Genomic DNA, 43,844 nt, shown 5'->3' with positions numbered 1-43,844 from the left:
CGGGCCCGCCCCACCAAGCCGCGCAGGGCCGTACCGCGCCCCGCACCGCGACCTCTCACCGTGCTCTCGCACCGTGCCGGCGCTCACGCCGAGGACCGCGGGTGCCTAACGCCGGAGCGACGCGCCCAGGTCCACGGCCTCGATCGCCTTGCGGACGCGCTTGTCGGAGATCGAGTACGGCGTGCCGAGCGTCTGCGCGAAGTAGCTCACCCGCAGCTCCTCGATCATCCAGCGGATCTTCTGCACGTCCTCGTCGCGGCGCCGGGCCGGGGGCAGCTTCTCCAGCAGGTCGTGGTAGTCGTCCTCGACGTCGTGGACCTGGTGCATGCGCTGCTCGTCGCGGTAGGGGTCCTCCGGCAGCTTCTCCAGGCGCCGCTCGGCCGCCCTCAGGTAGCGGAGCAGGTCGGCCAGGCGGCCGTACCCCGTGGCGGTCACGAAGCCCGGGTAGACCAGGCCCGCCACCTGGTCGCGGACGTCCTCCACGGCGGGCGTGGAGCGGGCCCCGTCCAGCCGGGCGCAGACGGCGTGCCAGACCGCCAGGACGCTCTCGACCCGGGCGACGACCTCCTCGGTGGTGTCGAACAGCTCGGCGCGGACTCTGTCGCGCAGCGCGGCGAAGCCCGCCTCGTCCCAGACCGGCCCCCCGTTCTCGGCGATCAGCTTGTCGGCGGCGCAGGAGACGCAGTCGTCGAACAGCGCCACGGCCCCGGCGTGCGGGCTCCGGCTCAGCGTCAGCTTGGCCTGGTTGCCCAGCCCGCCGAGGATCTGCTTGGCCGGGGACGGGATGTTCAGCAGCAGCAGCCTGCGGGTCCCCTCCCACATGGCGCGGCGCTGCTCGGCCTCGGTCTCGAACAGCCGCACGGCCACGCTGGAGCCCTCGTCGGCCAGCGCCGGATAGGCCTTCATCTTCCGCTGCTCGAAGGTCTTCGGCAGCTCGCCGAGGCTCCACTCGGTCAGGCCCGCCCGCTCCATGCCGGCGGCCTTGGTGAGGGTCTGCCGGAGCCGGGGGGCCAGCTTCCGCTTGAGCTCGGCGAGGTCCTTGCTCTCGGCGAGCTTCTTCTTCCGGCCGTCGACCACCCGGAAGGTGATCTTCAGGTGGTCGGGGACCTGGTCGAGCTGCCAGGCCTCCCGCGGCACCTGGATCCCGGTCAGCCGCAGCAGCTCCCGCTCCAGCACCGCCAGCAGCGGCTCCTGGGTGGGCTCGGCCCGCGCGAGGACCTGCTTGGCGTAGTTGGGGGCGGGCACGAAGTTGCGCCGGAGGTTCTTGGGCAGGGAGCGGATCAGCGCGGTGAGCAGTTCCTCGCGCAGGCCGGGGATCTGCCAGTCGAAGCCGTCGGCGTTGACCTGGTTGAGCAGGGAGAGCGGGATGTGCGCGGTGACGCCGTCGGCGTCCGCGCCGGGCTCGAACTGGTAGGTCAGCGGGAAGCGCAGGCCGCCCTGGCGCCAGACGTCGGGGTAGTCGCGCTGGCTGACGTCCCCGGCCGCCTCGCTGATCAGCATCGACTTCTCGAAGTTGAGCAGGTCGGGGTCGGCCAGCCTGGCCTTCTTCCACCAGGAGTCGAAGTGCCGGCCGGAGACGACCTCCTGCCCGACCCGCTGGTCGTAGAAGTCGAAGAGGGTCTCGTCGTCGACGAGGATGTCGCGCCGGCGGGCGCGCTCCTCCAGCTCGCCGACCTCCTCCAGCAGCCTGCGGTTGGCGGCGAAGAAGGCGTGGTGGGTCTCCCAGTCGCCCTCGACCAGGGCGTGCCGGATGAACAGCTCGCGGCTCAGCTCGGGGTCGATGCGGCCGTAGTTGACCTTCCGCTGGGCCACGATCGGCACGCCGTACAGGGTGACCTTCTCGTAGCCGATGACGGCGGCCTGCTTCTTCTCCCAGTGCGGCTCGGAGTAGGTGCGCTTGACCAGGTGCCCGGCGAGCGGCTCGATCCACTCGGGCTCGATCTTCGCGTTGACCCGGGCCCAGAGCCGGGAGGTCTCCACCAGCTCGGCGGACATCACCCACAGCGGCTGCTTCTTCGCCAGCGCCGAGCCGGGGAAGATCGCGAAGCGGGCGCCGCGGGCCCCGACGTACTCGGTGACGGGACGGCGCGGGCCGTCGGAGGTGGTCTTCTTGTCGATGTCCTTGACGCCGACGTGGGAGAGCAGGCCGGACAGCAGGGAGGTGTGGATCTTCTGCGGGTCGCCGGGCACGCTGTTCAGCGTGACACCGAGGGACTTCGACATCTGGCGGAGCTGGCTGTAGACGTCCTGCCACTCGCGCACCCGCAGGTAGTTGAGGAACTCCGCCCGGCACAGCCGCCGGAACGCGCCGGACGACAGCTCCTTCTGCCGCTCCTGCAGGTGGTCCCAGAGGTTGAGGTAGGTCAGGAAGTCCGACTCGGGCTCCGCGAAGCGGCGGTGCATCTCGTCGGCGGCCTGCTGCTTGTCGGCCGGTCGCTCACGCGGGTCCTGGATGGAGAGCGCGGCGGCGATGACCATGACCTCGCGCACGCAGCCGTTGTGGTCGGCCTCCAGCACCATGCGGGCCAGGCGCGGGTCGACCGGCAGTCCGGCGAGCTTGCGGCCGAGCGGGGTGATGCGCTTGTCGGCGTCGAACGCGCCGAGCTCGACCAGCAGGTCGAAGCCGTCCTTGACCTGGCGCCGGTCCGGCGGCTCGACGAACGGGAAGGCGTCGATGTCGCCCAGGCCGATGGAGGTCATCTGCAGGATGACCGAGGCGAGGTTGGTGCGCAGGATCTCCGGGTCGGTGAACTCCGGCCGGGAGAGGAAGTCCTCCTCGCCGTAGAGGCGGATGCACACGCCCTCGGAGACGCGGCCGCAGCGGCCCTTGCGCTGGTTGGCCGAGGCCTGCGAGACCGGCTCGATGGGCAGGCGCTGGACCTTGGTCCGGTGGCTGTAGCGGGAGATGCGGGCGAAGCCGGTGTCCACCACGTATTTGATGCCGGGGACGGTCAGCGAGGTCTCGGCCACGTTGGTGGAGAGCACGACCCGGCGGCCGGAGTGCCGCTGGAAGACCCGGTGCTGCTCGGCGGCCGACAGGCGCGCGTACAGCGGGAGGACCTCGACGTCCTTGCGTTTGGACAGGGCGTCGGCGGTGTCGCGGATCTCCCGCTCGCCGCTGAGGAAGACCAGGATGTCGCCGGGCCCCTCCGCGCACAGCTCGTCCACCGCGTCGCCGATGGACTGGATCTGGTCGTCGTCCTCCTCGACCGGCCGGTAGCGGACCTCGACCGGGTAGGTCCGTCCGGAGACCTCCACGATCGGGGCGTCGCCGAAGTGCCGGGAGAAGCGCTCCGGGTCGATGGTCGCCGAGGTGATGATCACCTTCAGGTCGGGGCGCCGCGGCAGGAGCTGCTTGAGGTAGCCGAGGATGAAGTCGATGTTGAGGCTGCGCTCGTGCGCCTCGTCGATGATCAGCGTGTCGTACTGGGCGAGCTCGCGGTCGCCCTGCAGCTCGGCCAGGAGGATGCCGTCGGTCATGACCTTGACGAGCGTGCCGTCGCTCACCTGGTCGGTGAAGCGCACCTTGTAGCCGACCGCCTCGCCGAGCTGGGTGCCGAGCTCCTCGGCCACACGCTCGGCCACGGTCCGGGCGGCGATCCGGCGGGGCTGGGTGTGCCCGATCAGGCCCTTGACGCCCCGGCCCAGCTCCAGGCAGATCTTCGGCAGCTGGGTGGTCTTGCCCGAGCCGGTCTCACCGGCGACGATCACGACCTGGTGGTCGCGGATCGCCTCCAGGATGTCGTCTCTGCGCCGGCTGACCGGGAGCGTCTCCGGGTAGGTCACCTCCGGCACGCCCGCCCGCCGTACGGCGATGCGCTGCTCGGCCCGCTCGATGTCGGCGGCGATGTCGGCGGCGATCTTCTCCTGTGCGGCGCGGTTCCTGACCTTGCGGGCGCCGTCGAGCCGCCGCCCCAGCCGCCGCTGGTCGCGGAGCGTCAGCTCGGGCAGGCGGGTACGGAGGTCGGCGAGCGGAGATGTCACAGGAGGCGTTCCCATATGCGGTGAGGATACTTTCGGGCCCTTTGCGTCAGGAGCCAGGCCTTACGCCAGGAGCCAACCGTCCATGGTGCCTGACATGTTCCCCGGGCGCATCTCGATATCCGTCCGGCTCCCGGCAGGAGGGCCCCGGCGGAGCTCCGGGAGGAACGCGGAGGCCGGGGCCGCGGGCGCCGGCCGCCCCGGGAGGGAAACTGAGGCCGGGTGCCCCCGGGAACGGCGGCGGCCCCGCCGCCCCCTGGTGGGGGGCGGCGGGGCCGGTCGGGGACCGGGAGGCCTCGGGCCTCAGGCGGTCACTACTGGATGGGCGGGTAGGCGTTCCGCAGCAGCTCCTGGAACTGGGCGGAGAACCACTGCCCGGAGATCGGGGCGTCCGGCAGCGCGCCGCTCTTGTTGAACTTGTTTCGCTCGTTGCCCTCGTAGGTCGGGTCGCACATCCGGTCGAAGCCCTTGCCCTCGTTGTTCGGGATCTCCTTGCTGGAGCCGTCGGACTCGCCCGGCGGCTTGATCCAGACGTAGGCGTCGATTCCCGGCTCGGGGCTGGCCTGCGGACGCTCGCCGAGGCCGGCGCCGGACTGGTTGCACCAGTTGCCGGCGTGGAGGCGGCGGTCGACGCGGGACTGGTTGACGAACTCGTCCACGTTGAGGGAGGTGCTGGCCTTGGTGGGCCGGTTCGGGCCGCCCCAGCCGTTGCGGGAGGTGTCGATGATCATGCCGATGTTCGACTTGAACCCGCGCCGGATCAGCTCCTGCCGGAAGGCCTGGGCGAAGGAGAGCTCGTCCGCGTAGAAGTTCCAGTCGAGCCACTTGGACTGGCGGACGGTCTGGCCGTTGACGTTGGTGCTCGCGCTGAAGAAGGGCTCCTTCAGCGCCGAGTAGTTGGCGGTGTTGGTGATGAAGCCGTCGACGCTGTCGAAGCCCTTGGCGGTGCCGGCGACGGTGGTGGCGAACAGCTCGGCGGAGGGGCCGAAGTTCGTGTCCCAGCCCAGCCAGCCGTGGTGGCCGGCGTCGACGTAGTTGTAGACGTTCGGGATGGCGTGCAGCTTGTCCAGGGCGTAGCGGACGCCGTCGACGTAGGCGCCGCTGTTCTTGGCCTCCTGGCACTTCTCCAGGTTGAGGTTGGTGACCAGGTTGGGCAGCGAGTCGATCTCGATGATCGACACGATGCGCAGCGCCGCGTACTTCGGATCGTCCATGATGTCGGCGATCGGGTCGATGTACTCGGTCTTGTAGCGGTTCAGGCCGTTTTCGGCGATCTTCAGCTCACCGTTGGAGGCCAGCGCGGAGCAGTCGCGGTTGGGCAGGTTGTAGATGACGATCTGGATCGTCAGCGGCTTGCTCCCGTTGGCCGCGTCCTGCCGGACGGCCTCGTCGAGGTGCTCGCGCAGCCCCATGGCGGAGCCGGCGCCCTCGATGGCGGCGATGCGGTCCAGCCACACGCCGGTCGAGATGTCCGCCACCGCGTCGCCGCCGGGCTCGGCGGCGGCCTTGGCCGACCAGTCGGGGTTCACGTAGCCGGTGGCGCCGTCGTACGGGTTGTCCACGTGCTCGCCGACCGGCGGCGTGTCGCCGTCGTTGTCCTCCTCGGTCGCGGTGACCGTGGCGCCGGTGTGGCCGGAGGCGGCGGCCGTGATGGTCGCGGTGCCGTTCGCCTCGTCGGAGTCCTCGGCCGCGGAGACCGTCACGTTCTGCGCGGTGTTCCAGTTGGAGGCGGTGAAGGTCAGCGTGGCCGGCCGGATGGTGAGGTCGGAGTCACCGGTCTTGCTCAGGTTGACCGTGACGTTGCCCGACGGGGCCTTGCCGAGCTTGAAGCCGACGGTCTTGCTGCCGCCCTCGGGCACGCTGACCGAGGTGGCGGAGGCCACGATCGACGCGGTGCCGGTGTCGCCGCCCACGGTGAACGGGACCGCGGCGCTCTCCTTGCTCAGCACCGGGCTGCCGTTGTCGTAGGCCTTGGCCGTGGCGGTGTGGGAGCCCGCGGCCAGCCCGGTGGCGGAGTGGGTGTAGGGGGCGCTGGTGTCGGTGCCGACGAGCGTGCCGTCGACGTAGAACTCGACCTTGCCGACCTCGCCGTCGTCGGAGGCCGTGGCGGCCAGCGGCACGGCCGCGCCCGCGGCGTGCGTGGAGCCGCTCGCCGGGCTGGTCAGGCTGACGGTGGGAGCCTGGTTCCCGGGTGTGCCGCCGTTGCAGGCCACGCCGTTGACCGTGAAGTCGGTCGGCTTGGGGTTGGAGCCGCTCCACGAGCCGTTGAACCCGACGCTGGTGGAGGCCCCCGTGCCGAGCTTGCCGTTCCAGTCGAGGTTCTTGGCGGTGACCTTGGCGCCTTCCTGGGCCCAGGTGGCCGACCAGCCCTGCTGGAGCTTCTGGCCACCGGTGAAGGTGAAGCCGAGGGTCCAGCCGTCCAGCGCGTCACCGAGGTTCTTGATGGTGACGTTGGCGGTGAAACCGCCCTGCCAGTCGTTGGTCGAGTAGGCGACGTCGCAGGCGACCGCCGCGTGGGCGGTCGTGGCCTGGCCGGTGGCCAGACCCGCGGCGGCCACCAGGAGAGCCGCCGTGGTCGCGGCCCGGCTCCGCCAGGCGCGGCGGCGCGGATGATCTCTCATGTCATCTCCAGACGAGGGGTGGGAGCGCTCCCATCGTCCGGATGTTTCCGGGATGTGTACAGCATGTTGCGCGGACGGGGCCCTCCGGTGACGCCGTTCCCCTCCGTGACCTCAGCGGATGCCGTTCCGGTCCGATGAAAGTTTCAGCACGGGCCGCCGGGCGTCCCCGCGCGCGCTCAGCCGCCCGGGAAGTCCGGCAGCCGGTACCAGCCCGCGAAGTCCCCGCGAACGACCAGGTCACCCGCCGGGGAACGGGATCCGGGAGCCGAGGACTCCCCCCGGGCCACGAGCTTGATCGAAGGGCGCGGCCCGCCGGCGCGGCGGGACCGGGTGTCCGGGAACGCCCGCACGCCCCCGCGCGCCCGCTCCCCGGCCCACCGGGCCGAGACCACCCGGAAGACGACCACGGTCCCGTCCTGGCGCACCACCGCCACGGTGTCGTCCGGCTTGACCTCGGGCAGCCGGGCGAACACCCCGGGGCCGGCCTCCTCCGCACCGAGACGCCCGAAGACGACCGACCGCCCCGGCACGCCCGGAGCCGGGCTCCGGGGATCCCAGCCCGCGATCCCGGCCGCCGGCCGGAGCCGCGGCGCACCCGGGATCCCGCCTCCGGAGAAGATCCCGTCCGGAGCCGCACCCCCCGGACCCCCGCCTCCGGGGAGAACGCCACCCGGAGCCGTGCCTCCCGGACCCCCGCCTCCGGAGAAGATCCCGCCCGGAGCCGCACCCGCCGGGCCGCCGGCCGGCGCGCCGCCCTCCAGGAGGTCTCCCCTGGCCACCGGCACGTCCACTCCGGCGCGCGGCACCGCGATCGCCACCGGCTCGGACGCGCCGGGCCTTCCCGGCAGCGGAGCCGGCCACCCCCGCCCCTGGCCGGCCGGCCGCGCGCCGGGCGGCCGCGCCCCCGGGGCCGTCACCGGGAAGAGCTCGGAGAACTGAGGGCCCGCCCCGTTGAACCGGGGCCCTCCGCCGCCTCCGCCGTACCCCCTGCTGCCCACCGCCAGGATGAGGACGAGCGCCACCGCCCAGGGAAGGGCCCAGTTCGTGTCCGTCGACTGCGTCACGTCTTCCGTCCCCGCCATATGTGATCTTGCTGTCCCCCGGCTACATACCCGTGGGGGTGCGGACCGCCCGCCAAGGGTGGTCAAAATCCAGGCGGCCTTTCGGGCACGTCCCGCAGCACGCCCGAGGTCACCTGCTCAGGCCGTGGCAGGGACCGCAGGACCACGGACGCACCGCCGCAGGACGCACGAGGCGGGACCGGGGGATCACAGGCAGGGGCGTGCGGTCACAGATGCGCCGCCGCCATGGCGGCGCCGACGATCCCGGCCTCGTTGCGCAGCGCGGCCGGGACGACCCGGGAGCGCACACTGATCTTCGGCAGGAACTTGTCGGACTTCTTGCTGACCCCGCCGCCGATGACGATCAGCGAGGGGGAGAACAGCATCTCGACGTGGCGGAGGTACTCCTCGACCCGCTCGGCCCACTGGTCCCAGCTCAGGTCGTGGCGCTCGCGGGCGCCGTCGGAGGCGCGCCGCTCGGCGTCCTTGCCGCGGATCTCCAGGTGGCCCAGTTCGGTGTTGGGCACCAGCCGGCCGTCGGCGAACAGCGCGCTGCCGATCCCGGTGCCGAAGGTCAGCATCAGCACGACCCCCGGCTCGCCCTTGGCCGCCCCCACCTCCACCTCGGCCAGCCCGGCCGCGTCGGCGTCGTTGAGCACCGTCACCGGCTGCCCGGTCACCGCCGAGAACAGCCCGCGCGCGTCCGTCCCGATCCACCGCGCGTCCACGTTCGCGGCCGTCATGGTGGTCCCGTCCAGCACCACTCCGGGGAAGGTGATCCCGATCGGTCCGGTCCAGGCGAAATGCCGGGCGATCTGCCCGACCACCTCGCCGACCGCCTCGGGCCCGGCGGGGTCCGGGGTCGGGATGCGCAGCCGCTCCTCGGTCAGCTCGCCCTTCTCCACGTCCACCGGGGCGCCCTTGATCCCCGATCCGCCGATGTCGATTCCCAGCACTCGCATGGCATCCTCCTCGGTGCGGCCCCTACCCGTGGGGGCCGCGAAATCGCGTCCCGGACCGCCTGCTCAGGCGAGCTGGGCGCCCTGCAGCCCGGCGTACAGGCCGCGTAGCCCCATCAGTTCCCCGTGCGAGCCGACCTCCTCGACGCGTCCGTCGCGCATGACCACGATGCGGTCGGCGCCGCGCACGGTCGAGAGCCGGTGGGCGACGACGAAGACCGTACGGCCCGCGACCAGCCGGGCCAGCGCCTGCTGCACCAGCGCCTCGGACCGGGTGTCCAGGGCGGAGGTCGCCTCGTCCAGGATCAGCACCCGCGGGTCGCGGATGAGCGCGCGGGCGATGGCCAGGCGCTGCTTCTGCCCGCCCGACAGGCGGGCGCCGCGCTCCCCCACCATGGTGTCGAGCCCGTCGGGCAGGCGGTCGATGAACTCCAGCGCGTTGGCGTCCCGCAGCGCCTGCCGTACCCGCTCCTCACTGACGCCGGACAGGCCGTAGGTGACGTTCTCCCGGATGCTGCCCTCGAACAGGATGCACTCCTGGGGCACGACCGACAGGAACCTGCGGTAGCTGCGCAGGTCGATCTCCTCCATGTCCCGGCCGTCGAGCAGGATCCGCCCGGAGGTGGGCCGCAGGAAGCCGATGACGAGGCTCAGCACGGTGGACTTGCCCGCTCCGGACGGCCCGACCAGCGCGATCGTCTCGCCGGGGGTCACCTTCAGCGTGAACCCGGAGACGGCGGGCGCCTGTCCGCCCTCCTCGCCGCGGTCGCCGTAGGAGAAGGTGACGTCGCGGAACTCCACCTCGCCCCGGACGGAGTCCACCGTGGCCTTGCCCGCGTTCTGCTCCAGGTCGGGCGCCTGGAGCACCTCGCCGACCGAGCGCACCGACGCCAGCCCCTTGCTGATCACCGGGGTCAGGCTGAGCAGCGAGGTGACCGCCGAGGTGAGGGTGGCGAAGAAGGTGCTCAGCATGAACACGTCCCCCGCCGTGATCGGGATGACCTGGTAGTAGGCGACGAACGCGGCCCCGGCCAGCACGGCCGCGCCGAGCGCGTTGAGCAGGATCCAGGCCAGCGCGCCGAAGCTGCCGTTGAGCAGGTCGAGCCGGAGCCCCTTGCGCAGCACCCGGGTCAGCGTGCCGTCCACCCGGTGCAGCGCGTCCTGCTCCAGGCCGTGCGCGCGGGTGATCGGGATCAGCGTGGTCATCTCGCTGACCCGCGCGGAGAGCCGCTCCACCTCGCGGCGGAAGCTCTCGTTGTCGTCCCGCAGGCGGGTGCGGAGCTTCATGACCAGGAGCGCCGCGGCGGGCACGACCACCAGGAAGACCGGCAGGGCCGCGGGCACCTGGACCGCGATCACCACCAGTCCCCCGGCCAGCGTGGTCAGCGCCGACAGCCCCATGTCGCTCGTCTGCTGGGTGGTCTGCTCGATGTTCTCGACGTCGCGGATGACCTTCGTCTGGAGCACGGCGGCGCTGACCCGCGAGTGGTAGCCGATGGACAGGTGCTGCATGCGGCGGCAGAGCGCCGAGCGCAGGTCCGTGCCCACCCGCCGGATCGCGCCGTGCAGGCAGCGGACGTAGGCCAGGTGCAGGGGGTAGTTGAGCAGCAGCAGGGCCAGCAGCACCGCGGCGTTGGCCCACAGCTGCGTGATCGGGCGCCGCTCGACCACGACGTTCACGATGTTGCCGGTGATCAGCGGCAGGATCCAGACCGGGCTGTGTTTGACCAGGAAGGCGAGGACGGCGGCGACCAGCCGGAGGCGGTCCCGCCGGAAGAGGTAGACGAGTGTGCGGACGGGGTGCTCACCCCGGTAACGATGATCGAGAGCACCTGCCACGAATCCCCCAAATCCCCCAAGCAAGGATAGATCTCGCCATCATCCTTCCTCATGGGGATTTCCCGGACATCCCACCCCCACGCACGGCCGCGGAGCGGCGCGCTCCGGGAGTGCGGGCGGGAGCGGGCCCGCACAGGCCGAGGCGCGCCGACACAGGCCGGTGCGGGCCGACACAGGCCGGTGCGGGCCGTACGGCCGGCGCCTCAGATCGTGTACGGCCGGGCGGCGCGGGCCTCCCGGAGCGCGGTCCCCCACCAGATGAGCTGGTCCAGCAGCACCTTGGCCGCGCCGTTGACGCCCGCGGAGTCCAGCGGCTCGCCCCGCTCGTCGAAGCGGGTCTCCACCCGGTGGAAGCTCACCGTGTCCCGCAGGGTCACCACGTGCAGCTCGGCGAAGACCAGCCGGAGCTGCTCGACGGCCCGCAGGCCGCCGGACTGCCCGCCGTACGAGACGAAGCCGGCCGGCTTGGCGGCCCACTCCCGGCGGACCGCGTCGATGGCGAGCTTGAGGGCGGCCGGGTAGGCGTGGTTGTACTCGGGGGTGATCACCACGAAGCCGTCGGCGGCGCCGATCCGGGCGGCGAGCGAGCGGGTGGCCTCGTCGGCCACGGCGTCGGAGGAGCGGGGGTGGAGCGGCGGGAGCGGGACGCGGTTGAGGTCGATCACGTCCAGCCGGAGGTCGTCGCGCCGCTCGGCCTGCCCGAGGAACCACCGGGCCACGTTCGCGCCGGAGCGGCCCTCCGGGCTGGTGGCGGTGATCACTGCGACATCGAGCATGGCGGTCTCCTGGCGGTGCGGTGTTCCGTCCGCCAGGATGCATCCTCAAGCACACTTGAGGTCAAATCGACCGTATCCGCCCGGAGCCGTCACCGGGCCCCGGAAGCCTCACCCCGCCTCGGTGACCTTCCCGGCCTCGACGTGCAGGTGCCGGGTGGTGTGCACGGCGTCGAGCATGCGGCGGTCGTGGGTGACCAGCAGGAGCGTGCCCGGGTAGGAGGCCAGCGCCGACTCCAGCTGCTCGATGGCGGGCAGGTCCAGGTGGTTGGTGGGCTCGTCGAGGACGAGCAGGTTCACCCCGCGCGCCTGGAGCAGGGCGAGCGCGGCCCGGGTCCGCTCCCCCGGCGAGAGCGTGGCGGCGGGCCGGAGCACGTGGGCCGCGCGCAGGCCGAACTTGGCCAGCAGCGTGCGCGCGTCGGCCGGGGGCACGTCCCCGGCGGCCGACCGGAAGGCCTCCATCAGGGGCTCGGCCGAGTCGAAGAGCCCGCGGGCCTGGTCCACCTCGCCGACGACGACGCCGGGCCCGAGGGAGGAGTGGCCCTCCGCGAGCGGGATCCGGCCGAGCAGCGCGCCCAGCAGCGTGGTCTTGCCCGAGCCGTTGGCCCCGGTGATCGCCACCCGCTCGGCCCAGCCGATCTGCAGGTCCACCGGGCCGAGGGTGAACGCGCCGCGCCGCACGACGGCCTCGCGCAGCGTCGCGACGACCGCCCCGGCCCGGGGCGCCGCGGCGATCTCCATGCGCAGCTCCCACTCCTTTCGGGGCTCCTCGACAACCTCCAGCCGCTCGATCAGCCGCTCGGTCTGACGGGCCTTGGCGGCCTGCTTCTCGGTCGTCTCGACGCGGGCGTTGCGGCCGATCTTGTCGTTGTCGCTCATCTTGCGCCGGGCGTTCTTGACCCCCTTCTCCATCCAGTTGCGCTGGGTCAGGGCGCGGGCCTTGAGCTCGGCGACGGTCCCGGCGTACTCCTCGTACTGCTCGCGGGCGTGCCGGCGGGCGGTCTCGCGCTCGGCGAGGTAGGCCTCGTAGCCGCCGCCGTAGGCGCGCACCTGCTGCTGGGCGAGGTCGAGCTCGACGATCCGGTTCGCGGTCCGGGCCAGGAACTCGCGGTCGTGGCTGACCAGGACCGTGCCGGCCCGCAGCCCGGTGACGAAGCGTTCGAGCCGCTCCAGGCCGTCCAGGTCGAGGTCGTTGGTGGGCTCGTCGAGGAGGAAGACGTCGTAGCGGCTGAGCAGCAGGGAGGCCATCCCCGCCCGGGCGGCCTGGCCGCCGGACAGGGCCGTCATCGGCCGGTCGAGCTCCACCGCCAGGCCGAGCTCGGCGGCGACCGCCTCGGCCCGCTCCTCCAGGTCGGCGCCGCCCAGGGCCAGCCACCGCTCGAGGGCGGCGGCGTAGGCGTCGTCGGCGCCGGCGCGCCCCTCGACCAGCCCCTCGGTGGCGGCGTCCAGGGCGCGCTGCGCGTCGGCCACCCCGGTGCGCCGGGCCAGGAACGCCGTGACCGTCTCATCGGCACGGCGCTCGCGCTCCTGCGGCAGGTAGCCGACCGTGGCGGTGGGCGGGCTGAGCCGTACCGAGCCGTTCTCGGGCGGGAGCAGGCCCGCCAGGATGCGCAGCAAGGTGGACTTCCCGGCCCCGTTCACCCCGACCAGGCCGATGACGTCACCGGGGGCGACGACCAGGTCCAGTCCGGAGAACAGGGCACGGTCGCCGTGCCCGGCGGCGAGGTCCTTGACGACGACGGTGGCGCTCATGGGGGAACGCTATCGGCCTCCCGCGCGCACGCCGAACGGTCATCCCGGTGGGACGCAGACCATATTCCCGGCAAATCGGACAGCTTGCGGATTTTTTTCCGTCCAGCGCCCCGGCGCCACAAGACGTGATCGACCTGCGGACGCGCGACCAGATCGTGATCTAAAAGATACTTGACGTCCGTTTGACGATGGCTTTGAACCGCCCGCCCCGGCGCATCCGTGTGTTGACCGAGTGGAGGCGGTAACCCCGAGCACCGCCTCCGACAGCAACGGGGAAAGGAACGAAATGCTCAAGAAGATCGCTGCGGGTGCCCTCGCCACGGCTGCGGGCGCCTCTCTCGTCGTCACCATGGGGGCCGGTACGGCCACCGCGACCGCCACGACGGCCGGCCTGGACGTGGACATCACCGAGGTCAGCCCGAACCCCGTCGTGGTCCGCGGCGACCGCGACGCGACGGTCACCATCGAGGTCCGCGCCATCGACGCGGAGAAGGTCGAGCTCCTGCTCCGGCCGGACACCGACGCCCCCCACACCCTCAAGGCGAAGGAGCCGAAGCTCGTCCGCGAGGGCAAGCTGTGGCGCTTCGTCACCACCTTCGACAAGTCCGACTACCGCGGCCGCTGGATCGCGACCGCCAACGCCTACGCCAAGGACGGCAAGGAGCCGGCGGCGACCGACACGGCCGGCTTCAGCGTCAAGCACGCGCGGCCGCACGTGCGGAAGGCCGACACCCGCCTGGTCGGCTTCAACGCCTCCCCGGAGCCGGTCCGCAAGGGCCGCACGATCTACTTCTCCGGGCGGCTGGAAGCCCGCCAGCACTGGAACTGGCGCGGTGTGCGGGACGAGGAGGTGGACGTCTACTTCCGCTCCAGCCGCTCCAGCGCGTGGAAGTACGTGACCTCCGCCGACACCCGGTGGGACGGCAGGTTCAGCGCCAAGACCCGCGCCCACCGGAGCGGTGAGTTCCGCGCCGTCTTCGACGGCGACCGGAGGCTCGACGACAGCTCCAGCAACCGCGACTGGGTTCACGTCAGGTCCTGGCGCCGCTGACGGGCCGCACCGGCCGCTCCCGGGCGGCCCGGCCCACCGGCGCGTCACCCCGGATCCGCCCCCGTGGCGGCCTTCCGGGGTGACGCGACCGGCGCGGTGACCGCCTGTGGCGGATGACGCGATCGGGAAGCCGGCCTCCTGCCGAGGGGGCCGGCTTCCTGCGTCCTGTGGTTGCCCGCCTCTCCTGAGGGCAGTGGAGCGCGGCACATGATCCGCTGAGGAGAGGCGAGACGATGACGTCCGGTGACTTCTACGACTACTTCGACCTGCTCGACGAGCAGGAGCGGGAGACCGTGCTGCGGGTGCGGGAGTTCATGGCCGACCAGGTCGCGCCGGTGGCCGACGAGGCCTGGACCAACGCCCGTTTCCCGCACCATCTGATCCCGGAGCTGGCCAAGCTGGACATCGCGGGCCTGCCGTACCGGGGGGCGCGGAGCCTGCTGACCGGGTTCGTCGTGCTGGAGATGAACCGGGTCGACCCGTCGATCGGGACGTTCTTCGGCGTGCACAACGGGCTGGCGATGGGGAGCATCGCCCGGCTGGGCTCACCGGAGCAGCGGGAGCGGTGGCTGCCGCCGATGGCCGACCTGGAGAAGATCGGGGCCTTCGCCCTGACCGAGCCGGACGGCGGGTCCGACGTCGCCGCGGGGCTGCGCACGACCGCCCGGCGCGAGGGCGACACCTGGGTGCTCAACGGGGCGAAGCGGTGGATCGGCAACGCGACCTTCGCCGACCTGGTCGTGGTCTGGGCCAAGGACGAGGCCGACGGCCAGGTCAAGGGCTTCGTGGTGGAGAAGGGCACGCCCGGCTTCTCCGCCACCAGGATCGAGAACAAGATCGCCCTGCGCACGGTGCAGAACGCCGACATCACGCTGACCAACTGCCTGGTGCCGGAGACGAACCGGCTGCAGGGGGCGAACACCTTCCGCGACACCGCCGCCATCCTCCGGCAGACCCGGGGCGGGGTCGCCTGGCAGGCGGTGGGGTGCATGATGGGCGCCTACGAGACCGCGCTGGCCTACGCCAGGGAGCGGCAGCAGTTCGGCCGGCCGATCGCCGGCTTCCAGCTCGTGCAGGATCTGCTGGTCCGCATGCTCGGCAACGTCACCTGCTCGCTCGGCATGGTGGTGCGGCTGGCGCAGCTGCAGGACGCCGGCGTCTACAAGGACGAGCACTCGGCGATGGCCAAGGCCTTCTGCACGGCCCGCATGCGCGAGGCCGTGGGCTGGGGCCGCGAGATCATGGGCGGCAACGGGATCGTCCTCGACTACGGCATGGGCCGCTTCGTGGCGGACTCGGAGGCGATCTACTCCTACGAGGGCACGCGCGAGATCAACAGCCTGATCGTGGGGCGCGCGATCACCGGGGTCGGGGCCTTCGTCTGAGGATTCGGGCACGCGGTCCGGGCACGCGCGAGGGACGGTGCGACCGGGCTCGCGCCCGGTGCGCCGCCGCCGCGCCCCGTGCCCTGTGCTCGGCCGGTGCGCCGCCTGGTCAGGACGACGGGCCCATGTCCGGTGCGGGAGTCCCGGACCGCTCCTCGTCCTCCCCCTCCGGGGACTCCAGCGGAGGCGAGGGCGTGACCGGGTCCGCCGGGATCGGCCGGGCGGGGAAGTCCGTGTCGGCGCCCGAGCGCTCCGCCACCGTCCGGCTCTCGCCCACCGCGGCGTCCGGCGCGATGGGCGGCGCGTCGCTCTCCGGTGAGCGCCCGGCGCCCGGCTCCGGCTGCGAGGGCTCGGATGAGGACGTCTCGGCAGGATCGTGTTGCTCGCTCATACCGGCCCCCTCCCCGCAGAAGGGGGTGTCATGCCCTCCGGCGCGTCCGGATGCACCCGGAAGTCTCATCCACCGGCTCGTCCGGACGCGCCCGGGGGTGGTCAGCTGGGGCGGGCCTCGTGGCCGGGGCGGCCGCGCGTGCGGCGGCGCTCCTTCATCTCCGCCTCGTAGAGATGGCGGCGGCCTCCCGCCAGCTCGTTCCTGATCCGCTCCTCCAGCTCGAGGAAGCAGCGGCGGTAGCCGTCGTCGTAGTCCTCCACGATCTGGAAGGTCCACCGGCCCTCGATGACGTTGCGCCCGATCAGCTCGGCGGCGACGGCCTCGGCCTGCTTCTCGTGACCGGCCGCGCGCAGCAGCTCCACCGCCTCGTCGAGCATCAGGTCGGACCGGCCGGTCAGCTGGTGGAAGGCGTACAGGTGCCCGCGCGCCCGCTCGGCTGTCTCCAGCGCCTCGGACAGTTTGCCCAGGGCCTCGACGGTGGTGTCGTCGAGGCCCTCGGGCCTGCGGTGTGCCATGTCGGGGCGGTCGTCGCTCATGCAGGCGCGCTACCCTCGGCGGCGCGTGGTATTCCGTCCGGAGCCGCCACAGGCGGCGGCTCCGGACGGCGGCTCCGGACGGCGGCTCCGGACGGCGCGGAACCGCCGGATCTCCCGCGGCCGGCCCGCGCGACGGGTCAGCGCGTGGTGGCCTCGATGAGCTTGCGGCGCTGCTGGGCGCCGAGCCCGCCCAGGCGGCGGGCCTCGTCCACGTCGGCCCGCTCCATCAGCTGGGCCGCCTTCACGCTGCCCACGCCGGGCAGGGCCCGCAGCGCCTGGGAGACCTTGATGCGCTTGGCGATCTCGTCGTCCCGCTCGAGCAGCTCCTTGAAGGTGATCGCCCCGGACCTGACGTCGGCCAGCAGCTTGGCGCGGGCCGCCCGCGTCTCGGCCGCCTTGGCCAGGGCGGCCTGTCGCTGCTCGGGGGTGAGAGTGGGGAGAGCCACGTTTTACTCCTTCATCGATTGGGTTTGAGCATTCTGCTACCCATGTCGATCAGGGTATTCATTCTTTTTCCGGCAAGAACGCCGAATCCCGCGGCGGCCGCGAGAGACAGGACCGCCAACGCGGTCGGCCGCCACGGCCAGGCGGCGCCGGTCAGCTCCAGATGGGCCGCCGGGTACTCGGCGAACTTGGCTGTGGTGCGGGCCGTGGCCAGGTCGGCGTGGGCGGCCAGATCACGCAGCACACCGTCGAAGCCGGACTCCCCGGCCACCCGTCCCCGGTGCGGCAGCTCCATCTCCAGACCGCGTTCCGCCGCCCACGCGGCCAGGCGCGGACCGGCCTCCTCCGCGTGCCGCGCCCCCGGCACGACGAGCCGGTCCACGGCGGCGGTCCTGACTCCGGCGGGTTCGGCGAGCAGGATCATCCCGTGCCGCGTCCTGACCGTCCGGGTCCCGGCGACGGGGACCGTCCGGGCCGCGAAGGACGTACCGGAGTAGACCTCGAAGGCGGCGGCGGCGTCGATCTCGCCGACTCCCTCGGGCAGCCCGATCCCGACGGACGGGCGTCCCCACGGGAAGGCGGCGTTGAGCCCGTACGGCAGATCGGACAGGGTCAGGCCGTTGACCGGGATCTCCACCGGTCCCCGCGGGGACCAGCCCGGATAGGCCACCTCGCGGCCGACTCGCCCGGCCTCCGCGAGCCCGGCCAGTTCCTCCACCAGCCGCAGGGCGCCCACGATCCCCGAGGTCACTCCGGCGGTGGTGGTGACGGGGCCGTCCTGGACGTAGCGCAGCCCCCGCACCCAGCGCACCGCGGGGTCGGACTTCTCGAGCGCGCCGATCCGCTGCCAGAACGAGGTCGCGCGCCGGCCGTCCAGCACGCCGGCCGCGGCCAGCAGGTCCGATCCCGCGCACACTCCCAGGATCCGGGCGCCCCGGCCGGCCTGCCGGGCGATCCACTCGCGTGTCCGCGACTCCCGCGCTCCCCGGGGATCGGTCACCGCGGGCACCACGACCACGTCCGGCGCGGGCGCCGCGCGCGCCTCCACCTCGGCGAAGGTCCGGTCGGGCAGCGCGTGCAGGCCACCGGAGAGCGCCACCGGCTCCCTGGCGGCCGCCACCGTGTACACCGCGAAACGCGGCGAGCGGGCGAACACCTCGTACGGCGCGAGCACGTCCCCGGTCACCGAACCGGTCGCGCCGAGCACGACGGCGACGACCGTGCGTCCCGGCGGGACCGGGGCGGCCTGCGGCCACGGCTCCGGATGGGCCGCGCGCGGCGGGGACGGGTAGCTCTCAGCCATCGTGACGGCCACCCCCGCGGCGCCCGCCCCGGCCGCGACGGCGGCCGCCACCACGGTGCCGGACAGGACACCGAGCAGGGCTCGGACCGCGGCGCGGCGGCGCGGCACCGGAGACGGCGCCGCGGACGAGGCCGGGGACACCGGGGGCACCGGGGGCACTGGGGACATCGGGGGGATCGCGGGGATCGCGGGCATGGCTGGACTCCTCACGTCGCGATCACATCGCGGAGGGAAACAGAGGGGCACTGGGAGAAGCTGAGGGGAACGGAGGGGCACTGGGAGAAGCTGAGGGAAACGGAGGGGAACGGAGGGGAGAAGGGGACGGGCTCAGCAGGCGCCGGGCGGGGAAGCGACCGGCGCCTGGCGGGACGCCGACGGCGGCACGCCGTACCGGGCGGTGAAGAGCCGCCGGAAGTGGCGCGCGTCGCGGAAACCGCACCGAGCGGCCACCGCCTCGACGGTCAGATCGGTCTCGGCGAGCAGCCGCGCCGCGAGCTCCAGCCGGAGCCGCTGCCGGTACTCCAGGGGAGTGATCCCCACGGTGGCGGTGAAGGCCCGGCTCAGCCCGCGCGGCGACAGGTTCGCCACGGCGGCGAGCTCGGCGAGGGTGTGCGGGACGTCGAGGTGCTGGGCCAGATGGTCCTGCACCCGGTGGACCGCGGGGTGGAGATGCGCCCGGTGCTGGAGGAACGCGCTGATCTGCGTGTCGGTCCCGGCCCGGCGCAGGTAGACCACGAGCTGGCGGGCGACCGCCGCCGCGAGCGCCGGTCCGTGCTCCCGCTCGACCAGCGACAGCGCCAGGTCGATCCCGGTGGAGATGCCCGCGCTGGTGCTCACCGGTCCGTCGTGGACGTAGAGCACCGCGTCCTGCACCCGGGCGGCCGGATAGCGCCGCCGCATCGTCTCGATCAATGTCCAGTGGGTGGTGCAGCGGCGGCCGTCCAGCAGCCCGGCCTCGCCGAGCGCCGCCGCCCCGCTGCAGACCGAGGCGATCCGGGATCCCGCCCGGTGGGCGGAGCGCAGCCAGCGCACCGCCGTCCCGGGGACCAGGGGCCGTCCCGGCCCGGGCTCCCGCAGGCGGGGCCCCGGCACCAGGACCAGGTCGCCCGGCCCCGTCTCGGCGAGCGGTCCCAGCCCGGCGAACCTCAACCCCTGCGCCGACTCGACCTCCGGCGTGTCCGCGACGTACTCCACCCGGTACGGCGCCCCCAGGTGGGCCGCCGCGTCGAACACCTGCACCGGCCCGCCGAGGTCGAGGAGGTTCACCTCCGGCAGCACCAGCACGACCACCCTGCCGGTGCGCGTCCTGTCGTCCACGGCCCCCACGCTAGGCCGCGCCGTGCCGCCGCGGCAGGGCCGGACCGGTCCGGCGCCGGACGGATCAGGCACCGGCGTGTACGGCGGAGCCCGCCGGGTAGTGGATATTTCACTACATAGCGCATTGAGGTGGTAACGCATGGCAATGGTCACCCGTGACGACGTCCGCAGGCTGCTGGAGTCCCCGGACCCCGGCGCGACCCTGGTCCTGGTGGAGGGCAGGTGCGCCGTCCTGCCCGAGGAGCGGGCCGAGGGGCTCGTGCTCGCCAGCCGCCGCGATCTGGAGCCCGAACTCGCGGACGGCGGCCGGGACGACCAGAGGCTCGACCAGCTGGCCGACCGGTTGGACGGCATGGCGCGCGAGCTCGGCGGCTGAAGCCAGGCGGCCGAAGCCGGGCGCACGGTGGAGGGCCGAGCGCCCGGGTGGCGGACCGCGGAGCGGCGAGCGGCCGGTGAGCCTGGTGACGGAGCGGGCAGCGGACCGGATGACGGACTGAGCGGTGGACTGAGCGGCCGGGGGCCGGCGGTCCGGTCGGCGCAGGAGCGTTCACGCAGGAGCGTTCGCACGGGAGCGCAGGATCGAGGGGAGGCACGGTGACGGGGTTCGACGCGTCCGCCTACGGGCGCAGGAGCGCCGACGTCTACGACGCCGTCACCGGCGACGTGGTCGGCGGATCCTCCACGGAGCTCGCCGTGGACCGGCTGCACGAGCTCGCAGAGGGCGGCCGCGTCCTGGAGTTCGGCATCGGCACCGGCCGGCTCGCCCTGCCCCTGGCGGCCCGTGGGCTGGCCGTCGCGGGCATCGACGCCTCCGCGGAGATGCTCGGCGTCCTGCGCGCCAAACCCGGTGGCGACCGCATCCCGATGACCGTGGGTGACTTCTCCACCACGCGGATGGACGGGGAGTTCAGCCTGGTCGTGCTCGCCTACAACACGGTGTTCGCGCTCCCCTCGCAGGACGCGCAGCTCGCCTGTTTCCGCAACGCCGCCGCCCACCTGCGGCCCGGCGGCCGCTTCGTGGTCGAGGCTTGGGTGCCGGACCTCGGGGCGTTCCGCGACCGCTCCGCGCTCCGGCTGCTCTCGCTCTCGGAGGACCGGGTCGTCATCGAGACCGCGCGGCTGCTGCCCGCCGAGCAGATGATGCACACCACCAAGATCGTCCTTACCTCCGGCGAGGTGCGGCTGCTGCCCGCCAACCACCGCTACGCCTGGCCCGCCGAGCTCGACCTCATGGCCCGCATGGCCGGCATGGAGCGCGAGCACCGCTGGTCCGACTGGACCGGTGCCGCGTTCACCGACGGCAGCACGGCCCACATCTCGGTCTACCACCTCTGACCCGCTCAGACCCGTCCCCCTCTCCTCGTTCCGTTCCGCTCTCCTTGGAGTCCGTGATGCAGTTGCCCCCGCCCCGAGGTCCCGTCACCGCCCGGCTCTTCGACGCGCTGGCACGCCCGCCGCACGCCTTCGAGCTCCCTCCCCCGGATCCGGCGCGCCCGGCGCTGGACGACGACGACCTCCAGCTCGCGCTCTTCGCCTGCTACGAGCTCCACTACCGGGGCTTCGACGGGGTGGACGAACGCTGGGAGTGGGACCCGTCGCTGCTGCGGGCCCGCGGGACGCTGGAGGCGTGTCTCGAACGGGGACTCGCCGAGGCGGTGCCGCGGCCGCCCGCCGTACCGGCGGCGGGGCTGCGCCGCGCCCTGACCGAGCTGGTGGCCGCCGCGGACGGCGACGGACCGTCGCTCTCGGCGTTCCTGCAGCACCGGGCCGACCTGGAGCAGTTCAGGGAGTTCGTCGTGCACCGCTCGGTCTACCACCTCAAGGAGGCCGACCCGCACACCTGGGCCATCCCCCGGCTGCACGGCCGCGCCAAGGCCGCGCTGGTGGAGATCCAGTCGGACGAGTACGGCTGCGGCCGGCCGGAGCGCATGCACGCCGAGCTGTTCCGGGCCACCATGCGCGGGCTGGGCCTGGATGACTCCTACGGCGCCTACCTCGGCCGGGTTCCGGCCGTCACACTGGTGACCAGCAACGTCATGTCGCTGTTCGGCCTGCACCGGCGGCACCGGGGGGCGCTGCTGGGCCATCTCGCGGCGTTCGAGATGACCTCCTCGCTGCCCAACCTGAGATACAGCCGGGGCCTGCGCCGCCTGGGCGGCGACGGCACCGCCCGCCGCTTCTACGACGAGCACGTGCAGGCCGACGCCGTGCACGAGCAGATCGCCCTCAACGACATGTGCGGCTCCTTCGCGGCCGAGCACCCCGCGCTGACCGGCGACGTCCTGTACGGCGCCGCCTGCGCGCTGGCCCTCGACCGCCGCTTCGCCGAGCACGTCCTGCGGTGCTGGCAGGACGGCTCCACCTCGCTGTGCGAGACCGGCCTGGCGGTGGGCCTGCCGTGACCGCCTCCCGCGCTCCCGGCCCCGAGCCCGGCCGCGCTCCAGATCCAGGTTCTGGTCTCGGCCGCGCTCCGGATCCCGGCTTCCGTCTCGGCCCCGATCCCGATCCCGGCTCCCGCCTCGGTCCCGGCCCCGATCCCGCTCCCGGCTGCGGTCTCGACTACGTCCTCCCGCTGCGCTGGACGGAGGACTCGGGCCTGGACGAGCTGACCGGCTACCTGCGCGGGCTGCGCCGGCACGCGCGCGTCATCGTCGTCGACGGCTCGCCGCCGGAGCTGTTCGACCGGCACGCCCGCCGCTGGCACGGGCTCGTCACGCACCTGCGCCCCGACCCCGACCTGGACTTCGCCAACGGCAAGGTCTCCGGGGTCGTCACCGGGATGCGCCGGGCCACCGCCGGGCACGTGGTCATCGCCGACGACGACGTGCGCTACGACGCGGCGGCGCTGGAGCGGGTCCGCGCCCTGCTGGAGGAGGCCGACCTGGTCCGCCCGCAGAACCACTTCGACCCGCTGCCCTGGCACGCCCGCTGGGACACCGCGCGCACGCTGCTCAACCGCGGCCTGTCCGCGGACTACCCGGGGACGTTCGGGGTGCGCCGCTCCTCCTTCGAGTGGATGGGCGGCTACGACGGGGACGTGCTCTTCGAGAACCTGGAGCTCATCCGCACGGTCCGCGCCTGGGGCGGGCGCGAGCTGCGCCCGCCCGACCTGTACGTCCGCCGCCTGCCGCCGGACGCGGGGCGCTTCTGGTCGCAGCGGGTGCGGCAGGCCTACGACGACCTGGCGCAGCCCGGCCGGATGGCGTTCTTCCTCGCGGTCCTGCCCGCACTGGCCGCCGCGCTGCTGCGCCGCCGGCACCGGGCGGTCCTGGCCGGGGCGGGGCTCGCGGCGGGCCTGGCCGAGGTCGGGCGGCGCCGCGCCGGCGGGCGGCGGGTCTTCCCCGCCGACGCCTCGCTGTTCGCTCCGGTGTGGGTCCTGGAACGGGCGGTCTGCAGCTGGCTGGCGCTGGCCGCCCGGCTCCGCGGCGGGGTCCCCTACGCCGGGCGGCGGCTGCGGGTGGCCGCGCACTCGGTCCGGTGGATCACCGAGCACCGCCTGTCCGGCGGGCGCTCCCGTCCGGACGGGCGTCCCCGGAAGGGGTGCGCGCGCAACGGGCGTCCCCAGGACGAGCGGCCCGAGGACGGGCGTTCCCTGGGCGGCGGGCGCTCCCCGGACGGGGAGCGCCGGGCGGAGAGCCGTCAGTCCGGCGGGTCGGGCTCGCCCCCGGCGCGGAAGCCGGCCGCCTTGTGCGAACCGTCGCAGAACGGCTTGACCCCCGACAGCCCACAGCGGCACAACGCCACCGTCGCCCGGCCCGGGTCCACCGGCCTGCCGTCCTGAGTCAGCAGTGTGAACGGCCCCCGCAGTAGCAGCGGACCGTTCTCACACGTGGTCACGGTGACCGTATAGTCCGTTTCATCACCCATGCCGGGCACCGTGCCCGGCAGGGGCGTCCTTACTCCTCGGTGCCCTCCAGCCCGGCCGTCCGGCCCCTCCGGCCCGGCCCCTCAGCCCCGGGGCGCTCCCGGCGGCCTCACTTCCCCTCGTCCGGCATCCCGGACCGGGCGGAGGCCTTGCGGTCGTCCGCCACCTGCGCGGGCGGGCCGCCGGGGTCGGTGGCCGTCGGAGCGCCCGGGCCGGCGGCGTCCTCCCGGTCCTCCGGCACCCGGCCCGTCCGCTCGTACCGCTCGGTCGGGTCGGAGGTGTCCCTCCGCTCCGGCACGGTCGTGAAGTCCGGCGTGTTGTTCCCCGGGTCCGTCTCGGTCATGTCGGTCGTCCTCTCTCTCGGTTTCCCTCCCCGGCCTCCACTGCGGCCTCCGCTGTGGCCTCCACCGTGCCCCGCCCACCGGCGCCTTCCGGCTCCCGCCGTACCGGGAGGGGAAGGGACTCGCCGCGGGCGACGTAGCGCACGCGGTCGGCCAGGCCCGCGCGCTCGATGTGGCGCTTGAAGTCGTCGAGCGGGGAGGTGAAGGCCTCGTAGTCGTCGTAGTGCACGGGCATGACCGCGCGCGGATCGATCAGGCCCGCCCAGTCGGCGCCCTGCCTGCCGTCCATGGTCACCATCAGCAGGCCGAGGATCCTCGTCCCGCCCAGGTGCACGATGGCCAGGTCGATGTCGGGGTAGCGCCTCGGGATCTCCGCCAGCTCCGGGACCATCAGCGTGTCGCCGCTGATGTGCACCCGCAGGTCCACCTCGCCCGGCCGGTCGCGGTGGCCGAACTCCAGCATGCTGCCCATGACCGGCGGGAGCAGCGCCTGCGCCGGGCCCGGCGCGTGGCGGCCCGGCAGCGAGGTGATCCGCAGCGTGTGCTCCCCGTTGCGCAGCTCGTGGTGGTCCCAGGTGTCCAGGCCCACGGCCCGGCCGAACCCCTGGGGCCCGAGGCGGCGGGCGGCGTGGCGGGTGGTGACGATCGGCACCTCCCGGTCCAGGCCGCGCCGGGCCACCCGGTCCCAGTGGTCGCCGTGCATGTGGGACAGGACCACGGCGTCCAGCACCGGGAGCTCGCCGACGTCGATCGCCGGGTCGGTGCGCCGCCGGGAGGAGAGGCCGTACCCGAGGTAGGCCCGCTGCCCCCGGTGGAGGAAGTTCGGATCCGTCAGCAGCGTGAAGCCGCCGTAGCGGATCAGGGTGGTGGCGTTGCCCACGAAGAACACGCTCGCGTCCGCCGGCCCGCTCATCTCGGCCCCCTCCGATCGCCCGCCGGGCCCCTCTACCTACCCGGACGGGCCCGCCCCTCACCTCGCCGGGCGGGGCGCCGGCGAACGGCGGCCCGCCCGGCGGAACCGGAAGGAGCCCGGTGCGGGACGGCGGAGGACACGACCGTACGGCGATGCTCAGGAGACCGGTGCGGGACGGCGGAGAGGACGGCCGTACGGCGAGGCCCGGAGAACCGGGGCGACCGCCGTAGCGGCCGGGGCCGCCGTCCCGGTCAGTGGCCGGGGGACGAGCCGTTGGCCACCAGGACGGGCTCCGGCACCTCGATGGCGGGAAAGGTCCCGGTGTCGACGCCCCCCTGCTCGCTCTGCGCGGCCTCGATCAGGGCGTGGGCGCGGGACTCCAGCTTCCACAGCGCGCGGCACTCCCGGGCCGTGGACAGCGGCATGCCGGTCTCGTGCGCGATGTCGGCCGCCCGCGGCACGAACCTCCGCTCGATCTGCTTGTCCCAGTACTCCCGTGCCGCCCTCATCAGGGCCGCGCGCTGCGCCGGGTCGGCCGGCATCGGGGTGGCGTCCACCACCTCCGCGCCTTCTCCGGCGTCGTCGTCGTCATCGTCGACCGGCGCGGAGGACCGGGCCGCGACGGGCAGCGCCGGGGAGACCGGCCGCGCCCCCCTGCCGGGAGCCGCTCCGGGCCCGGCTTCCGGCTCGGGGGCCCACGGAACCGGCGGGGACAGGTCGATCAGCGCCGAGGTGTTGTAGAGGGCGCCGATCTGGGAGAGCAGCGCCTCCTGCCGGGCCTGGTCGACCGCCAGGCCGGTGTGCTCCACCGCCCGGTCCATCTCCCGGTCCAGTCTGGCGAGCGCGGCGCGCATCTTCCGGTCGGAGGCCCCGGCCTCGCGCAGCGCCCGGGCCTTCTTCGCGGCGAGCGCGACCCTGGTGAGCCTGCGGTGGGCGTCCACCTCGCTGGCCGTGCGGTCGCTGACCTCCGCCAGCCCGATGCGGACCAGCATGCGCTCGGGGGTGAGCCGCCAGTGGATGCGGGCCCTGCCGGTGATGCGGTGCCGTTCGATCGCCATGCCCCGCTCCCACAGCCACGCCGCCACCAGGGGCGCAGAGAGCCGGAAGACGGCCTCGGCGGGGCTGCGGGCGTCCATGCTGGACAGCACCGCGGTCAGGCAGGTGAGCGCCCACACGGCGACGCCGTCGATGCCCGCGGAGAAGTTCTCCCGCATGTTCCGGCGGGCCCGCACCGCGCTGGTGATGACGGCGACCTCGATGAACGCGAAGAGCAGCAGCCGGAGCGGGCCGTCGAAGCCGAGCACGTCGCTGGAGAAGCGCCACATGCCCTGGGCGGACACGCCGGTGGCGATGCTCGCGGCGACGATGGTCAGCACGTCCTCCACCGGGCGGGGGGCGACGTAGCGCTGGAAGAGGCGGACCGCGGCCCGGGAGACGGCGCGGGCGACGAAGTAGCCCACGACCAGGGCGACCAGGGCGGCGACGCAGACGATGGCCGTGCCGAGCGGCCGTTCGGAGACGAAAGCGGTTATTTGATCAATGAGGGGCATCGGTCACGATCCGTGAGTATCGCTTTCCTACGGGTATCGAGCCGATGATTCCAGAACGCGTGCGGGTTTTTTTGCCAAACGCATGCTTACCCTTGGGGTCACTGTGACGGCCGGGGCCGCTTCCTCCCCGGCCGTCACGCTCGTCCACCCCACCGGCCGCCAGAACCGCCCCGCCTCCTGACCGGAACCGCCCCGCCGGCCGCCCAGAGCCGCCCCGCCGTCGGGCCCCTCCAGCAGGAAACGGGCCAGCACCAGCATCAGGCCGGGTCCCGCGGGTCCCTCGGCGGCGGCCAGGCGGTGCAGGTCCCCGATCGCGAACCTGCCCGGTCCCCGGGCGAGGAGGGCCGCGGCCGGCTCCCGGTACCCGGCGAACACGGCGAGCAGCGACTCGCACGACTCCTCATGCGTCCGGGCGTCGAGCAGGTCGCCCAGGAGCTCGCGGCACTCCGGCCCCGGGAAGACGAACCCGGCGACGACGGAGGAGCCGCCCTCCCGGCGCAGCACCGTCTCCGGGTCGGCGGGCCGGTCGGTGAGCCACCGGGCGGCCGTGCGCCCCGCCCGGCCGGTCAGGCGCGCCGCCCGCGCGGCGGTCTCCCCGGTGACGGTGCGGCGGAGCCGGAGCAGCGCCTGCCGCAGATCAAGCGGGAGCGCCTCCACCCCGCCGCGCTCGTAGCCCTCCAGGCGCTCCACCAGCGCTTCCGGGTCGAGCAGGCCGTTCGTCCGGGTCGGCGTGGCCAGCAGGTACGGCGGCAGCTCCCCCTCCACCAGCGCCCGGTGGACCTCGGCGTACCGGGCCAGCGGCATGATCTTCCCGATGGGGCCGCGCCCCGCCTCCGGCACCCGTTCGGCGACGGTCGGCAGACCGTCCGGATGGGCTCTCCGTTCCGCTCCGGGCTCGGTCAGCTCCCTGACCATCGCCGCGGCCCAGCAGGCGATGTCCCACCACGGCCCGCGCCGGTATCCTCTGTCGTCACGGTGCACGGCCGGCGGAGCGGGCCGGGCCGCCGGCCGGTCCCGCCGCCAGCCGTACGAAGCCGTCCAGCCAGAGCTCGGCGTCCGTCCCGCCGGAGCCCGTCAGGCCCGGCCGGAGCAGCCGCTCCGGGTCCCGCACCGGCGGGAACATCGGCGCCGGCTCGGGCACGGACGGGAGCTGCGCGGGAACGAAGCGCGCGGGTTCCGGCTCGGCCGCCACCTCGCCGCCGAAGACCGCCGCCAGCTCGGCGCCCTGGTAGGCCGGGAGCGCCGCGACGGCGTCCCTGATCACCTCGGCGCCCGCCGGGGTGAACCGCCCGGAATGCTCGAGCGCCAGCCGCACCGCGCGCTCCCGCGCCTCACCCGACGCGCACGACAGCGCGGCGGCCAGCGCGGGCGCGTAGTCGTCCAGGTCGTCCAGATCGCCCAGGCTGCCCAGCCCGTCCAGGCCGCCCGGCTCCCCGGAGGCGTCCTTCAGGAGCCGGTCGAGCCAGGCCAGCCCGGCCCGGACCAGCCTCCCCTCGGTACGGAAGAGCAGCCCCCGCACGGCCTCGGCCGCCCGGCCGGGCGGGACCGGGCCCAGGCGGCGGACCTGCTTCAGTGCCAGGTCGGCGACGTTCGCCGCGGCGGCCGGCAGCAGCGCCAGATAGTCGTCCCGGTGCGGCGCGGTCTCCTCGGGCGCCGGGTCGAGCCGCTCGTGCAGGCGGACGAAGGGCCTCTGGGCGGCGGCCTGACCGCCGCGCAGGAAACGGGAGCGGCACCCGGCCAGCAGCGACTCCCGCCTGATCCGGCCGTCGGCGGCCAGCGCGGCCAGGGCGGCGGGCCAGTCGTCACCGCCGCCGTCACCGTCACCGTCACCATCACCGTTGCCGTTGCCGTTGCCGTTGCCGTTGCCGAGGATCCTGCCTGCGCCTTCGGCCTCGAACAGCCGCGGGACCATCGCATCCAGCAGCGGGTCGGCGGCCAGGTCCCCCGGACGGGTGGCCGCGATCCAGGCGAGCGTGAGCGGATCGTGCACGGGCGGCTCGGCCCCGGTGGCGCGCAGCAGCTCCAGAGCCAGCCGTACCCGCTGGTCGGGCTCGGGCCGCGTCCCGCGCAACCGCAGCGCCAGCCGGACCGCGAGGTCCTGCCGCCAGGCCACGGGCCGGGCCGCCACGACCTGGAGGATCAGCGGCACGTCGTCGGCGGCGCCGGTCCCGCCGGGGTCCCGGCCCCGGGCGAGATCGCGCCGGTCGAGCCAGGAGGCGACGGCCGCGGCACCCGGGAGGACGCCCGCCCCCGCCACCCGCAGGGGCTCGATCCAGCGCCTCGTCGCTTCCCTGATGTAGAGCGTCTCCGCCCCGGGCAGCTCGAATATCTCCCGGCGCGTGCGCGCCGCCTCGGCCCGCAGCTCATCCCAGCGGGCGTGGAACGCGCGGCTGCGCTCGGCGTCCCTGCGCTCACCCGCCTCCCGCGCCACCGGCAGATGACCGGGGAGCTCGCGGGCGACCTCGCGGCGGCGCGCGTCGTCGAATCCGGCCACCAGTACCGCGACGGCGGCGGCGTCCTCGGCCTCTATCGCCGCGCGGACCTCGTCCCAGGCGTTCGTCATGATCGAAGACGATAGGGGCGCCCGCCGACAGTCGCGCGGGCCCGCCCTCCGTGGAGGACGGGCCCGCGCGGGAACGACCGGCCGCGCCGGCGCTCACCGGAGCAGCTCACCGGAACAGCAGTGCTCAACGGACAACCGCGTTCACCGGAACAGCGGTGCTCACGGAACAGCGGACGCCCGCTGGAGCGGGCGGCTTCTGGAGCGGGCGGCCTCCGGCGGGACGGATCGGACCGCGCCGGTGGAGCCCCGTGCCGGTGCGGCCGTCTCCCGCCCGCATCCCCGCTAGAACGGCCACCCGGCGTTCCGCCCGGCCTCCAGCAGCGGGATCAGCCGGAACGTCGCATCGGAGAAGCCGCCGAACTCGTGCCGGTTGCCCGAGCCGGTCGGCATCGCCGCGTGCCGGTACCCCTGCAGGTTGAAGCCGTACATCGGGACGTGCGCGGGCGCCGCCTCGCCCACACCGCCGCCGTAGTGGCCGCTCATCGTCTGCATGTCCGACAGGATGACCACCCGGTCGTGGCCGGAGTAGGTCCTGCGGACCGCCTCCGCGATCCGCGTGCCGTGGCCGACCTCGCCGGTCCGCGCGCAGAACCGCTCCACCTCCCGCAGCACGGACGCGCCCTTCCAGACGCCGGAGCGGACCCGGTGGCGGAAGACGCCGTCGGCGAAGCCGTACAGGTCCACCCGCTCGCCCCTGGCCGCGAGCGCGACGCCGAACAGCGCCGCCGCCTGGGCGGGCGTGACGGTGGAGCGCGCCGAGACCGCTCCGCCCGTCATCGACGCCGAGGTGTCGACGAGCACGAGGGTCCGGCCGCCGAACGACGGCACGTTCGCCGTGGCCGACGCGAGCGCCTTCTCCAGCGCGTGCCCCCAGCGCAGCGACGGCGCGTTGCGGTGGGCGGAGTAGAACCGGAACGGCAGCTGCCGCGACCGGGCGACCTCGGCGGGGTCGGCCAGCTTCGCCGCGACCCGCCCGGCGACCTCGTCGGAGACCCCCGCCTCGTCGAAGTTCCGCAGGTTCCTCAGCAGAGCCATGTAGCCCATCGACGAGATGACGGCCTCCCACGCGGCGGCGTCCATCGGGCCCTGCAGCCAGCCGGCGAGCGCCTCCCAGGTCATTCCCGCCGCCGCCAGGCGGGCGGGGTCGGCCAGGACGGCGCGGCGCCCGTCGACCGGCAGTGCCGCCAGCTCCGCGCGGGCGCGCAGCACCGCCAGCGACGGGTGGATCGGCTTGTCGCGGCCGTGCCTGCGGTCCAGGGCGTGCGCGAACAGCTCGCCCTGCCAGGGCCGGTCCGCCGCCGGCGCCGGGTGCACGAGGTCGACGACGTCGCCGAAGCGGAAGCCCCGGGAGTCGGTGTCGTACTTCAGCAGGCTCCGCTCGCCGTACAGGCGGCGCACCGCGTCGGCGATGCCGCGCTTGACCGGCTTGGGGACGGCGCGGCCGTACCGGGAGGTCCAGTACGCCAGGGCCTCGCCGGGCTCGTCGGCGCGCTGCAGGACGGAGTCCACCAGCTGCCGGTTGAGCCCGTGCAGGCCGGCGGCGAGCCGTGCCCGTACGGCCTCCAGCGCGGCCACGATCGGGGCGGTGCGCAGGTTCGCGGTCCCGCGCAGCCAGGGAAGGAAGCGGGCCAGCCACTCGCCGTCGGCGACGGCGACCCGGTGGACGAGGGCGCGGAAGCGCTCGTCCCGGTCGCCCGCCTTCTCGTAGAAGGTGTCCTCTCCGACCATGTTCGAGACCGCGAGCAGGAAGAGCTCGCCCTTGGCGTCCCGCGCGTGGCCGGGGGCGCCCTCGTGGGTGCGGCCGGACGGGACCCGGCCGGTCGTCACCGGGCTGGTGGGGGCGGGACGGGCGGTCGCGGTGTTGAACTTGGACATCGGAGCGGACTCCTCTCCTGTCTCCTGGGTCCTGGAGGCCCTGCGGACCTCGGGGGTCATCGGGGGAACGGGGAGGAGCACGTGTCCGCGCGAGGCGCGCCCGAGGTCGAGGCGGCGAAGGCACAAGGTGCTCTGCCATCTGAGCTACGGGACCGCGTGCGGTCCCGGCCGGACTCGAACCGGCGGCCACCCCATTGAGATTGGAAGTAGCCCTCGCCTGCGCACCGGGCGCGCCACGGAGACGTGTCCCTCCCGAGATCGGGGTGACGGCGGTCCGCCCGCCTGAGCCGGGCTGCGTCCCATGGGGCCGCGCAGGGATCGAACCTGAAGTAGCCGCCGTCGTCGCACCGGGAGGTGCGTATGGAATTGTGGGGCCCTTCCCGAGATCGGGGGCGGCGACGGCGCACAAAACGTGCTGCCTTTACACCACACGCCGCAGGTTTTCCGCAGTCGGCGTGCCGGGAGTCGAACCCGGACCTTTCGATCCCTAATCGAAGTAGCCGTCGCCTTCGCACCGGGAAAGGCCGTATGGAATTGTTCCTCCCCGAGGTCGAGGTCGGCCGCGGGCACTGATGTGCTGCCGTTACACCACCCTGGCCTGGGCCAGGACCGGGAGTCGAACCCGGGCCTTCGCTTGGAGAGAGCGACGAAGTATCCGCGTCCTGCGCACCGGGGAGGAGGATTTTCAATTGTCATCGGACCGGACCGACGGCTTCCCCGGAATGGCTCTGCCGGGTTCGCCGACCGGATCCGGTGGCGTCTGAGGCGTTTCCAACGGTAGCGATGTCCGCACCGGAGCACATCCGATTATTTTCGGGCATGGGCGGGCCTCCGCTCCCGCGCGCCGGGAGCGGAGGCCCGGTGCGGAGACCGGTCGTCAGAGGCCGGCGCGGAGACCGGTCCTCGGGACGGTGGTCAGCGCAGCATGTCCACGCCGGCTCTCCCGCCGGCCCCGAGGTGCTCGGCGAACAGGTCCTCCCAGAGCGGCATCACCGCGTCCGGCGCGTACTCCCGCACGGCCTGGCGCGCGGCGGCTCCCATGCGCCGGCGCAGGTCCCCGTCGCGGATGAGGCGGCCGATCCCCCGGGCGAGCGCGTCGACGTCGCCCGGGGGGACGAGCACCCCGTCGACCTCGTCGGTCAGGACCTCGGCGGGGCCGGTCGGGCAGTCGAAGGCCACCACCGGCAGCCCGTGCGCCATGGCCTCGATCATCACCATGGGCAGCCCCTCGAAGCGGGAGCTGAGCACGTACAGCGACGCCTCCGCCAGCCGGTCCGGCAGGTGGTCGGTGCGGCCCATCAGCGCGACGTGCTCTCCGACGCCCAGCTTGTCGATGAGCGCGCCCAGCTCGGCCTTCTTCACGCCGCTGCCGTAGATGCGCAGCCGCCAGTCCGGATGCTCGCGCGCGACGTGGGCGAAGGCCCGGATGAGCAGGTCGAAGCCCTTCTGCGCGGTCAGCCGCCCGGCGGCGACCACGATCCGGCTCTCGTGCGTGGACGGGCGGCGGCCCGTGAGGTCGGGCACCGCGTTGGGGATGCGCACCACCGGCGTGCCGGGCAGCAGCCGCTGGTAGTCGCGGCGGTCGGTGCCGGTCAGCACGGCGACCGCGTCCAGCCTGCCGTAGTGGCGGGTGATCTCCGCCCGGACGGCCCCGGGATGGGTGGCGAGGTTCATGTGCTCCTGGGCGATCCGCACGGCGTTCTTCGACCCGCGGCGGGCGGAGATGAGGTTGAGCGCCGGGCGGGTGGTCACCAGGACGCCGCCGGAGACCGCCGCGACGTAGTCGATGACGCTCTTCTCCACGCGCTCGGTGAAGTAGTGCGCGGCGAACTCCCCGCGCGGGACGATCCGGCCGCGCAGCCGCCGCCAGACGCGGCGGGCGGTCGAGTCCGCGCGGGTCCCGCCGTCACGCTGGTCGACCAGGTCGACGATCGTGACCCGGGGATCGACCGCGAACTGCGGGGTGTCGCGGCGCCGGACGACGCTGGCGAGCTCGACCTCGTGGCCGGCGGCGGCCATCGCGTTCGCCTGGTTGATCACGGTGCGGATCGTGCCGCCCATGCCGTAGGCGTGCAGGAGCACGTAGTGGATCCTCATGGGTCCCCCCCTTCTCCTGCCTGGAGGTATCCCCATTTCCGACATATCGGTATCAATGCCTCAGGAATGGCGGCGGGATCGGGGAGCTCGCGCCCCCGCTGCACCGTGCCCGACTGGATCTTGTCCTTCCAGTCGCCGAGGCCCTTCTGCACCACCTCCGGAGCGCCGTAGGAGAGCATCCCCCGCTCCCAGGGCACGGACAGGAAGTCGCAGATCCGGCGGGTCTCCCCCTCGGGGTCCGCGGTCAGGTCCTCGTAGCGGACGGTCAGGCCGGTCAGCGCCCCGCGGGCGCGCTCGACCGCCCTCATGTAGCGCAGCGCGTCGAGCGCGGCCTCCTCCGGGGTGCGTTTGTCCGGAGCGGCCTCATGCCAGGAGGTGGCGATGGAGGCCGGATGGCGGAGCAGGAAGACGAAGCGGGCGTCGGGCCAGCAGGCGGCGATCCGCCGGAAGGCGAAGGCGTTGGCCGGGGTCTTGTCGACGATGACGGACTTGCCGCTGCGCACCAGCTCCCGGTGGAGCACCCGGTCCCAGAGCAGGTGCTCCAGGTCGGCCCGGTTGTGCCCGAGCGCGGACATCGCCTTCTCCGACAGTCCCGTGCCGAACCCCACGGTCAGCCGGCGCACGTGCAGCTCGTGGGGGGCGTGCAGCATGGAGTGGGCGTTCAGCACCGCCCGCAGCAGCGTGGAGCCCGACCTGACGGGCGAGAGGATGAAGACCGGCGCGCGGAGCAGCCGGTCCGCCTCGGGATCGGCGGGCGGGCGGACGAGCTCCTCCGCCGCGACGGCCGGAGCCGCGGCTCCCCCGGCGGCGGCTCCGGTGGCGGTCCCGCCCGCGGTCCCGGCCGGGACCGCTCTGACCCGTTGGAGCCTGACTCCGGTGAATCTGACCAGGGCGTCGTTGACCGTACGCTGCCAGTTCATTCCTCGGAGGCTACCCAGCGTTCCTGGCAATTCACTGAAAACGACCGGTGAGCATGCTCAGCGGGCATGACGGACACCACAACCGCACCCGGCGGACAGCCTCCGCCCCGTCCCGGGACACCGGCCGAGCAGTGGACCACGACATGACGGACCGCGGGCAGGTCACGCCGCACCGGACGAACCGGGCGGAGATCCAGCGGCCCCGCCCTCCCCCTCTTCCCCGGCCGGGACCGCAGCGGAGGAGCACCGCCGGAACCCCATGCCGGTCCCATCCGTCGTTCAGGAGACGGCATGATCACCGTACGGGAGAAGGGCGAGGACGCTGACCGACATCATCGGGGGACCCACCGCGGACGGGGGCGGACTCCACGTGGCCGACGGCCACCTCGTCGTCGGTCTCCCACCCGGCCGCCGGGTACGGCTGCCGCTCACCGGGCCGGGGCGGGCCACGACGCTGCTGCTCTACGGACACCCCGGCCCGTACGGCACGGTCTACGGACTCGCGGTCCTGGACGACGAGGGCCAGGTCATGCTCGACTCGCCGGGCGCGCGCCCTCGCCACCCGGTCGAGACGACTGCGGCGCAGGCCGGTCTGGCGTTCGTGTTCCGCCTGTACGGCACGGCGGAGGAGGCACGCCGGGCCCTGGCCCGCAGTGTTCCGGGGCGGGATACCGACGTCACGCGTCCCGGACTCTCGGTGCCCGGCCACCCGGAAACACCCGGAGGTTTCGCCCGCCCGGAAGCGCCCGGAACCCCCGGGGCGCGCCGTCCCGGACCACCCGGGACGGCCTGGCAGGGCCCTCCACCGGGCCCGTGGAGCGGCCCTCCCCCGGTCTGCGCGGGACTGCGGCCGGTCGCCGGGGCGACCAAGGGCGCGCCCTTCCCGGCCACCGTGCTCTCCTGGGACGGGGACACGCTGGTCGCGCTCGACCCGCCCGCCGGCCGTACGGTACGGATCACCCCCGCGGCCCTGTACCACTACCGGTATCCGGTGACGGTGACGGACTCCAGGTGGCAGGAGAAGAAACGCGTCTTCACCGGGATCGCGCTGCTCGACGCCGCCGGTCTGGTCCTGCTCGACCTGCCCGGTGAGTGGCGGGTCCCGGACGTGGCCGCCTTCGCGGCCTACCGGGGGCTGCCGATCGTGGACGCCCTGGCCCTCCCTCCGGAGCGGGTCCGCGCGACCCTGGCCGGACGCGCCCCCGGCTGGACGCGCCTGACCGGGCGGCCCGCCCCGCGTTTCTCCCGGGGGAAGAAGGTCGCGATCGCCGGTGCGGGGACCGCGGGCCTGCTGGTGATGGCCTACCTCTCCTCGGTGGGCGGGTGGGCCGCCTGGCGGGGGCTGTCCACGCTGGGGTGGGTGCTGCTGGACGCGGTGGACGCCAAGTGGCTGGCGGTCTTCTTCAGTCCCCTGATCCTCGTCCTGGCCCCGGTCCGCCGGGCGCTGCACCTCAGGCGGGCCAGGCGCGCGAGCGTCCTGGGACCGCCGGGCGGCCCGTTCCTCACGGTCCGGGACGGGAGGCTGCACATCCGGCAGGTTCCCCAGGCCGTCCCCTCGGACCTGATGACGGGGCCCTGGCCGGGCACCGCCGCGGTCCTGCTGGTCTACCGGCACGAGAACCTGCGGGGACTCTTCGTGCTCAGCGGGACCGGCGTGCCGCTGCACCACCTGCCCGGCCCTTGGCATCCGGAGGCCGTGCACCGCTTCGCCGTACGGCACGGCCTGGCCTGTGAAGTCCGGGCGCTGAGCCGCGGGGAGTATCCCGCTCTCGCCCTTCGTGCCGTGGACGCGTCGCCCTGACGGGACGGCGGCCGTCCGCCCGGGACGCGTGGAGCCCCGTCGGGCGCCCTGGCCGGGTTCAGGGCGACGTGCGAAGCCCTGTCAGGAACCTGGCCGGGCAGGGCCGGGTCACCGGAAGGTCACACCAGTCTTACCCAGTAGATCACATCAGGGGTGATTATCCCCGTGAGCACCAGGGGTACGAACCCTTCCGCAAAGGGGGCCGGAGATCCCGTCTCCTCCGGAGGCGACCGGGACGTCCCCCGCCGCGTCCGGACCGCCGGGACCGCTAGGGGGGCTGGTTGCAGCGTCAGGAGTGGTCGTCGCGTGCCGTGTCCGGCCCGTCCCGCCGGGTCCGGCCCTTCGTCCGTGAGTGAGAGGTCCTCTGTGCGACGTGTTCTCCGCCTGTCCCTGCCCGCCCTCGCCGCCCTCGCCACCATCCCCGTGACCGCTCCCCCCGCCGCCGCCGCTCCCCTCTCGGGCCTGCCACGGGGCGTCAGGAAGGCGATCGTCTCGAGGATCGTGGACGGTGACACGATCGAGGTCCGGTTCGGCAAGAGCGGCCGGCCGGTCCGCGTGCGCATGCTGGGGCCCGACACCCCCGAACACGGCCGGTGCTGGTTCGACGCCGCGACGGAGCGCACCCGCGAGCTCCTGCCGGTCGGCAGGAGCGTCTACCTCCTGCGGGACCGGGACCGCATCGACCACTACGGGCGGCAGCTGTTCTACGTCTACAACAGCCGGGGCGTCTCCGTGGCCCGCGCCCTCATCCGCTACGGGTACGCCAGGGCGCTGCTCTACCGGAAGAACGACCGGTACATCAGGGTGATGCGCCTGGAGGAGGCCCGGGCTCGGAAGAAACGGCTGCGGATCTGGTCGGGCCGGTGCGACCGCGTCAAGGACGCCGGGCACGACTCCGGGAAGACCGGCGACTCCGGGCACTCCGGGAACTCCGGGCACTCCGGGAACACGGTGGAGCCGCAGCCCTTCGAGGTGAGCACGGCGGGCCTCATGCCCGGCTGGTATCCCGACCCCCGCTTCCCCACCTGCCGGGCGGCGATCACCGCGGGCTTCGGGCCGTACCGGCGGGGGATCCACCCCGAGTACGGCTGGTACTACGACGCCGACCGCGACGGGATCGTCTGCGAGCGCTGACCCCGGGCACCGCCGGGCCGGTCTGCGGGCGCCCTCGGAGGCAGGCCGTCCTCCCGCGGCCGCGCCCCCGGGTCCGGAGAATCAGCGGCCCAAGGGCTCAGGGACCCAAGGGCTCAGCGGTCCAGGAGCCCAGAGACCCAGGGGCTCAAGGGCTCAAAGGGCCCAGGAACCCAGGGGCCCAGGAGCCCATGGGCTCAGAACCCGAGCGTGTCCTGGACGCCCTCGCGCTCCTCGGACTCCTCGAAGCCGAGGACGTCCAGGACCTGCCGGCCGTACTTCGCCAGCTTGTTCTCGCCGACGCCGCTCACCCCGCCCAGCTCGGCCAGGGACGACGGGAGCTCGGTCGCGATCTGACGCAGGGTCGCGTCGTGGAAGATCATGTATGCGGGTATGCCCTGCTCCCTCGCGGCCGAGCCCCGCCAGGCGCGCAGCCGCTCGAAGAGGGCGGCGGCCTCCTCCGGCAGGTCGGCGGCGGCGGTCCTGCGGGATCCCCCGGTCCGCGCGGCGGACTCGGCGCGGGCGGCCCGTTCCGGGTCGCGCCGGAACGCCACCTGGCGCCGCCTCGCCAGCACCTCGCCGCTCGCCTCGGTAAGCGCCAGCGTCTTGTGCTCGCCCTCGACGGCCAGGAGCCCCTGCGCCAGCAGCTGGCGCACCACGGCGCGCCACTCGGACTCGTTCAGCTCCGCGCCGATGCCGAACACCGTCAGGGAGGCGTGGCCGTGCTGGGAGATCTTCTCGGTCTGCCTGCCGAGCAGGATGTCGATGACGTGCCCGGCGCCGAAGCCCTGCCCGCGCTCGCGCCGGAGCCGGAACACCGCCGACAGGACCTTCTGGGCGGCGACCGTGCCGTCCCAGGTCTGCGGCGGCGTCAGGCAGGTGTCGCAGTTGCCGCAGGGATCGCACTCCTGGCCGAAGTAGTCGAGCAGGCGCCCCCGGCGGCACTCGACCGTCTCGCACAGGGCCAGCATGGCGTCGAGGTGGGCGCTCGCCCGGCGGCGGTGGACCTCTCCGCCCTCGGAGGTCTCGATCAGCCGGCGCTGCTGCACGACGTCCTGGAGGCCGTAGACCATCCAGGCGGTGGACGGCAGTCCGTCGCGCCCGGCCCGGCCGGTCTCCTGGTAGTAGCCCTCGACGGACTTGGGCAGGTCGAGGTGGGCGACGAACCGCACGTCGGGCTTGTCGATGCCCATGCCGAAGGCGATGGTGGCGACCATGACGAGGCCGTCCTCGCGCAGGAAGCGCGCCTGGTGCGCGGCGCGGGTGCGCGCGTCGAGCCCCGCGTGGTACGGCAGCGCCTCGATGCCGTTCTCGGCCAGGAACGCGGCGGTCTTCTCGACGGAGGACCGGGACAGGCAGTAGACGATGCCGGCGTCGCCGGGGTGCTCGGTGCGCAGCAGGTTCAGCAGCTGCCGCCGCGGCTCCTTCTTCTGCGCGATGCGGTAGCGGATGTTGGGGCGGTCGAAGCTCGACACGAACTGCCGGGCCTGCTCGAGGCCCAGCCGGGAGACGATCTCGGCGCGGGTGGCCTCGGTGGCGGTCGCGGTCAGCGCGACGCGCGGCACGCCGGGCCAGCGCCGGTGCAGGACGGACAGGGCCAGGTAGTCGGGGCGGAAGTCGTGTCCCCACGCCGAGACGCAGTGCGCCTCGTCGATGGCGAACAGGGAGATCGTGCCCCGGGCGAGGAGCTCCAGCGTCGCGGGCGTGCGCAGCCGCTCCGGCGCCACGTAGAGCAGGTCGAGCTCCCCGGCGAGGAAGGCGTCCTCGACCCGGTGCCGCTCGTCCTGCTCCTGCGTGGAGTTGAGGAAGCCCGCCCGCACGCCGAGGTCCCTCAGCGCGTCGACCTGGTCCTGCATGAGCGCGATGAGCGGGGAGACGACGATGCCGGTGCCCTCCCGCACGAGCGCCGGGATCTGGTAGCACAGCGACTTGCCGCCGCCGGTGGGCATGAGCACGAGCGCGTCGCCGCCGGCCACGACATGGTCGATGATCTCGCGCTGGCGCCCTCGGAACGAGCCGTAGCCGAAGACGCGGCGGAGCACACGCGCCGCGTCGTCCGCCGCGGGCGTGCTCTCGGACGGCTGAGCGGTGTTCCCGGACGGCGGGCCGCTCTCGGGCGCGGAGGCGGCGCTCTCGGAGGAAATCACCGCGTCATTCTAGGAGGGCCGCCGAACCGCCGGGCGGACGGCGGAAGGGCTGTGGACGGCGGCGGTGATCCGGCCGGAGGCCGTGGACGACGTGGCGGGAGCGCTACCGCGCGGCCCGGAGCCAGACGGCCGTGTCGGGCGGGAGCAGCCCGTCGCCGCCGAGCGGGCCGCCGGCCAGCAGCACGGCCTCGTGCGGCGGGAGCCGTACCGGAGCGGGGCCCAGATTGACCACGCAGACGAGACCGGACTCGCGGGCGAAGGCCAGCACGCCGGGGTCCGACTCCAGCCAGCGCAGGGTGCCGTCACCGAGTTCGGCGCGGCGGATGCGCAGCGCGTCCCGGTAGAGGCCGAGCATGGAACCGGAGTCGGCCTCCTGGGCCTCTACCGTCAGGTCCTTCCAGGAGGCGGGCTGCGGCAGCCAGGGGTCGCCCGCGCCGAAGCCGAACGGGGGCTCCTGCCCCGACCAGGGCAGCGGCACCCGGCAGCCGTCCCGGCCGGGCACGGTCCGCCCCGAACGGGTCCAGATGGGGTCCTGGCGCAGCTCGCCGGGGATGTCGTCGACCTCGGGCAGGCCGAGCTCCTCGCCCTGGTAGACGTAGACGCTCCCGGGCAGCGCCATGGCGAGCAGCGCCGCGGCCCTGGCCCGGCGCGTGCCGAGCGCGAGGTCGCAGGGGGCGCCGTCCCGGCGGTCGCCGTGGTCGAAGGAGGTGACCGCCCGGCCGTACCGCGTCACCGGCCGGGGCACGTCGTGGTTGGACAGCACCCAGGTCGGCGGGGCGCCGATCCGCTCGTGGGTGTCCAGCGTCAGCTCGATCGAGGCCCGCAGCTCGCGCGGGTCCCAGGCGCGGGTCAGGAAGTCGAAGTTGAACGCGGTGTGCATCTCGTCGGGGCGCAGGTAGCGGGCGAACCGCTCCTGGTCGGGCAGCCACACCTCGCCGATCAGGATCCGGTCCCCGTAGCCGTCGACGATCCGCCGCCAGCCCCGGTAGATCTCGTGCACGCCGTCGAGGTCGCCGTCGGCGCCGGAGGGACTGCCGAAGTCCTTGACGAGCAGCGCGGCGGAGTCGACCCGGACGCCGGCCACCCCCCGGTCGAGCCAGAAGCGCAGGATGTCGTGGAACTCCTCCACGACCTCGGGGTTGTCCCAGTCGAAGTCGGGCTGGCCGGGGTCGAACAGGTGCAGGTACCACTGCCCGTCCGGCACCCGGGTCCAGGCGGGGCCGCCGAAGATGGACCGCCAGTCGTTGGGCGGCAGGTCGCCGCGGCCGTCCCGGAACCAGAACCGCGCCCGCTCCGGCGAGCCGGGCCCGGCCGCCAGCGCCCGCCGGAACCACTCCTGCTCGACGGAGCCGTGGTTGGGGACGACGTCGACGATCGTCCGGATACCGAGGGAACGGGCCTCCTCGATGAACGCCTCCGCCTCGGCGAGCGTGCCGAACACGGGGTCGATGCCGCGGTAGTCGGCCACGTCGTATCCGCCGTCGGCCATCGGCGAGGGATACCAGGGGTTGAGCCAGACCGCGTCGGCGCCGAGGTCCGCCAGGTACGGCAGGCGGTCCCGCAGTCCTGCCAGATCGCCGATCCCGTCGCCGTTCCCGTCGGCGAAGCTGCGCAGGTAGACCTGGTAGATGGCGGCCCCGCGCCACCACTGCCGGGGCCGGGCGGCCTGCCGTACGGCCTGCGAAGGCGTCGCGGGGGCCCGATCCGCTTCCGGGGCGGCGCTGCGGGACATGGCCGGGCGGCTCCTCGCGCTCGGGGGACGACCGGGACGGCCTCGCCGGCCGGTCGCGGAGGACACCCGGAACATATAGAACCTCCCGGAACGCGGCAACGGGCGGCGTCCTGGGCGGGGAGCGCGGCAATGGGCGGCCCGGCGGACGGGCGGGTCCCCGCGGGACCGGTCCGGGGGTAGCCTGCGCTCATGCCCGGCGGGATCGAGGCGGGCGGCTCGCGCCCGGCGGCCACGGGGCACGGCGGGATCGGGGCGGGCACGGCGGATCGGGTGGGCGCGGCGGATGCTGAGACTGGACCGGCTGGTGAACGTCCTCGGCGGCTACGGGGCACGGCTGTGCTCGGCTCCGGCCTCCAGGGACGTGGAGCTGCGCAGCGTGATGGTGCACGACCCGACCGATCCCCGCCCCGCCACCGGTGACGTGTTCCTGGCGGTGGGCGTGGGCTCGGTGGCCGAGGCCGTGCGCCTGGCGCGGTCGGCCCGGGCCGTCGCGGTGCTGGCGCGCGGGAGCCTGCCGCCGGGCGGGGGCCTGCCGGCGGACGCCCGCGACGGCGGCGTCGCCGTCCTGCTGGTGGAGCCGGAGGTGTCCTGGAGCCAGCTCTTCGGCGTGGTGTACGGACTGGTGCTGGAGGGCCGCGAGAGCGAGTCCGGGCGGGGCCCCGCCGACCTGTTCGCCTTCGCCGACATGCTCGCGGCCGAGGTCGGCTGCCCGGTGACGGTCGAGGACCGGATGTCGCGCGTCCTGGCCTACTCCGGCTCGCAGCAGACCGCCGACCCGGTGCGACTGGAGACGATCCTCGGCAGGCGGGTGCCGGAGGACACGCACCGGCTGCTCGAGCTGCGGGGCGTCTTCGCGCATCTGGCGGCCTCCGACGAGCCGCTCTTCGTCGAGCCCGTCCCCGCGCACGGGCTGCGGGGCCGGATGGTGGTCGCCGTGCGCGCCGGGCGCGAGCTGCTGGGGTCGATCTGGGCCGAGTGCGAGAGTCCGCTGCCCGGCGAGCGCCGGGCCCTGCTGGCCGACGGGGCGCGGGCTCTCGCTCTGCACCTGCTCCGCTCCCGGGTCGGCGCGGACCTGGAGCGGCGGGTGGAGTCCGACCTCGTCCTGCAGCTGCTGGAGGGCACGGCCGACGCGCCCGCCGTGATCAGCAGGCTCGGCCTGCCGCAGGACCGGCAGTTCCGGGTGATCGCGCTCCAGGCGCACATCGGCGAGGAACGGCACGCCGCGGTCCTGATGGCCTTCGAGCGCGTGACCACGGGCTTCGGCTGGGCGCGGCCCGGGCGCAGCACGTTGTTCGGCAACACCCTCTACACCGTGCTGCCCTGCGGGGCCGACCCCGCGCCCGCCCGTGACTGGCTCGCCGCGACCACGCAGGCCCTGCCCCGCCAGGTCACCGTCCTCGCCGGCGTCGGCGGGGCGGCGGGCCCCGCCCAGCTGCCCGCCGGCCGGCAGGAGGCCGACGAGAGCCTCGCCCTGCTCGCGGCCCGGGAGGAGACCCGGGAAGGGACACGGGAAGGGACGCGAGGGGAGGCGCGGAGAGGGACCCGGGAGGAGGCGGCGGCGCCCGGAGCGGCGTGGGGGGCGGCGCGCTCCGGCGGCGCCCTGGCGGTCGTCTACGACGAGTCGTGGGACGAGATCCTGCTCCAGCGCCTGCGTGCCGCCGCCGCCTCGGGACGCGTCCCCGCCCGCGGGCCCGTCGCCGAGCTGACCCGGCACGACGCCGAGCACGGCACCCGGTACGTCGCGACGCTGCGCGCCTGGCTGGACGCCCAGGGGGACCTGGCCGCCGTCGCCGCGCGACTCGGCGTGCACCCCAACACCGTGCGCTACCGGCTCCGGAAGATGGCGGAGGTCACGGAGCTGCGGCTGGACCGCCCGGAGAAACGGCTGGCCATGATCATCGCCTTGGCGGCCGGCCAGGGCGGTCACCCCTGAACGACGGCCGCCCCTGAACCAGGCCGCCCGCGGCCCGCCGTGGCGCCACGGCGGGCCACGGGCGCTCGGATCCGCACGGGCGCTCGAGTCCCGCACGGGCGCTCGAGTCCCGCACCGGTACTCGGATCCCATGCCGGCGCTCGAGTCCCATCGCCTCACCCGCCCGCCTGCCACTTGTCGGAGGCGGACAGCACCCGCCTCCTCGATTGTCCGGATCGGACAGACCGTTCCCACCCGGATGCGGTGATCCTCCTCACAGGGAACCGGCAACGGAGCCGGTGACGGAGCAAGGAGAAGACCGATGGGCATCGACGGTGGGCCGCGGACGGCGGTGGTGGTCGGCGCCGGCGTGGTGGGGCTGTCGACCGCGTGGTTCCTGCAGGAGCACGGGGTGGAGGTCACCGTGGTGGACCGCGACGGGGTGGCCGCGGGCGCCTCGTGGGGGAACGCCGGCTGGCTCTCGCCGGGGCTGGCCATCCCGCTGAACGAGCCCGGCGTACTCCGGTACGGTCTGCGCTCCCTGCTGGACCCGCGTGCCCCGCTGCACGTCCCGGTCACCCCGGACCCGGCCCTCTGGTCGTTCCTGTCCAGGTTCGCCCTGAACTGCACCTGGACATCGTGGGGCCAGGCCGTACGGGCCAACCTGCCGTTCAACGAGGAGTGCCTGGAGGCGTTCGACGCGCTCGCCGCGGGCGGGGTCACCGCGCCCACCGTCGAGGCGCCGATCACGGCCGCGTTCGAGACCGAACGGCAGGCCGTGGCGCTCCTGCACGAGTTGCGCCGGATCGACCGGGCCGGGCTGCCGATCGAGTACACCGCCCTCGACGGCGACCGGCTCCGCCGCGAGGCGCCGCAGATCTCCCCGCGCGTGCGGGCCGGGATCCGGCTGGACGGACAGCGCTACGTCGACCCCGGCGCGTTCACCCAGGCCCTGGCCGACGCCGTCGTCGCGCGCGGCGCCGAGATCCGCTCCGGGTTCCGGGTGACGGGGGTGCACACCGCCTCCGGCGGGCTCACCGTCCGGTCGGACGCCGGCGACCAGGTCCGGGGTGACGCCGTCGTGGTGGCCACCGGCGCCTGGCTGAACGACCTCGCCCGCGACTGGGGCGTGCGCGTGCCGGTGCGCGCCGGGCGGGGTTACTCGTTCACCGTGCCGACCGAGCGTCCCGTGCCGGGACCGGTCTACCTGCCCGCCGTCCGGGTGGCCTGCACGCCGTACCAGGGCAAGCTGCGGGTGGCCGGGACGATGGAGTTCCGCGGTCCCGACGACCCGCTGTACCGCAAGCGCGTCGACGCGATCGTCGCCTCCGCCCGGCCGCTGCTGACCGGCGTCTCCTGGGAGGAGATGACCGACGTGTGGGTCGGCCCGCGCCCCGTCACCCCCGACGGCATGCCGCTCGTCGGGGCCACGCGCAGGCCCGGCGTGTTCGTCGCCGGCGGGCACGGCATGTGGGGGCTCACCCACGGCCCGGTCACCGGGCGCGCGCTCGCCGAGCGGATCGTCACCGGGAAGGACTCGGAGGTCCTGCGGGACTTCGACCCCCTCCGCTGAGGCACGGGCGG

The 43,844-nt window shown here is 73.9% G+C and carries 32 protein-coding genes and 1 pseudogene; 10 read left to right on the top strand and 23 right to left on the bottom strand.

What is annotated here, in order from left to right:
• Positions 1 to 105 precede the first annotated feature (105 nt).
• From hrpA to ACFOWE_RS23280, 7 genes are all read right to left on the bottom strand, one after another.
• The gene (gene hrpA, locus ACFOWE_RS23310; RefSeq protein WP_377291218.1) at positions 106 to 3,999 is read right to left on the bottom strand and encodes an ATP-dependent RNA helicase HrpA; all 3,894 of its coding nucleotides are present in this window, start codon (positions 3,997 to 3,999) and stop codon (positions 106 to 108) included.
• A gap of 296 nt (positions 4,000 to 4,295) precedes the next feature.
• The gene (locus ACFOWE_RS23305; protein WP_377291216.1) at positions 4,296 to 6,602 is read right to left on the bottom strand and encodes a glycoside hydrolase family 6 protein; all 2,307 of its coding nucleotides are present in this window, start codon (positions 6,600 to 6,602) and stop codon (positions 4,296 to 4,298) included.
• Positions 6,603 to 6,778: 176 nt separating this feature from the next.
• A complete protein-coding gene (locus ACFOWE_RS23300; RefSeq protein ID WP_377291214.1) occupies positions 6,779 to 7,132 on the bottom strand; it encodes a hypothetical protein in 354 nt (117 codons plus the stop codon).
• A gap of 758 nt (positions 7,133 to 7,890) precedes the next feature.
• On the bottom strand, positions 7,891 to 8,625 hold the full coding sequence (gene ppgK, locus ACFOWE_RS23295) for a polyphosphate--glucose phosphotransferase (RefSeq protein ID WP_377291212.1): 735 nt from the start codon (positions 8,623 to 8,625) through the stop codon (positions 7,891 to 7,893).
• Between the two features lie 63 nt (positions 8,626 to 8,688).
• Entirely contained in the window at positions 8,689 to 10,461 is a 1,773-nt protein-coding gene (locus ACFOWE_RS23290; protein WP_377291210.1) for an ABC transporter ATP-binding protein, read from the bottom strand.
• Between the two features lie 203 nt (positions 10,462 to 10,664).
• Positions 10,665 to 11,237, bottom strand: a complete 573-nt coding sequence (locus tag ACFOWE_RS23285) for an NADPH-dependent FMN reductase (protein ID WP_377291208.1) — start codon at positions 11,235 to 11,237, stop codon at positions 10,665 to 10,667.
• Positions 11,238 to 11,345: 108 nt separating this feature from the next.
• On the bottom strand, positions 11,346 to 12,986 hold the full coding sequence (locus ACFOWE_RS23280) for an ABC-F family ATP-binding cassette domain-containing protein (protein WP_377291206.1): 1,641 nt from the start codon (positions 12,984 to 12,986) through the stop codon (positions 11,346 to 11,348).
• A 286-nt stretch (positions 12,987 to 13,272) separates the two neighbouring features.
• Here ACFOWE_RS23280 and ACFOWE_RS23275 point away from each other — a divergent pair, with 286 nt between their 5' ends.
• Positions 13,273 to 14,037 (top strand): hypothetical protein, encoded by a 765-nt coding sequence (locus ACFOWE_RS23275; RefSeq protein ID WP_377291204.1) that lies wholly within the window; start codon positions 13,273 to 13,275, stop codon positions 14,035 to 14,037.
• 233 nt (positions 14,038 to 14,270) lie between these two features.
• Entirely contained in the window at positions 14,271 to 15,422 is a 1,152-nt protein-coding gene (locus ACFOWE_RS23270) for an acyl-CoA dehydrogenase family protein (RefSeq protein WP_377291202.1), read from the top strand.
• Between the two features lie 109 nt (positions 15,423 to 15,531).
• Here ACFOWE_RS23270 and ACFOWE_RS23265 read toward each other — a convergent pair whose 3' ends face one another.
• From ACFOWE_RS23265 to ACFOWE_RS23245, 5 genes are all read right to left on the bottom strand, one after another.
• On the bottom strand, positions 15,532 to 15,813 hold the full coding sequence (locus ACFOWE_RS23265; protein ID WP_377291200.1) for a hypothetical protein: 282 nt from the start codon (positions 15,811 to 15,813) through the stop codon (positions 15,532 to 15,534).
• A gap of 101 nt (positions 15,814 to 15,914) precedes the next feature.
• Entirely contained in the window at positions 15,915 to 16,349 is a 435-nt protein-coding gene (locus ACFOWE_RS23260) for a hypothetical protein (RefSeq protein ID WP_377291198.1), read from the bottom strand.
• Positions 16,350 to 16,486: 137 nt separating this feature from the next.
• Entirely contained in the window at positions 16,487 to 16,795 is a 309-nt protein-coding gene (gene mihF, locus ACFOWE_RS23255) for an integration host factor, actinobacterial type (protein WP_377291196.1), read from the bottom strand.
• A gap of 11 nt (positions 16,796 to 16,806) precedes the next feature.
• Complete coding sequence (locus ACFOWE_RS23250) at positions 16,807 to 18,291, bottom strand: DJ-1/PfpI family protein (protein WP_377291195.1); 1,485 nt, start codon at positions 18,289 to 18,291, stop codon at positions 16,807 to 16,809.
• Between the two features lie 132 nt (positions 18,292 to 18,423).
• Positions 18,424 to 19,413, bottom strand: a complete 990-nt coding sequence (locus ACFOWE_RS23245; protein ID WP_377291193.1) for a GlxA family transcriptional regulator — start codon at positions 19,411 to 19,413, stop codon at positions 18,424 to 18,426.
• Positions 19,414 to 19,552: 139 nt separating this feature from the next.
• On the opposite strand from ACFOWE_RS23245, the gene ACFOWE_RS23240 reads away from it, so the two are divergent.
• From ACFOWE_RS23240 to ACFOWE_RS23225, 4 genes are all read left to right on the top strand, one after another.
• The gene (locus ACFOWE_RS23240; protein WP_377291191.1) at positions 19,553 to 19,789 is read left to right on the top strand and encodes a hypothetical protein; all 237 of its coding nucleotides are present in this window, start codon (positions 19,553 to 19,555) and stop codon (positions 19,787 to 19,789) included.
• A gap of 218 nt (positions 19,790 to 20,007) precedes the next feature.
• Positions 20,008 to 20,748 carry a class I SAM-dependent DNA methyltransferase gene (locus ACFOWE_RS23235; RefSeq protein WP_377291189.1) on the top strand — a complete coding sequence of 247 codons (741 nt, stop codon included), beginning with the start codon at positions 20,008 to 20,010 and terminating at the stop codon, positions 20,746 to 20,748.
• 56 nt (positions 20,749 to 20,804) lie between these two features.
• Positions 20,805 to 21,815 carry an iron-containing redox enzyme family protein gene (locus ACFOWE_RS23230; protein WP_377291187.1) on the top strand — a complete coding sequence of 337 codons (1,011 nt, stop codon included), beginning with the start codon at positions 20,805 to 20,807 and terminating at the stop codon, positions 21,813 to 21,815.
• Positions 21,812 to 23,194, top strand: coding sequence for a glycosyltransferase (locus tag ACFOWE_RS23225; protein ID WP_377291185.1), 1,383 nt, complete (start codon positions 21,812 to 21,814; stop codon positions 23,192 to 23,194). The genes ACFOWE_RS23230 and ACFOWE_RS23225 overlap by 4 nt, the downstream gene beginning before the upstream one ends.
• Here ACFOWE_RS23225 and ACFOWE_RS23220 read toward each other — a convergent pair.
• The 9 genes and pseudogenes from ACFOWE_RS23220 to ACFOWE_RS23180 all read right to left on the bottom strand — a co-directional run.
• A pseudogene (locus ACFOWE_RS23220) lies at positions 23,158 to 23,280 on the bottom strand (hypothetical protein); the annotation flags it as partial. The gene ACFOWE_RS23225 and the pseudogene ACFOWE_RS23220 sit on opposite strands and share 37 nt — an antisense overlap.
• Positions 23,281 to 23,387: 107 nt before the next feature.
• Entirely contained in the window at positions 23,388 to 23,621 is a 234-nt protein-coding gene (locus ACFOWE_RS23215; protein ID WP_377291183.1) for a hypothetical protein, read from the bottom strand.
• Entirely contained in the window at positions 23,618 to 24,532 is a 915-nt protein-coding gene (locus ACFOWE_RS23210) for an MBL fold metallo-hydrolase (protein ID WP_377291181.1), read from the bottom strand. Before ACFOWE_RS23210 ends, ACFOWE_RS23215 begins: the two co-directional genes overlap by 4 nt.
• 251 nt (positions 24,533 to 24,783) lie before the next feature.
• Positions 24,784 to 26,082 carry a hypothetical protein gene (locus tag ACFOWE_RS23205; protein ID WP_377291179.1) on the bottom strand — a complete coding sequence of 433 codons (1,299 nt, stop codon included), beginning with the start codon at positions 26,080 to 26,082 and terminating at the stop codon, positions 24,784 to 24,786.
• Between the two features lie 27 nt (positions 26,083 to 26,109).
• Positions 26,110 to 27,063: a DUF7824 domain-containing protein gene (locus tag ACFOWE_RS23200; protein WP_377291178.1), complete on the bottom strand. Its 954-nt coding sequence runs from the start codon at positions 27,061 to 27,063 to the stop codon at positions 26,110 to 26,112.
• Positions 27,053 to 28,645 carry a hypothetical protein gene (locus tag ACFOWE_RS23195; RefSeq protein ID WP_377291176.1) on the bottom strand — a complete coding sequence of 531 codons (1,593 nt, stop codon included), beginning with the start codon at positions 28,643 to 28,645 and terminating at the stop codon, positions 27,053 to 27,055. Before ACFOWE_RS23195 ends, ACFOWE_RS23200 begins: the two co-directional genes overlap by 11 nt.
• Before the next feature lie 282 nt (positions 28,646 to 28,927).
• Positions 28,928 to 30,520 carry a TROVE domain-containing protein gene (locus ACFOWE_RS23190; protein WP_377291174.1) on the bottom strand — a complete coding sequence of 531 codons (1,593 nt, stop codon included), beginning with the start codon at positions 30,518 to 30,520 and terminating at the stop codon, positions 28,928 to 28,930.
• A 915-nt stretch (positions 30,521 to 31,435) separates the two neighbouring features.
• Positions 31,436 to 32,617: a glycosyltransferase family 4 protein gene (locus ACFOWE_RS23185; protein ID WP_377291172.1), complete on the bottom strand. Its 1,182-nt coding sequence runs from the start codon at positions 32,615 to 32,617 to the stop codon at positions 31,436 to 31,438.
• Positions 32,614 to 33,537 carry a sulfotransferase family protein gene (locus ACFOWE_RS23180; RefSeq protein WP_377291170.1) on the bottom strand — a complete coding sequence of 308 codons (924 nt, stop codon included), beginning with the start codon at positions 33,535 to 33,537 and terminating at the stop codon, positions 32,614 to 32,616. Before ACFOWE_RS23180 ends, ACFOWE_RS23185 begins: the two co-directional genes overlap by 4 nt.
• Before the next feature lie 370 nt (positions 33,538 to 33,907).
• On the opposite strand from ACFOWE_RS23180, the gene ACFOWE_RS23175 reads away from it, so the two are divergent.
• Together ACFOWE_RS23175 and ACFOWE_RS23170 are read left to right on the top strand one after the other, a co-directional pair.
• A complete protein-coding gene (locus tag ACFOWE_RS23175; protein WP_377291168.1) occupies positions 33,908 to 35,338 on the top strand; it encodes a hypothetical protein in 1,431 nt (476 codons plus the stop codon).
• Positions 35,339 to 35,704: 366 nt separating this feature from the next.
• Entirely contained in the window at positions 35,705 to 36,472 is a 768-nt protein-coding gene (locus tag ACFOWE_RS23170; protein WP_377291166.1) for a thermonuclease family protein, read from the top strand.
• Between the two features lie 194 nt (positions 36,473 to 36,666).
• Here the strand turns inward: ACFOWE_RS23170 and recQ are convergent, their stop codons facing one another.
• Both recQ and ACFOWE_RS23160 read right to left on the bottom strand, forming a co-directional pair.
• Entirely contained in the window at positions 36,667 to 38,616 is a 1,950-nt protein-coding gene (recQ, locus tag ACFOWE_RS23165; RefSeq protein WP_377291164.1) for a DNA helicase RecQ, read from the bottom strand.
• Between the two features lie 103 nt (positions 38,617 to 38,719).
• Entirely contained in the window at positions 38,720 to 40,348 is a 1,629-nt protein-coding gene (locus ACFOWE_RS23160; RefSeq protein WP_377291162.1) for a glycoside hydrolase family 13 protein, read from the bottom strand.
• A gap of 283 nt (positions 40,349 to 40,631) precedes the next feature.
• On the opposite strand from ACFOWE_RS23160, the gene ACFOWE_RS23155 reads away from it, so the two are divergent.
• Together ACFOWE_RS23155 and ACFOWE_RS23150 are read left to right on the top strand one after the other, a co-directional pair.
• Positions 40,632 to 42,281 carry a PucR family transcriptional regulator gene (locus ACFOWE_RS23155; protein ID WP_377291160.1) on the top strand — a complete coding sequence of 550 codons (1,650 nt, stop codon included), beginning with the start codon at positions 40,632 to 40,634 and terminating at the stop codon, positions 42,279 to 42,281.
• Positions 42,282 to 42,582: 301 nt separating this feature from the next.
• Positions 42,583 to 43,833 (top strand): NAD(P)/FAD-dependent oxidoreductase, encoded by a 1,251-nt coding sequence (locus tag ACFOWE_RS23150; RefSeq protein ID WP_377291158.1) that lies wholly within the window; start codon positions 42,583 to 42,585, stop codon positions 43,831 to 43,833.
• The last annotated feature ends 11 nt before the right edge of the window (positions 43,834 to 43,844 follow it).

Origin of the sequence: Planomonospora corallina (assembly GCF_042650625.1) — a bacterium.
Taxonomy (GTDB): Bacteria; Actinomycetota; Actinomycetes; order Streptosporangiales; family Streptosporangiaceae; genus Planomonospora_B; species Planomonospora_B corallina.
Note: the sequence above shows the minus strand (reverse complement) of the source record. Positions and strands in the feature narration are given on the sequence as shown.

Excerpts from the sequence above, each read along its gene's own strand:
- hrpA (WP_377291218.1), bottom strand. The coding sequence starts at position 3,999 with ATGGGAACGCCTCCTGTGACATCTCCGCTCGCCGACCTCCGTACCCGC.
- ACFOWE_RS23305 (WP_377291216.1), bottom strand. The coding sequence starts at position 6,602 with ATGAGAGATCATCCGCGCCGCCGCGCCTGGCGGAGCCGGGCCGCGACC.
- ppgK (WP_377291212.1), bottom strand. The coding sequence starts at position 8,625 with ATGCGAGTGCTGGGAATCGACATCGGCGGATCGGGGATCAAGGGCGCC.
- ACFOWE_RS23285 (WP_377291208.1), bottom strand. The coding sequence starts at position 11,237 with ATGCTCGATGTCGCAGTGATCACCGCCACCAGCCCGGAGGGCCGCTCC.
- ACFOWE_RS23280 (WP_377291206.1), bottom strand. The coding sequence starts at position 12,986 with ATGAGCGCCACCGTCGTCGTCAAGGACCTCGCCGCCGGGCACGGCGAC.
- ACFOWE_RS23275 (WP_377291204.1), top strand. The coding sequence starts at position 13,273 with ATGCTCAAGAAGATCGCTGCGGGTGCCCTCGCCACGGCTGCGGGCGCC.
- ACFOWE_RS23270 (WP_377291202.1), top strand. The coding sequence starts at position 14,271 with ATGACGTCCGGTGACTTCTACGACTACTTCGACCTGCTCGACGAGCAG.
- ACFOWE_RS23265 (WP_377291200.1), bottom strand. The coding sequence starts at position 15,813 with ATGAGCGAGCAACACGATCCTGCCGAGACGTCCTCATCCGAGCCCTCG.
- ACFOWE_RS23260 (WP_377291198.1), bottom strand. The coding sequence starts at position 16,349 with ATGAGCGACGACCGCCCCGACATGGCACACCGCAGGCCCGAGGGCCTC.
- ACFOWE_RS23250 (WP_377291195.1), bottom strand. The coding sequence starts at position 18,291 with ATGCCCGCGATCCCCGCGATCCCCCCGATGTCCCCAGTGCCCCCGGTG.
- ACFOWE_RS23240 (WP_377291191.1), top strand. The coding sequence starts at position 19,553 with ATGGCAATGGTCACCCGTGACGACGTCCGCAGGCTGCTGGAGTCCCCG.
- ACFOWE_RS23230 (WP_377291187.1), top strand. The coding sequence starts at position 20,805 with ATGCAGTTGCCCCCGCCCCGAGGTCCCGTCACCGCCCGGCTCTTCGAC.
- ACFOWE_RS23215 (WP_377291183.1), bottom strand. The coding sequence starts at position 23,621 with ATGACCGAGACGGACCCGGGGAACAACACGCCGGACTTCACGACCGTG.
- ACFOWE_RS23210 (WP_377291181.1), bottom strand. The coding sequence starts at position 24,532 with ATGAGCGGGCCGGCGGACGCGAGCGTGTTCTTCGTGGGCAACGCCACC.
- ACFOWE_RS23205 (WP_377291179.1), bottom strand. The coding sequence starts at position 26,082 with ATGCCCCTCATTGATCAAATAACCGCTTTCGTCTCCGAACGGCCGCTC.
- ACFOWE_RS23195 (WP_377291176.1), bottom strand. The coding sequence starts at position 28,645 with ATGACGAACGCCTGGGACGAGGTCCGCGCGGCGATAGAGGCCGAGGAC.
- ACFOWE_RS23190 (WP_377291174.1), bottom strand. The coding sequence starts at position 30,520 with ATGTCCAAGTTCAACACCGCGACCGCCCGTCCCGCCCCCACCAGCCCG.
- ACFOWE_RS23185 (WP_377291172.1), bottom strand. The coding sequence starts at position 32,617 with ATGAGGATCCACTACGTGCTCCTGCACGCCTACGGCATGGGCGGCACG.
- ACFOWE_RS23180 (WP_377291170.1), bottom strand. The coding sequence starts at position 33,537 with ATGAACTGGCAGCGTACGGTCAACGACGCCCTGGTCAGATTCACCGGA.
- ACFOWE_RS23160 (WP_377291162.1), bottom strand. The coding sequence starts at position 40,348 with ATGTCCCGCAGCGCCGCCCCGGAAGCGGATCGGGCCCCCGCGACGCCT.
- ACFOWE_RS23155 (WP_377291160.1), top strand. The coding sequence starts at position 40,632 with ATGCTGAGACTGGACCGGCTGGTGAACGTCCTCGGCGGCTACGGGGCA.
- ACFOWE_RS23150 (WP_377291158.1), top strand. The coding sequence starts at position 42,583 with ATGGGCATCGACGGTGGGCCGCGGACGGCGGTGGTGGTCGGCGCCGGC.